Source organism: Novosphingobium sp. BF6, assembly GCF_058273105.1.
This window is the reverse complement of the sequence record NZ_CM177776.1, coordinates 647,501-703,547: the sequence shown is the minus strand read 5'-3', so window position 1 is coordinate 703,547 and position 56,047 is coordinate 647,501. Positions and strand designations below refer to the sequence as shown.

The window sequence follows — 56,047 nt, the reverse complement described above, 5'->3', positions numbered from 1 at the left end:
GCGTCCAGCTGTTCGACGACGCCTTCGCCGACAGCTTCGATTTCGACGTGCTTGATGCGACCAAGCTGATCCCGGAGGAACTCGTGCCGATCCGCATCGTCGGCCGCCTCGTGCTCGACCGCGTGGTCGACAACTTCTTCGCCGAGACCGAACAGGTTGCCTTCTGCACCCAGAACGTGCCTCCCGGCATCGACTTTTCGAACGATCCGCTGCTTCAGGGCCGCAATTTCTCCTACCTCGATACCCAGCTCAAGCGGCTTGGCGGACCGAACTTCACGCATATCCCGATCAATGCGCCCCAGTGTCCGATGGCTCATTTCCAGCAGGACGGGCACATGGCCATGCGCAACCCCAAAGGCCGCGCGAACTACGAGCCGAACAGCTGGGGCCCTACGGTGGGCGGTCCGCGCGAAGATCCGGTACGCGGTTTCACCAGCTTTGCGGAAGCGGCCGACGGCCCCAAGCAGCGGGTCCGGTCCGAGAGCTTCGCCGATCACTATAGCCAGGCCCGGCAGTTCTTCGTCAGCCAAATGCCGATCGAACAGAAGCACATCGGCGATGCCCTGGTTTTCGAGCTGTCGAAAGTGGACCGCCCGGACATCCGCTCACGCACCATTTCGCATTTGCTGAACATCGATGCCGGGCTGGCCGCCACCGTTGCGGACGGGCTCGGCCTGGCGCTTCCCGATGCGGCCATCCCGGCGCGGGAGCCGATCACCGACCTTCCGCGATCTGACAAGCTCAGCATCGCCAAGAACGGCCCCGACAGTTTCAAGGGCCGCAAGCTCGGCATCCTGCTCAGCGACGGGGCAGATGCCGAAATCTTCACCGCCTTGCTGGAGGCGGTGGAAGCCGAAGGCGCCGTCTACGAAGTGATCGCGCCCAAGATCGCCGGCGTCACCCTGTCGGACGGGACGAGAGTTGCCGCGAAGCACAAGATCGACGGCGGGCCCTCGGTGCTGTTCGACGCGGTTGCTGTGGTCGTATCCGACGAGGGCGCCGAATTGCTGTCGCTCGACGCAGCGGCGAAAGACTTCGTCACCGATGCCTTCGCCCATTGCAAGTTCATCGGACTTACCGACGAGGCCGAGGAAATCTTCGACAGGGCCGGCATTTTCGAGGATCTCGACGAAGCCTGCATTCCGCTGGAAACCGGCGCGGATGCCGAAACCTTCCTGACGGCCTGCCGCGCGCTCCGCCACTGGCCGCGCGAACTGGAGGTCGATCTGGATGCACGGCCCGCAACCTGACCTCGCGATGTCTTCCATCCGCAATCCCGGAGCCGATGCCAGTTCGTCTCCAGTGTGCGGGTGGGAACAGCGGCGGGAACGGCGATTGCGGATCGGCATCATTGCCCACCTGCGCCACCCCATCGCCGAGCCCTTCGCCGGTGGGCTGGAAATGCACACGCACCTCCTCGCGCGGGCGCTGCGCGAACGCGGCCATGCCGTAACGGTTTTCGCCTCATCCCACTCTGAAAGCCGACTGGGCCTGGAAGCGATCTGCTCGGAGACCGCGCTGGCTACCATCGGCACAACGGAGGCTCCCAACGTAGCGTTCTTCAAGGAACACCACGCCTATCTCAGCCTGATGAACGGGCTTCGGCACCGCGATTTCGATGTGATCCATAACAATTCGCTCCATTACCTGCCGGTGACGCTGGCGGATGCGCTCCCGATGCCAATTGTGACGACCTTGCACACCCCGCCGTTCTGCTGGCTGGAGAGCGGCGTGCGGCTTTGTTCGGCACGAAACCATGCTTTCGTCGCCATTTCGCAGTCGGTCGCGGCGCTGTGGGAACATGTCGCCAAGGCGGACGAAGTCATCCTGAACGGAATCGACCTGAACGATTTCGCATTCCGCCGCCATGCGGACGAGACAGGCTATCTCGTCTGGTACGGGCGGATCGTGCCGGAAAAGGGCCTGCATTTCGCCATTGATGCGGCGCGCCGCATCGGCCTGCCGCTGCGCATTGCCGGACCGATCCTCGACCAGGACTATTTCCGCACCCGAATCGCCCCGCAGCTGGGCCCCGATACCGTCCATGTCGGCCATCTCGCGCATAGCGAACTGGCTCGGCTGGTCGGCGGAGCACGGGCATTCCTCTGCACGCCGATGTGGGACGAACCCTACGGCCTGGTGGTAGCCGAAGCGCTGGCCTGCGGTGTCCCGGTGGCCGCCTTCGCGCGCGGCGCCATCCCGGAGATTCTCGATCCCAGCTGCGGCGTGCTGGCGATGCCGGACGATCTCGCCTCGCTCGCCGCCGCCGGACGTGCCGCCCTCACCCTCGACCGCCGGGACTGCCGCAAGCGTGCCGAGTACATATGCGATGCCCGGCGGATGGTGGACGGTTACGAGGCGCTCTATCGGCGCCGGATCGCCATGGGACGCGCCAATGCCCTGTCGGCGTCACCAGCGGCCTTCGCGGAAGCTGCGGTTGGCGCGTCGCTGGATAACAGCATACATGCCTGAGGACCGCCTCGACTTGTGCGTCTGCGTCCCGGCCCGCGACGAAGCGGACCGGCTGCCGGTACTCATGGACGCCCTGGCGGCGCAGAACTGGAACGCGCCGATCATCGTCGCGGTCGCCGTCAACAATTCGACCGACGACAGTATCGCCGTGCTGGAACAGGCCCGGCGTCGCCATGCCGGACGGCTGTTGATCCATGCCGAGGAGGCGACTTTCCCCCCGGCCCGCGCCCACGCCGGCTTTGCCCGCCGGATGGCAATGGCCATGGGCCTCGCCCTGCTGACGGCACCCGAAAGCGGTGTCCTGGTCAGCACCGACGCCGATACCCGGCCGCCGTCCGAATGGCTCGCCAACATAGCCCGCGCCATTGCGCGTGGAGCCGATCTGGTCGGCGGACGGATCGCAATCGAACCGGCCGAACCTTTGCCGCCGGGCGTGCTGGTCCTGCGCCGGGCCTGGGAGCGATACTGGCAGGCCGTGCGCGCCATCGAGGACGACCTCGACCCGGTGCCGTGGGATCCGGCGCCGCGCCACGGCGATCATACCGGCGCCTCGCTGGCAATCCGGGCGGAACTCTACATTCGCTGCGGCGGGGTGCCGCCGCTCGCTTCGGGCGAGGACCGCGCGCTGGTGACGGCCGCGCTGGCGAAAGGCGGACGGCTCGCCCATCCCGCCGATGTCTTCACTTTCGTCTCCCCCCGCCGCGAAGGCCGGGCAGATGCCGGCATGGCTCTGGCCATGCAGGATCTGTTCGACCTTGCCGCACGCGGCGAACCGCCCCGCGCGCCTGCATTCTCGCACTGGCGCGCGCGGGCGATGTGGCGGCAACGCCTGCGGGCCAGTCCGGAAGGCGCGGCCCTGATCGCGCAGACGGAACCGCAATTGCCGCCGATGCCGCATGACATGACCCTGGAGCTGGTTTCGTGACCTTTCGCCCGATCGGCTACTATGTCCATCACCACGGCGCCGGCCACCGTGCCCGCGCCGCCGCCATTGCGGCCGCGTCTGGACGGCCCGTCGTGCTGCTGGGCACGGGCATCGGTGACGCGGGCATCGATCTGCCGGACGACCGCCCGCCCTCCCTCTGCTTCGACGGATCGGATCAGGCGCCTTGCCGCCCCGCCGCGCTCCACTACGCGCCGCTCGATCATGCCGGCATCCGCGGCCGCGTGGCGCGCATCGCCGCCTGGATCGCTCAGGAGCGCCCCTCGCTGATGGTCGTCGACGTCTCGGTCGAAGTGGCGATGCTGGCGCGGCTCGCCTCGGTCCCGACGATCTGCGTCCGCCTCAATGGCGAGCGCGGCGATACCGCCCATCTCGAGGCGTTCCGGGGAGCGACGGCTTTGCTGGCGCCCTTTCCCCGCTTGCTGGAAGCGCCCGGCACGCCCGATTGGGTGCGCGAGAAGAGCAGCTATTTCCCCGGCATCACCGCCGCGCCTGCCGGCGATGCCCCGATGGCGGACCGCGTGCTGGTCGTCTTTGGACGCGGCGGTGTAACCGGCGACGGCACGCGGATTGCCTCCGCGGCCCGCGCATGTCCAGCATGGGAATGGCGCGTGATCGGCCCGGCCCATGCCCCTGCGAATATGCCACCGAACCTGACTTTCGCCGGATGGAGCGACGTACCCGAGCGCGAGATCGCCCGGGCCGCGATCGTCGTGGGCGCGGGCGGAGATGGCCTGGTCGGCGCGGTTGTGGCAGCCCGCCGGCCCTTCATCTGCATTCCCGAGAGCCGCCCTTTCAGCGAACAGTATGCCACCGCCACCGGCCTCGCCGCGATGCAGGCTGCACTCGTCCTTTCCGAATGGCCCCCCGCCGAACGTTGGCCGAACCTCATCGAACAGGCCCTGCGCCTTCCGCCCGAGGCACAGAGCGCACTGCACGATGCGGCCGGTGCGCGAAAGGCCGCGTCCTGGTTGGCCGGACTGGCCGCTCTCTCCCTTGAGCACGCGGCATAATGGCATCCACCCTCGCCTCGTCTGATCCGCAAGGACCGGCAGTGCGGGCGGCGGCGATATCGCTTCGCCTCGCAGATCTTGGTGCACGCTACGACGCGGCGCCGGTCTTTCCGGCAGACAGCATGCGCTGTCTCGCCTCGGCAGGATTGCACCGCGATTTTGCATCGCTCTCCAACGGCGGCACCCGGTTCGCCGACGCAGCGGCGCGACACACCGCGCTGTTTGACGTCCTGCGCATCGTAGGCCGCGCCGACCTCAGTCTGGGCCGCCTCTACGAAGGCCATGTGAATGCGCTGGCCTTGTTCGAATGGTACGGCTCTCCGGCACAGACAATCCGCGTCAAACGCGAACTGGCGCAAGGGGCATTCTACGGCATCTGGGCCACAGAACCGGCCCCTGGCGTGGCACTCGTCATCGGTAGGAATGGTGTGCATCAGCTTAACGGCAGCAAATCCTTCGCAAGCGGCGCTGGAGGGCTGGCCGCAGCCGTCATCACGGCGCAGCCGCCTGAAGGCCCACGGCAGATGGTGATCGTGCCCGCCAACGACCCGGACCGCGCCGACCTGTCGGGATGGCGCGTTCGCGGCATGCGGGCCACCAACAGCGGGCTTTACAATCTGACGGGCATCCCCGTCGAGGAAATCGACCTGCTGGGCCTGCCGGGCGACTACGACCGCGACCCGCGCTTCACCACCGGGGCCTGGCGTTTCACCGCCGTGCAGCTTGGCGGTATCGAGGCATTGCTTACCGAGACCCGGCTCGCCATGTCCGAGACCGCGCGACGCGACCCGCTGCAACGTGCAAAGTTCGCAGACGGCGTTGCCGCTGCCCGCACCGCTTATCTCTGGGTCCGCGAATGCGCGATGCGCGCGGCTCGGGACGACAGGGACGGCCCGGCCTTCGCCCACATGACCCGCGGCGTGGTCGAGCGCGCCGCGCTCGACGTGATGGAACTGTCCGCCCGGATCGTCGGCACCCGCAGCGCAATGGACGGGGGCCGGATCGACAAGATCACCCGCGACCTCGCCCTCTACCTTCGCCAGGCCGGCCCAGATCACGCCCGCGACCAGGCGGCGCTGGCCTGGCTCGATCGCGATGCCTGGGGCGACGGTGACGCCTTATGGTGACGTTCTCGCTCGCCGACCGGCCCTGGCGCAACTTGCGCTGGCTGGTTCTCGCTCCGCACCCCGACGATGAAACCCTGGGGGCCGGCGCTTTGATCAGCCAGACCGCAGCCAGCGGCCATTTCGCAGCGCTCGTCTATCTCACCGACGGATCGGGATCGCATGCCGATAGCGCCGGTCTTGCGGCACTGCGGAAACGGGAAGCCGCTGCGGCTCTTTGTCTGCTGACAAGCAGCCGCGGTTCCCGGCCCATTCACCTCGGCTGGAAAGACGCCGCGCCCGCGGCGCCCGAAAGCAGAACCTTCGCCCGCACTGCCTCGGTGCTCGGTGCCTTATGCCGCCGCCTGTGGGTCGATGCCATCGCCGTGACCGCCCGGCACGAACCCCACTGCGATCATGCCGCTGCCGCCAGCCTCGCCTATGCCGTGCGTGCCACCGCAAAACGCAGGCTGATCGTGGCGGAGTACTGCGTTTGGGCCGAGGTTCCGCAGGGGCGCAATTACCGAAAGCTCGGCACGCGGTCGATGCTCGCCGGAAAACGCCGACAGGCCCTGCGCACGCATCGCAGCCAACTCACACCTGTTCGAGGTCCGGGCTTTCGCCTGCCCCCAGATCGCCGGCGAATGCCTGCCGCCGACACCCTGTTCCTGCGGAGATTCCCATGACCCGGCCATCCGCCAGCATTACTCCCGAGTATTTCGAAGAGATGTTTCGACAGACCGAGGACCCGTGGGACCTGGAAACAAGCACCTATGAGCGTGAGAAATATGCGCATACGATAGGCGTTCTTGGGAGCCGGACTTACGAGAACGCTTTAGAGATCGGCTGCGCCAAGGGCGTCCTCACGCAGATGCTGGCACCCCATTGTGACAAACTGCTGGCCGTCGATGTCAGCCCGACTGCGCTGCGCGCGGCAAGGGCGCGCTGCGCGGCTATCGACCATGTGTCCTTTGCCAGGATGGCGTTCCCCGGACTGGCACCAGCCCCCTCGTTCGATCTCGTGGTGCTATCCGAAGTCGCCTACTACTGGTCCGACCCCGACTTGCTGGAGGCGGCCCGGTGGCTGGGCTCGCATGTAACCCCGAACGGAGAAGTGCTGCTGGTTCACTGGACCGGCGCAACCGACTATCCTCAAAGCGGGGACGAGGCCGCTCTCAAACTACGGACCATGTTGGGCACGCGGGTCGAGGTTATCGCGGCGGATCGCATGCCGCACTATAGGCTCGATCTATGGCGCCTGCTGCCATGACGATTAGCGTCCTGACCCTGGTCAAGGACCGGCCAGCGCATCTGGCGCAACTGGTCGAAGGGCTGCGCCGGAGCGCGGCCAGGCCAGACGAGCTGGTCGTCGTGGACATGGGGAGTGCCCGCCCGGTCGCCGTGGACGACGTGCCCTTTTCGGTGCGAATCCTGCGCCTTGCCCAGACAGGTCTTCCCCTGGCAGCCGCGCGCAATGCGGCGGCGCGGGAAGCAGGCGGAGAAGTGCTGCTCTTTCTGGACGTCGACTGTATTCCCATGCGGGATCTGGTCGGGGCCATGGCGGAAGTGGTTGGAACGCACGACGCGCTGGTATGCGCACAAGTGCGCTATCTAGGGCCGAATGACGCGCGGGAAGAGTGGCAAGAGGCTGATCTGCTGTCGCGTTCGTCGGGACATGCGGCGCGCAGTTTTCCCGCCAGCGGACTGCGTGCGGTGCATGACGCGGGATTATTCTGGTCGCTGGTGTTCGGCATACGGCGCGACACTTTCCATGACCTCGGCGGTTTCGACGAGGCTTTCACCGGCTATGGCGCGGAAGATACCGATTTCGGATTTCGCGCAAGAGAGACGGGCCTGCCGCTGCTGTTCATGGGAGGACCCGGAGCTTTCCACCAGTTCCACGATACGTTCGAGCCGCCGTTCCAGCATTTCGCAGATATCGTGCGCAACGCGCGCGTATTCCGGGAAAAGTGGGGGCAATGGCCGATGGAGGGCTGGCTCTCCGCCTTCGACCGCGCGGGATTGATCGCCTGGACCGAGGACCGGATCGTGGTCCACAGAGCGCCTACGGTTACCGAACTCGCGTCAGCCCGCGTGCTCGCAGCACTCTCCTAAGAGAAGGGCTGGCCTAAAGAGCGGACTGGCGGCCAAGCCGCCAGCCCTTCTCCTCAAGAAGTTGGCATTCAACGTTCCATCGAATGCTTAATGTCGCGCATCTCATCGTGGCCCGCCTTGACCGAGGCGTAGCAAGTCTCGATCAACTGACGCACTCCCGGCGAGAGTTCGCGATCTTCGAGGGCATCCTCGAACTTCGCCTTGATATGATCTTCGCCCGCTTCGACTTCGTTGACGATTGCTTTGTCGTCATGGCCGGTCATCGACGCCTTGAGATTGAGGAACATGCGGTGGGCGCCGGCGAGAACAGTGCCATCATCTTCCGCATTGCCGCCCAGGCGGGCTACTTCATGCTGAAGCCGCGAGGCGACTTCGCGGCGTTCGGAAGCGCGGCTGGTGAACAATGATCCGAACCGACCGGTGTCGCTGTCCTTCGCCGCTTCGGTATAGCCGTCCACACTGTCGATAGTGGTGGCGATCAAGGAATTGAGCGTCGAAATGTCGTGGGAAGTCTCAGACATGTTCATTCCAGTCAAATTGGTCGGAACGACTATCGTCCGGACAGTAGCCAAACGCCGAGACTCCTAGAAAGAAGCAGCATCCCATTAAAAATTAACATGTGTCAGTACGATTTCATATTTCCCTACGAAAGCTCGGGCTTTGCTTATACGGAAAACTTCTTCAACCCTCTCCATCAAACTCTGCGGCTTCCAGGGCTTGCGAATGAGGTATCCTCGCTGCGGCGGGGTCTCAATGCTCGGGATATGATTGCCGGATGTCAGCAGAAGCCGTACCGGAGGCCACCGCCGATGCACGATTTGGGCGAGTTCGAGCCCGTCCATCCTACCCGGCATGTAGATTTCCGAAAAAAGCAGGCAGATACCTTCATGGCTATCGAGAAGATTTAGCGCTTCGTCGGCACTTCCGGCTTCCAGAACTTCGAACCCCGCCTCGGAAGATGTCTGTAGCTAGGCTCAGGACTCGTTGATCAGAGCCAGAAGAGCACGGTGGCTGCCAGAGCGAGGGCGGAGAATGGCCGATAGGCGACTGTCCGGTTCAGAGCGGGCTTTCAAGGATACCTGCCCTTCCGGCGGCGGCGTCTGCCGACCAAGATACGCCGTTCCGATCCAGCGCTCGATATGTCGGCTCACGCCGAAAGCTGCCGGGTCAGGACGCACGAAGCGGCGGGGCGGCAATACGCCTGACAGTTTTATCCGGTTTTTTCCTCGATCACGAGACGGACAGCCGTTGCCAGTTCCTCGACCGTAAACGGCTTGCCGATCAGATGTACGCCGTGGTCGAGCACACCGTTATGAACGACGGCGTTGCGGGTGTAGCCGGTAGTGAAAAGAACCTTGAGGCTGGGACGGCGCTGGCGTGCCTCGTCTGCAAGCTTGCGACCGTTGACCTCGGGCATGACGACATCAGTGAACATGAGCGTAATATCGGGATGGGTGTCGATCAGCTTAAGCGCGGCTGCTGCTCCATCGGCCTCAAGCACGCGATAGCCAAGCTCGGTTAGAGCATCGACCGAGAACTGGCGCACGCCCGGCTCATCCTCAACAACGAGAATCACTTCCTGACTTTCCCCCAGCGGCAAGGTGCCGTCCGTCTGGGCACCTTCCACCTCTGCAACCGGGCCCAAGAGACGTGGCAGATACACCTTCACCGTGGTGCCTTGGCCAATCTCGGAATAGATCTTCACATGCCCGCCTGACTGTTTGACGAAGCCATAGACCTGGCTGAGGCCAAGACCGGTGCCGCGCCCAACCTCCTTGGTCGTGAAGAATGGGTCGAACGCCTTGGCGATGACGTCTTCGGGCATGCCGCTGCCGGTGTCGCTCACAGCGATCATCACATACTGCCCAGCCGGGACGCCAAGATGTCCGGCGGCGTATCGCGCGTCGAGATGACAGTTTGCAGTTTCGATTGTCAGCTTCCCGCCATAGGCCATGGCATCTCGCGCGTTGACGGCGAGGTTCAGGATGACATTCTCGAGCTGGTTGGGATCGGCGAAAGTCCGCCAAAGGCCGCCAGCTAAGACGGTTTCGGGCTGAATATCGGGAAGCGCATGGCGCAGCAGATCAGACATGCCGGCAACCAGCTTGTTCGCGTCGATTGGCTCGGGCTTGAGCGGCTGCTGCCGCGAGAAGGCCAGAAGGCGTTGAGTTAGTTGCGCTGCTCGACGCGCACCGTCCATGGCAGCATCAACATAGCGCCGCGCTCTAGGGTCAGCGTCGCCCATCCGCCGGGTCAGTAGGTCCAGCGACCCGACAACGACGGCGAGCATATTGTTAAAATCGTGCGCGATACCGCCGGTGAGTTGACCCACGGCTTCCATCTTCTGGCTCTGACGTAGCGCATCCTGGGCCTTTGTCCGTTCGGCGACCTCCTCAGCGACACGCAGTTCGAGCCGCTCATTGAGTTCGAGGAGTTGGACCTCATCAGCCTTGCGCGCGGTGACGTCGATCGCAACTCCGACCACGCGGACGCAGCGATTTTTCTCAAACACGCCGCGACCCTTGGCTGCGACCCAGCGGACGATCCCGTCCTCCTTGCCAACAGTGCGATACTCCACATCGTAGGGAGCGCGCAGATCAGGATCGGCGGCAGCTGCGAATGCCGCGCTTGTCTTTTCGAGATCGTCCGGGTGCAATCCCGCGTAGAAGTCGCGCATCGATACCGGCACATCAGGCGAAATGCCGAACATGCCCTTGGTGCGGGCCGGCCAGATCAACACGTCTTCGATGATGTCGACGTCCCAGAAGCCGATATCGGACGCTTCGGTCGCGAGACGCAGCCGCTCTTCACTTTCGGCCAGCGCGGCTTCCGCCGCCTTGCGCTCGGTCTGGTCGAGCATCGCGCCGATCATGCGCACCGGAGCGCCATGGCCACTGCGCAGCACGGCGCCGCGATCGAGCACGAAAGCGTAGCTGCCATCAGCGCGCTGGAAGCGATATTCGTCAGTCCAGCTGATGCCGCCATGATCGATCACGACGTGGATGCTAGCCTCAATCCGCGCGCGGTCGCCGGGATGGATGTGATCGAGCCACCATTGCGCGCTAGTCTGCTCCTCGGCATGGCCGAAACGCGTCGCCAATGCCTCGTTCCAGATGACGTGGCCATCGGCAAGGCGCCAATCCCAGATGACGTCGCTGGTCGCCCCGATGGCCAGCCGATAGCGCTCTTCGATCTCGCGGTGGCTGGCTTCGATGGCCTTGCGCTCGGTGATGTCGAGCGACGTTCCGACGAGGCCCACCACTGTGCCATCGGCATCCCGCAAGGGTGATTTGGTCGACAGCCAGATCGCACGCCGGCCATCGGGGAAATTCACATCCTCCTCGACCTGTTCGGAATGGCCGCCGGCCATGATCCGCTGGTCGGTGGCCATCACGATGGCGGCTTGCTGCTTGTCCTCCAGCACCTCCATATCGGTGCGGCCGATAAAATCCTGCGGCGCCTTGCCTATGAGTTCGCTCGTACCATGGTTGCCGATCAGCAGGCGGCCAGCGCGATCCTTGGCATAGACGACGCCCGGCATCGCCTCGACGAAATTGGTCAGCAATGCCCGAGCGCTGTCGCGTTCGGCCTCGACCCGGCGTCGTTCACCAACGTCGATGACAACGCCGGGAAAACTTATGGGCTTGCCGCTTTCATCATGAACGACGTGGCCGTTGGCCTCGATCCAATGATATTGGCCATCGGTGCGGCATACACGATACTGATGAGCATAGCGGCCGCCCCTCGCAAGCACCTCCTCAATTGCGGCCATGAGGCCCGCGCGATCCTCGGGATGGACGGTCTCGACGATCTTCTTGAGACTGAGACCGTCCCGCCCCAAGGCGGGGTCGAGACCGAAGGCTTGGGCAAAAGGCTCATCGACGGTGAAGCGATCGGCAGGCACGTCCCAAAACCATGTCCCAACAATCGCGCCGGCTGCGAGCGCTAGCTTGAGACGGTCTCCGTCCAGACGCGAGCGCGCGACCATGGCCTGAAGTTCGTCGATGGTCCTCGCGTCGGTTCCGGTTGAATCCAATGCCATAAGCTCCTGATGCCCGGAACTGTATATCCACGAGATAAGGTGCGATCCAGTTGAAGCTGAACGTGTGCGATGGATTTGGAACCGGAATGTTACCATCTGAAAAATGCCTTGAACCCGATCGGGCGCACAGCGGTTTCTCCATTGAAGGAGAGGTCGATGAAAGACACAGGCTGGGTTGCTTTGTCGGAATTCATGCGAAACCCGAGCGCCGTCGGGTCGGCCTTTCCGGCGAGCATGAAGATGGTCGATCATTTACTTAAGCCGCTCGACTGGACAGAAATCGAACTGTTGATCGAGTATGGACCGGGGAGCGGACGCTTCACTTTTGAAATCCTCCGGCGCTTGCGCGGTGACGCACGGCTCGTGGCGATCGAAACCGGCGCAGAGTTCGCTAAAAGCCTGCGCTCCGACTGTGAGGACCGCCGACTGATCGTTATCGAAGGATCGGCGGCTGAGGTGAACCCCCACCTTCACCGCCATGGCCTGGGCCAGGCCGACTGCATTGTGACAGGGCTGCCCTTCTCGACGCTAGGGCCGCGTGAAGGCGAGGTGATCATGCGCGAGACCGCCTTGGCGCTCAAACCCTGCGGGAAGCTTGCGGCCTACCAGATGCGCACGGCGATCAGACCCTTGATCGAGCGGCATTTCTCCGATCTGCGTGACGCCTATGAATGGTGGAACATCCCGCCGTGCCACCTTTATTGGGCAAGCGGGCCGAATAGGGATGCCGAGCGCGCGGGTGCGAGCAGCCGAGACGAGAAGCGCGACGCTTACGCCTTATTCGGCCATCTTGGTTAAGCCAACCGCTAGGCACGGCGGTCGTCGGGAAAGGTCGCGACGCGGTAGGGATAGAAGAGTAAGACCATGACCAAGTTCATGCGCCCCCGGCCGACCAGCGACGAGAGGATTGTCCTTTGGCTCATGGATAAGGATCCGCCTTCAGCAACCTAGCAAGGTGCGCCGCATTGCCGGCGACCATTTTTGCGGTCTCAGTCACCTTATCCGGTGTCTGTTTCACATCCTTGAAGTCAGTCGAGCCCATCGCTTCGCCAACCCAGTAACAGGCTGCGACCGCCGGGATTGTCCAGCCGACATCGTTCAGCGCCTGGAACAGCTGGGCGGAGGAGAAATGCGCGCCATCCTCGTTGCCGACGATCGCTGCCACCGCGACCTTGCCGTAGCTCGGCATGCGCCCTTGGTCGTCCGTTTCGTCGAGGAATGCGTCCATGCGTTCCAGCACGCGCTTGGCGATGCTGCCGATCTGTCCCATCCAGATCGGGCCGCCGAAGATCAGGATATCGTGGGCGAGAATCTTGGTCCGGAGCGCAGGCCATTCATCACCATCGCCTTCGTCGGATGTGACGCCCGGCTTGATGTCGAGCGCCGCGACCCGCACCGTCTCGTTGATCGTCACATCCTTTTCCCCGAAGGCCTTCTCCAGCACCGCGATCATCGCATCGGTCGAGCTTTCCTCATTGGCGTCCGCCTTGAGGGTGCAGTTCAGAGCAAGAGCTTTCAGCGGCATCGATCATCTCCTTGGTTTCGGCTGCCGCGCATCTGCGATCATCCGTTCGACTTTGTGAGAACTCTTCGGGTGCGAATGGGTTCTTGCAGCAAAGGAGATGCGTAGATGACCGAGACCACAGAGATGATCCATGAGGACAAGCTGCCGGGCCATGAGAGCAAGCTGGAACCGAAACCTGAATGGCAGCCGCGTTACAAGGGATCGGAACGCCTGAAGGACAAGGTCGCGATCATCACCGGCGCTGACAGCGGAATCGGCCGGGCGGTCGCCGCGCTCTATGCCCGCGAGGGTGCCGACATCGCCATCGTCTATCTGCTGGAGGACGATGACGCAGCCGAGACCAAGCGGATCGTCGAGGCCGAGGGCTGCAGGGCAATCACCATTCGTGGCGACATCGGTGAGCGCGAATTCGCCGACGACGTCGTTGCGAAGACGATGAAAGCGTTTGGTAGGATCGATATCGTCGTCAACAATGCCGGCGAGCAACATCCCGACAAGGACATCACTGACATCACCGAGGAACAGCTGCGCCGCACGTTCCAGACCAATATCTTCGGGATGTTTTTCCTGGTGCAGGCAGCGCGACCTCACCTCAAATCGGGTGCGGCGATCGTCAACTGTACCTCGGTCACCATGTATCAGGGCAGCAAGGAACTGCTCGACTACAGCTCGACCAAGGGCGCGATCACGGCGTTCACCCGCTCGCTGAGCGAAAATTTGATCGAGGACGGCATTCGCGTGAACGCGGTCGCGCCGGGACCGATCTGGACGCCGCTCAATCCTTGCGGTGGGGCGAGCCCGGAAAAGCTGGAGAACTTCGGAGAGCAGACGCCGATGGGTCGGCCAGGCCAGCCCAACGAGGTCGCGCCAGCCTTCCTGTTCCTCGCCTGCGAGGACTCAAGCTATATGTCGGGACAGGTGCTGCATCCCAATGGCGGCACGATCGTCAACGGGTGACCGATAGCGCTAGCCGCCTGACCCGTCATTGTCCTTTGTTTCGGCGATCGGCGGGATGAAGCTCACCTGCGCGAGGCGCCAGGATCGCTCGTCGTCGCCGGGCCAGTAATGGCGTGGATGGCGGCACTCACGCGGCGGGTGCGTGCCATGGACTTCGGCGCGGATCAGCCGCCCGGTCTCCCGCAGCTGGATCGTGGCGTCGGGATATTCTTTCTGCAACCGATCGCAGAGCTGTTGAGCGTCCTCCGACAGTTCGACACTCGACAGCGCGCGCGGTGCGCCGTCAACCAGTTCCGCGGTGGAGGATCGCAACGCCTTGATGCCGTCGTTCAGCACATCGATCGAGATCAGTGCGGCCGCGACCGAGTCCGCCCACCACCAGCCAAGGCCGAGACCGATCACGCCGAACAGGCCGGCCGCGCCGGTCAACCAATTGGCCTTGTTCATCAGCGCATCGGTATGAAGCAGTTTGTCGTTGAGCTTCTCAGCAAGCGGAAGTTCTTTGCGGCCGATGATCATCGGAGGAACCAGCGAATAGAGCTGCGCCGCGATCATCAGCCAGCCGAGCCAGATGTCGTGACCGAAGATGACGATGGAGCCGACCGTCGCATGTTCGAGCGAGGCGAGGGCCATGATCGCGTTGTAGAGGAGCAGTGCCCCGACTGCCGTGAGCGCTACTGCCGCGACGAAGAAGCCAAGGCCGTTCACCCGTTCGAACCCGAACGGAAAATGTGCCGACCGCGAACCATGACGTTCGAGCTGGGCGGCGACAAGGAACATGAGCGGCGGCACCAGGCCGAGCGTATCCTCGACCCAGGCGGTCTTCATCGTCTCGCTTTGTCCAAGCACCAAGCCCATGGTGACGATCACAGTGAGCGTCCAGAAGATATTCCAATATTCGAGCCTGATGGCCTTCGCCATCGTGGCCTCGAGCTCCTCCGGCAAGCTGTTGTCGCTCATTGCCGCCTCGCTTCTGCCGAGATAGCGCGGCTCGCGCGCTCGACTGTCATGATCCAGCGATTTTCGCCATTGCGCATTGCCGCCTTGAGTTCCTGCCGGTCGCCTTTCGGACCGCTGGTCGCGAGCGCAGGCCCGAAGGCAACCTCGGTCGCCCATGGGCTATCCTCAGCGAACCGCCCGATAACCAGATCGACTTTGCCTGCGCCCAACGCCTTGAGCAGCGGCTCGCCTTCAAGGAGGATGAAGTGCGGTCGCGCACTGGTGCGTCGCTCGATTTCGCTAAGCAGGCGTGTTGCCTCCGACGCCGCCCGGACGTGCGCATCTGCGAAACCGACGGTGAATTCTCGGCTAGTCTTGATCCTTTGTGTCGTTTCAGCCGGATCGCGCGGCAGCGCGTCACAGCCTGCAGTCAGCGACAGCAAAAGAAGAACGACCCATTTCATGAAACGGCCCGCAAATTGTCGTCCGCGTTCGACGCCCGACTTTCCTCGAATCGGTAGGGATCAAACGCATCGGCGTCGGGATCTCGCGTTCCTGACAGTTCCTGCGAAATCAGGTCGGCCGCGAGCGCGGCGAACGCTATACCGTTACCGCCGTAGCCCGCCGACATCCAGGCGTGGGGCAGCAGGCGCGCGCGTCCGATCGCGGGCAGGCCGTCTGGCGAAGAACCGAAGGTGGCGGCCCAGGCGCGATCGACGACGATAGGCATCCCGAGCAACGTCTCGAGCTTTGCTGCGATCACGCCCGCCTTCTCGCCGATGCGCGCGTTCCGGTTATGCTCGTCAACGCCAGCGATGTCCTCGCCTCCGGCGATGATCCGGCCTTCCTGATTGGTCCGGATGTAGAGATAGGGTTCGGCCGCTTCCCAGATCATGGCATTCGAGCAGGACATCGGTGCGGTGCCGGGCGGGGTCGCAATGGCGAAGGTCGAGAGCAGGCTGAACGCTGGCGGAAGGAAAAGCCCTGCGCGTTCATAACCGCTGGCGATGATGACCTCGCGAGCAGCAATGCGGGTGCCGCACGCGCATTCGAGCTCGACGCCGTCACTCGAGGGATGAAGCGCCACGACATCGAGCGGGTAGCTGACGGTCGCTCCCTGCCTCGCCGCGCGGACTATCAAAGCGTGGCAGAGCTTCACCGGGTCGATCTCGAATCCGCCGTCCGATACGATCGCCGGACGCGGTGCGATGCCGAAACGGGTCGCGGTCTCGTCTGCGATCGCAAACCGCGAGGGAAGATCGTACCGAGCGTGCAAAGCGGCTTCGGCCCTCAGTCCGTCCTCGTCGAGGATATTGCCGTCGAGATATAGCGTCGGCCGCTCAACTTTCGCGCCGTCGATGCCGAGCCGATCGAGCCGGGCAGAGAAGTCGCGCACGGCGCGATAGACCCGGATCCAGCGGCGCGCAGCTTCATCCTCGCCAATCTTCTGCGCGAGATGGATCATGGGAACATCCATCGCCCACATGATCTCGGCGGTCGACGCTGCGGTGCTGCCGCATCCCGGCGGACGCCGATCGACCAGTGCAACACCGTGTCCCTCCGAACTGAGCCGTTCGGCAAGGATTGCCCCCATGATGCCCGAGCCTATGATCGCGATATCGACACGATCGTCAGGTTGAGTGCAGCTTGCCGGGATCGACCAGTCAGCCGAACGCCAAGGCACCGTGCCGCCGCGCAGATCGCGAGATTCAGTGAGGCCGATAGCCATGCGCGAAGAGTATCTCCCTGTTCGCTTCCGCAACTCCCGAAAGTGACAAAGGTTGTATGCAGACGATATGGGTTATGAAGCGCTCAAGATGACCGCGGCAAACGCCGCGATCTCCGCCAGATCAGGCCAGCGCCGACGACCGCCGCCACCAGCGCCGCCACCTTCGTCATCTTGGGGCGAAGCGCGACGCTCGTATAAGGACTGACATGAAGTCCTGTTTCGTGCGGCGACCGCGCTTCGCCGTCCGTACCGGGCTTCCATAAATCGTTATCGGCAGTCTTCGGCACGCACCTTGTGGAGAGGAACGGCACCACGATCGGTGCGAGCTGGTCGAACAAGGTTGGGAAATGCGTGGCGAACAGGGCCTGCGCGCGGCCGATACCGCCCACGGTCACCTCACGCCGGGCCTGCTGCGCGCAGTACAGCACGGTATCGGCAACCAGTTGCGGATCATAGGCGATCGGCGGCACCAACGCTTCGCCCTCGAGATGATTGGCGGCATGAACGCCGATGGGAGTTGCCATGCCGGCGGGCTTCACGAGGGTCACGGCGATCGGCGCGGCCTCGGCCAGCAGCTCGATCCGCAAGGATTCGACATAGGCTTTCACTGCGTGCTTGGAGGCGGCGTAGGCGCCGAGGATCGGCGACGGCATGTCCGAGGCGATCGATGCCACCGTGATCAGCGCGCCGCCGTGCCGTCGCAGATGCGGCACGGCGGCGAGGCAACCATGCACTACACCGAAATAGTTGGTCCGGAACAGCCGCTCGTGCTCGGCCTCGGGCGTGTCGAGGAGTTTGGCGTAAATGGCGACTCCGGCATTGTTGACCCAGGTGTCGATGCGTTCGAACAGATTGATTGCGCGATCGGTCGCCGCTTTCACCGCTTCCGCATCGCCGACATCAGCGGCCGCCACCTCGGCAACGCCGCCAAGAGCGACGATGTCGTCACGGATGGCGTCGAGCGCCTCGACTTCGCGAGCAACCAGTAACACCTTAGCGCCGGCCTCAGCCGCGGCTCGCGCGACGAGCAACCCAATTCCCGAGCTGGCACCGGTCACCACCAGCACCTGGCTGGCAAGCGGCTTGAGCTTCACCTTCAAGCAGGCAGGTCCGCACTCACCGGTTCAAGCAGCGGGCAACCGTTCAATCGGCTGCGCAGTTGCGACGAGGCGGCGTAGGCAACCTTTCGCGCACGCATCACAGCGCCGAGCGGGCGATGCGCCTCGATCCCATGCCAGGGATTGAACGCGGTGTCGTCGTCGAGGACACGGGCACGATCCCAGCTCCAGCTCGACTGGGGGGCTACGCTGATGACAGCGACCGCGACATAGGGATTGTCGTCCTCGGGCCAGGCGACCGAGGCATCCTCGATCGGATTGGCCTCGAGATCGCGGCAAAGCTGGATGCGAAGCTCCCATGCGCCGCCGTCCTCAGCCAGAACACTGGCGATCTCCTCGCGCAGCGCGTCCTCGCGGCCAGCGATGTCGATCTCCTCGCCTTTGAGCGCCTTGAAATTGGGCGAGAGCGGGACGACGCCCAGCTTCGCGATAAAGTCGCCATAGCGGATCGGCGCTTGGCTGAAGAAGTGCTCGCCCAGCGGATGCGTGTGACGATGTCCGCCGAGCTGTTCGAGCAGCGCACTTTCGCCGCCCAGCGCCTCGACGCCTTTCTCCAGCGTGCGAAACACCGCCGACACGGCCTTCTTCAGCCCTTCGGCCTTGTCGGTGGTCTTGACGAGCAGCTTCAGATTCTGCAGGAACTTCTTCGGGCCGGGCGTGGGAAAAGCCACACCGTTGACCAGCAAGAAGTCCTGCGTCGTGTCGCCCTCGCTGCCCTCTAGCCGTGCGCCCTCGACCCCGAGAACCTTGATCGCGATCCCGCGCAGCAGGGAGACAGAGTCAGGGAGGATATCGCCAGCCCCGGTCGAGACGCGGATCAACGCATCATAACGGCCTGGTTGGGCGAACAGGCCTTGGGCATATTCGGAGGGCAAGCCATCGAGCACGCGAAATTCGGCCCGAAGCAGCGCATGGCTCTTGGCATGGACGCCGCGAAAGCCGTGGCCAAGATCCGCGTGGTTCGCCTCAATGATCTGCCGAAAGGTCGCGGCCAGTTCGGCATTAATCTCGGCTTCTTCTGGATCGACCCGCTCTACGTCTGGACTGTATCGCACGGGCGGCTTCGCGATATCAGCCACGGTCAGTGATCGGCCTTCTGGTGGTCGGCAGAACCCGGCTCGGCCATCTTGCGGTGCTGCTCGGCGAGGACCGCGCCGGGCGTCACATTCGCCATCACGCCCTGGACCTTGGTCTTCCAGCCCGCGAACACCGATGCTTTGCCGCCCATCAGCGCATCCCAGCCGGTCTTCGCCACATCGGCGGGATCGCTCTTATTGGGGTCTGCTCCGACCTGGGTATCGAGCATGTCGCCCCGCGCGAAGAACTCGGTGTCGACCGGGCCGGGCATCAGGGTGGTGAGCTGAACACCATCAGCGTCCTTGATCTCGTTCCGGAGCGCCTCGGTGAAGTTGTCCACGAACGCCTTGGTGCCGTTATAGACCGCCTGGAAGGAGCCGGGAATGTAGCCCGCGACCGAGCCGGTCACGAGGATCTTGCCCTCATTGCGTGCGACCATGTCGGTCAGCACGCGCTGCAGGAGATAGATGGTGCCGGTGATGTTGGTGTCGATCACATGACGCCACGCGGCGACATCCTGCTCCAGAAATGCATGTCCAAGCCCGTGCCCGGCATTGGCGCACAACAAATCCACTTTGCGTCCGGCGGCCCTAGCGAGCAGCGCGTCAACGCCCTCGGTGGTCGCAAGGTCGGCGTCGAGTGTTTCTGCGCCCGCTGGCGTGGTGCTCTCAAACGAAGTGTCGGCGACCAACAACAGGTCGTAGCCATCCGCCGCAGCGAGTTTGGCCAACTCCAGCCCGATGCCAGTCGATGCTCCGGTGATGATCGCGAACTTGTTCGCCATGATATCTCTCCTACGAATTTGGGGTCAGGCAGCCTTGGCCAGATCCATGCCGGGTTTCAGCACGATCTTGGTCACCTCGTTCTGCTTGTCATGGAACAACTTGTAGCCTTCGGGTGCCTGTTCGAGCGGCATCCGGTGGCTGATGAGGAAGGTCGTATCGATCTTCCCTTCCATGATCGCATTGAGGAGGGCGGGCATGTAATGCTGGACGCTGGTCTGGCCGGTCTTGAGGGTTAGGCCCTTTTCCATGAAGGCGCCGAGCGGAAACTTGTCGACGAAACCGCCATAGACCGCCGGCATCGAGACGCGACCGCCCTTGCGGCACGCAAGGATAGCCTGTCGGATCGAATGGGTGCGATCGGTGCCGGTGAAGGTCGAGACTTTGATCTGGTCCCAGATATTATCGCCGAAGAAGCCATGCGCCTCGAGGCCGACAGCATCGATGCAGGCGTCGGGACCGATCCCGCCGGTCATCTCCATCAGCGCCTCGTAAGTCTTCGTCTCTTCGAAGTTGATCGTCTCAGCGCCGAACTTCTTCGCCAGTTCAAGCCGGTGCGGGAAGTGGTCGATGGCAATCACCCGTTCTGCGCCCATCAGGAAGGCCGACTGAACGGAGAACAACCCGACAGGACCGCATCCCCAGACGGCGACCGTGTCTCCGGGCTCGATCTGCGCGAACTCGGCGGCTTGCCACCCGGTCGGCAGAATGTCGGACAGGAACAGCACCTTGTCGTCCTCGACGCCGTCGGGGATGACGATCGGGCCGACATCACTGAAGGGCACGCGGACATATTCGGCTTGGCCGCCCGCATAGCCGCCGGTCATGTGGCTGTAGCCGAACAGGCCCGACATCGGCTGGCCGTAGAGGGTCTGCGCGATGTCCTGATTATCGGCGGGAAGTCCGTTGTCGCACGCCGAATATTGATGCTTCGAGCAGTGGAAGCATGAGCCGCAGGCGATCGTGAAGGGCACGACCACACGCTGACCCTTCTTGAGAGTCGACTTGGCGCCGACCTCGACGACCTCGCCCATGAACTCGTGGCCGAGGATGTCACCGGCCTGCATGGTCGGGATATAGCCGTCGTAGAGGTGAAGGTCGGAACCGCATATCGCGGTCGAGGTGATCTTGATGATCGCATCGCGCGCATTGATAATTTCAGGATCGTCGACGGTATCGACGCGAACGTCATGCTTGCCGTGCCAGGTGAGCGCGCGCATCAGTTCTTCTCCTCTTCGAGCTGTCTGGCGGTGCGCGCTGCGGTCGCGACCTCGCCAGTTTCCATGAGTTGCTTGAACCGCCGCAGGTCGCGGCGTGCCTGGATCGCCGGCTCGCGCTGGAACATCTTGGCGATCACCTTGCCGATGATGCCGGCTGGTGGATCGTAGAGGATGGTGGCCGAGACCCAGGTGCCGCGGCCGCCGGGCGCATCGCGGAAATCGATCCGGCCGCTGTTGGGGACGTCGGCGCCTTCTTCAGAAGCCCAGGCGATCAACTTGCCTGGAATCTCCTCGGTGATCGCCGCGTCCCATTCCACCGTTCGGCCGCCGGGCGCCTTTACAATCCAGTGCGAGCGCTTGCCATCGAGCGCCTCGACCGAGACGACATTGTCCATGAAGCTCGGCAGGTTGGAGAAGTCCCGCCAATAGTCGAACAGATCCTGGCGCGGACGATTGATGGTGACGGTCTTTCCCGACAGGGCGTCGCCCTTGGCCTCGACCAGCGTATCTCCCGCGGCTTTGGCGCGATCGCGATCCTTGGATGTGGTCAAAGGGGCATCATCGCGCCCCGTGCGGTCACGCACGTTGCCCATGTCTCAGCACTCCGGTTTCGATGATCGGTACAATGTCAAAACCGCGCGAGCGTTCCTCAGATGCTCGACGAGTGACCGATCTATGCGGCAAATTGTGAGTTAGTGACCGCGACACGCCAGCAGGATTGATCTGGGTTAAACCAAGTCATCCTGACGCGCGGACGAGACTGATCATGATGATCTGGTCGAAATGCTCATGTGATTCTCGCATTGATTGGCTGAGACGATAGCGCGCATCCCAATCAATGGGACCACTGGAACTGCGCCCGCACGCCGCCGTTTCAATCGTCAAAGCCAATGAAAGAACCCCGATGGGAGCCTCATCCACTGGCATCGCCGAGACACTCGGACCGATCCTTCCGCCCGAGATCATTCGAGCCGCTGCCGCACTGCTTGAGAAGGCGAGCGCCGCGAAGCTGAGCATTGCAACGGCCGAGAGCTGCACCGGCGGAATGCTGAGCGCGCTCCTAACCGACATCGAAGGCGAGAGCCACGCATTCGAACGCGGGTTCGTCGCCTATAGTGATCGAGCCAAGTGCGAACTGCTGGGCATCGCCGACGCTACAATCGAGCGGTGCGGCGCAGTGAGCAGCGAGGTCGCAGAGGCAATGGCGGTAAGCGCGCTCACTCAGTCAAGTGCCGATGTCACGATGGCTATAACTGGCTTCGCCGGACCTGGAGCGCCGGACGAGGAACCAGGGCTCGTTCACTTCGCCTGTGCGCGTCTCGGCTATCCGGTTGCGCATGAAGAGCATCATTTTGGCGACATCGGTCGCGGCCCGACCCGCATCGCATGCCTGGCTGTTGCGATCGCCATGCTTGATAGGGCGATCGGCGGATGAAGGAAGTCCGGCGGTGGTAGGAAACCACCGCCGACACGCGACTGTTAGCAGATCAGGCAGCGACCAGATTGACTGCGGTCGGTTTCGCCACGGGAAGGCCGCCTGCTTTGGCCTGGGAGAGCAACTCTTCCTTGCGGGCGGCCATCTGGTCACGCAGCGCGATCAGATCGACATCGGTCTTTCGGCACTGCGCGAACATACCCTCTTTCTGCATCTCCTCCTCATGGACGTGATGCTTGATCTCTTCTGACAGCACTTTCACCTTGGCGTCGTAGTAATCGTCCTTTGGGCTACCGGCTTCGATGTCATTGATCAGCACCTTGGCACCGTCATGCTCGACATAGGCCTCGTCGAGCGTATCATCCTCGATCTGGCCCCGAAACGCTGGATAGAAAATTTCCTCTTCGATGAGGGTGTGGATTTTGAGTTCGGTGCAGATCGCGCGCGCGAGGCTCTGCTTGCGGCTTGCGGCGGTCGCCGCTTCATATTGCTCGAACAGTGTCTCGACCTTGCGGTGATCGGCTTTCAGAAGAGCAATGGCGTCGGTGAATTCGGGATTGGGCATGTCATCCTCCGGCAAACTAGGCTGACGATAAAATTATGGATCTCCCTCCGTAGTTCCCCGCAAACGACTCGCAACAGAAGAGGGCCCATTTCGCCCCGATCAAGGTTGATGAGCCGGCTTAAATTGCGCGATCATCGACCCGGGGTATCTGCGTTCAAGCGGATATCTGCTTGGCCTTGCCTTCCGCCCAACGCTTGCCGGCGTCCCCACCCCAGAGAAGCCAAGCGACAAATCCGGGCGATGGATCGCTGTCGGAATTCCACTTGTGATTTTTTGTGTCCTTGTCGACGGCGTGGCGCGCGAAGAAGCTGTGCATCGATTTCACATCGGCCTCGCTCAGGTCACGCCGCTCAGCTAGCTGGTGCGCGCGATCGACACCGACCTGCGTGCCGCCCCGGTCAAACTTCTCGCGCAGGCGCAGGCCGCGCCTTGCCGCTGATGCCATTCTCAGGTTGGGCTTGAATGTCTTTGCGGTCATCACCTTCTCTCCTGTCCAGTTGGGAACGCCGTCGACGCGGGAAGGGTTTCGCCAGAGCATAGGTGGAAGTGAGCATGGCGAACGAACGATCATCGCCGGCCAAGGCAGGACACCATCCCGTCACACCTGACGGACGCTATTTCGTCGTGCGCGGTCGGCTTTGGCGCATGTCCGACCCATCGCTCGAACCGGACAGGCGCGATCGGCTGGTCAGGCAATTGATGGCGGCCCGGCGCGCGGTCGCGCAGGCCAGAAGGGCCGGCGACATGGCGAACGAGGATGCAGCCCACGCCGATGTCGACGTAGCAAAACGCGCCCTGGGCGAGCGTGGTCCGGTCTGGTGGAGCGACGGTGCGCCCGATCTCAACCGCCACGTGGCGCGCACGGGTCCATATGCCGATTGGTATGCCGGCCTGAAGTCTGACGAGTAAAGCGATCGCGAAAACCCTAGCCGCGCGCTTGCCTGCGGCGCGTTTCCCAGCCTTTCTTTGCGGCGGCCGACCGTTTCTCATGGCTCTGGGACGAACCGCTCTTGCGACCACCCTTGCGCGACGCGCTGTGGTTCTCGGGCTTGCCGCGGCCCGATCCGGATTTGTTGCCGCCACCGGATTCCTTGTTCACCGTCGCCCACGCACGGCGTTCGGCTTCCTTCTTGCCGACACCGCGGTCCTCATAGCCTTCCTCGATATGCTCGGCCTTGCGCTTCTGCTTGTCCGTGTAGCTCGACTTGTCGCCCTGCGGCATCGCTGGTCTCCTGAACACTGGCCCCCGCATTCTCGAGAACGACCAATCCGCAAATTTGCTTCCTCGCTTCGTCGCGGATACCGGCACGGGAACCGACGGTCCATGTCTCCGTTCTGAAACAGAACAATATGGGAACACGAGATCGCCATGACCGAACAGCTGCACAATCCCAAGCTCGACGAGCATCCCGGCTCGAACACCGAAAAGAATCCCGAAGACTGGGTGTCCGGCGACGATCCGATGACCGGGGCGCAGGTAAGCGTCCGCCCGGGAGCGTTGGCGGCAGAAAACGATCCGTTGCGGACATCTACAACTAAGCGGTTTGAGTGCCTTTTTCGCAGGCCAACAAGGCGTTCAGGACAAGCTGATCGAGCCACACATCATCCGATGGCTCAGTCCAAGGTCGGAGCACCTCCACCAGAACGGGATCAGCGATCAACTCGGCGGCCTCGAACACGGGCATGGTCGCCTGTTCGCCCGATAGTGCTTTCAGAACGAATGGCAGCGCCAGCTTCCGATCGCGCTTTGCAAGACCGAGTAGCGCCTCAGCTCTTACGACGTCATTTTCATCGTTGACGGCTGACAACAGTGCCTCCCGGATTTCGGGCGTATCGGCTTCTTCTGATGCCAAAAGCATCGTCGCCCAGTCACGGTTAGAGAGGTCACCGTCTTGCGTCATCGCGACTAGCTGCCGCATGTTCGCGTCGGCGAAGGCTGTGCCGGAAAGCGGCACCTCCTCAGCGATCACCGCCTTCAGAAAGTCAGAAGTGGGCTCGTAGCGGTCGTTCATCAGCCCAAGCTATCACCAACGCCGAACGACAGCTAGCCACCCAAAATGCGCGTTCACGCCTGCGGGGTGGCCCAGTTCCAAGGCAACAGTTCCTCGATCCGGTTGATGGGATGGCCCTTGCCGATGCGGTCAAGCACGTCGGCAAGCCATTCCTGCGGATTAACGCCGTTAAGCTTGGCCGTTTCGAGCAGTGAATACATGGCGGCGGCGCGCTCACCTCCACAGTCGGCGCCAGCGAACATCCAATTCTTGCGGCCAACGGCTATGCCTCTGAGAGCATTCTCTGCCGGATTGTTGTCGATCTCGAGCCTACCGTCATCGGTGTAGGTGAGCAGCTGCGGCTTCAGCTTCACGGCATAGCGCAGCGCCTCGGCCAGCGGTGACCGGGCCGATGCCCTGGACAGCACATCGTCAGCCCACGCGAAGAAATCCAGCGCCTTGAGCTTCGATAGCTTCCGAGCCTTGCGGCGGAAATCTGCGGGTTCGCGCACGATCTGCCGCTCGACGTCGTAAAGCTCGCCGATCATCTGCAGCCCATCGAGCGCAGCCGAGTTCGGGTCTGCTTTGTAGACATCGTTCAGCTTGCGCCGGGCATGGGCCCAGCACGCAACGGGCGTGATCGGCGCGGGCTGGCGGTCACTCGCATAGAGGCGCTCGAAACCAGCATAGGCATCGGCCTGCAGGAAGCCTGCAAAGGTCTTGAGATGCTCGCGCGGTCGCTCGCCCTTGCGATCGGGGCTGTAGCGGAACAACGCCGCTGGTTTATCAAGATGGCTCCATCGTCGGTTATCGCGAAGGTAGACCCATAGTCGCCCGGTTGCCGTCTTCCCGGTCCCCGGCGCCAGCACGGGAACGGGTGTATCGTCGGCGTGGAGCTTCACGCTGGCCATGACGTGATCGGTGATCCGATCGATCAGCGGTTGTAGCAGCCAGCTCGCCTGGCCCAGCCAGTCCGCCATCGTCGAGCGGCTGATCTCGACACCCTCTCGCGCATAGATTTGCGATTGGCGGTACAAGGGCAGGTGATCAGCGAACTTGGAGACGATGACGTGGGCCAGCAAGCCGGGACCAGCACGGCCGCGCGGCACGGGAAGCGCCGGGGCCGGTGCCTGGCTGATTGCATCGCAGCGGTTGCAGGACAGCTTCGGCCGGACATGACGGACGACGCGGAAGCGGCCGGGTACATATTCCAGCACTTCGGTCACGTCTTCGCCGAGCTTGCCCATCCTGCCTCCACAGGCGGAGCAGCCGCCGGCATCCGGCGCTGCGTGCATGACCTCGTCGCGAGGAAGATGATCGGGCAGCGGAGCACGGCGAGGCTTGCGAGGGGCAGGCTTGACCGGGAAATCTTCGGGCACATGCCCCTCGATCACACACTCGGCATGGGCATGCTCGGCCTCGAGATCCTCCAGCGTCAGTTCGAGTTGATCGGCTTGGAGGGCAAGGCGCTCCGAAGACTGACCGAACTTCATGCGCCTGAGGCGTGCCAGCTGGACCTTGAACTTCTCGATCTGCAGCGCCGTCAGCTTGATCGAGTTTTGAGCAGTCTGAAGCTTCTCGCGGGTCTCGTCATGGGCCGCCCGTTCGGCTTCCAGCGCCTGCTCCGAAACGGCCAGACGTGCGCGCATCGCCTCCGCAAAAGCGTGCAGTTCTGCGGGATCGGTAGGGAGTTCGAGATCGTCGGAAGACACGCTTCCCGTTAGCAGAATCCAGCCTTCCGCCCAAGCAGAAACCCCGGAAATGCGGCGATTATCGCGTCAAATCTGGAGCGGCGCGCGGGGTGGTTCAGGGGCGACGGTGCGCCGCCAGTCCATTGCTTCGATCAGCAACGCGAACTGCGCCGGCGTCAGTACGACACCACCCTCGATAAGCGGTGGCCAGACGAAACGGCTGCGTTCCAGGCGCTTGGCGAACAGGCAAAGCCCAGTGCCATCCCAATGCAGTGCCTTAAGGTAGTTGCCGCTCTTGCTGCGGAAAGGAAGACATGCCCGCCGTAAGGCTCGACCGCGAACAGTGGGCGGACCAATGCCGCCAGCCCATCGAAGCCGAGCCGCATGCTGACCGGCTTGCTTGCCAGATAAACCTTCGTTCCAGGCGCCAGCGAAATCACGATACGTCCCGGAATGCGCGCAGCACGCGGGCCAGCGCCTTCTCGTTGACGTAACTGTCCACCGACAGGCGAACGCCGCTGGGCAGGTCTATGTCTATCGCGCCGGGGCGGGCACCGGGATGTGGGCGGATCAGTTCCTCCGGCGCTGGCGGTATCGGCGACGGAACGGGTCGCGGCACCTTCTGGGGCTCGGGCACCGCCGGCGCGGCCGCAGCCTCCGTCGTTATGATTGCTCCGTAGGGAATGAACTCAAGCGCTTCACTTGCGATGGCCGCTGCTTGGCGGCGAGCCGAGCGCCAGTTATAGATCAGGCTCTCGGCAATCTCATGGCGCTCAGCAACCTGGCGGACCGATACGCCGTCTTCATCCGCCTCCGCGAGGATCGCCGCCTTCTCGACATCCGAAAACTTCCTGCGCCGTTCGGTGCGCGCGATGATCTCCACCCGATCCTTCACTTGGCCTCCTTCTGGAGTCCAGAAAGAGACTCCTTAGCGGAGGTCCATCAGCGCCAACGCCGAATGCGGCAACACACCGGAGGGCGGACGCTTACGGGCGCAGGGCTCCTATCTGACGACACTGTGCGAGGAGGCGGGCGAAGCGCCGCCGCCTGCCGATCTCAGCAAGGCCGAGGCATCAAAGCGCATCGACGCGCTCAAGGCGAAGCTCGGGCTCGACTGACAGCGGTGGTCAGTTGGCGAGCTGGTCGCGCGCGAGGCAGATCGTCACGACCCGTTCGCCGTCCTGCCACGCCTGTTCGATCGTACCACCGAGCCCACGCAGCGCCGCGTGCATCAGCTCTGTCCCGAACCCCCGATCGCCATTGTCTTCGCTTCCACCGCGTTCGCGCCACGCAATGGTGACGTTCGCTTCCATTGTAGAGATGTCGACCACGAGCCGACCGTCGAGATTGGAGAGAGCACCATATTTGACGGCGTTGGTGGCGAGTTCGTGCAGTAGCAGCGCGAGTGAGGTCGAAGCACGCGCGCCCACAGGTGCATCGCACTGCGCGACGGTGACCTGACCATCGTCGCGATAGGGCTCCAGTACCGCACCGATAACCTCGCCCAGCGCCGCACCGGGCTGCGCTTCGCCCGGAAGCCCAAGGACGAGTTGCTGTGCGGCGCCGAGCGCCGTGATCCGGCTGCTCAGGTCGTCGGCAAAGTCATCGACTTCTTCGGCCCGTCGCCTGCCGACGCTGACGAGGCCCTGCACGATAGACAGCAGATTCTTGATGCGGTGATGCATCTCGCGGACCAGCAGCCGCTGGTCCTCGGCATGACGCAGGCGCTCGCCGATATCGCGCGCAATCTTAGACGCACCAATTATCTCGCCCGCGGCGTTGCGCACCGGCGAGATGGTGACTTCGATATGCACGGGCGCGCCATCACTGCGGCGGCGCACAGTCTCGAACCGGTCGATGCGTTCGCCGGCCCGCAGCTTGCTGATGATGTCGGCTTCTTCGTGGAGCCGGTCCTCAGGGATGATGAGCGTGATGGGCTGGCCGATCGCCTCTGCTGCGGTGAACCCGAACAGCTTTTCGGCCCCGGCGTTCCAGCTCGTGATGATGCCGTCGAGGGTTTTGCTGAGGATCGCGTCGCCGGAATTGTCGACCACCGAGGAAAGCCACAAACCAGCATCTAATTTGAGATCAAACATCGTCGAATGGCTCATGTCCCCTCGTTCCCGGGATGCCCGGTGGCCAAGTGAAAGACTCATGGTGACAGCCGACGTGCAGAGTCGCAGCGGCGGGCGTCGGGCGGACTGTAAAAATATCGGCGGATGACATCAACGCCTGTTGGGCTTCCGAGGTCGTGATTGGCCAACCATCCTGCTTGCTACGCTTAATCATATTGACGCCGAGGCGGGCCTCTCGCGATCGTCCGATTTTCCCTTAAGCCGACCTTCGAGATGGTGCTCACGAACGACAGCTTTGTCCCACCCCCGGTCTAAGCGGACGAGCCGGTCATGAGCGCGTCATTATCCCAATTGAGCGTCTTGGATGGGCGCATTTCGGCCTACACTTGCTAATCGCAGCAAAGTGTCAGGCTCGCGCGAGTTCCCGTTGGATGCGATCGCAGCACAAGTCGAAGGCCAGCCTTATCTGGGCCTCCTTTAGCCCGTCGGGGTGCGCGACGACATAAACATCGAGAGGGGGCAATTCGACGTGTGGGAACAGTCGGACAAGACCACCTGCAGATATGCGAGGCAACACGCCCACGCCCATTCCAGCCTGAACGGCGATCGCGAGGGCGTCGAACGAGGACAGCCGAAGCAGCCTGGAGGCAAAACCCAAGGCGCGAACTGCTCGCATGATCGGCATTTCACCCAATGGCGCGACAAGATCGATAAGTGCGGTTTCATGCACCTTCGCGTCGGATCCGAGGGTATCGGCGTAATCCTTGCTGGCATATAGCCCGAACGGAATTTGCGCGACCGTGCGGTATACCAGGGACGGTTCGCCCAAGTGCACCGTTCGTACGGCGATATCGGCAGCACCTTTGGCTATTTTAACGAGGCGCTGATCGGTCAACAGCTCCACCCCGCAACCTGGCATCGCGTCGCGTAGCTCCGCAATCACCTCCATCAGGATCGGCGTAAAGCCTTCACCTGCCGAGAGGGTGACAGTGCTGCCAACGCCTTCAACAGCCCCAGCATCGGCGACGAGCGTTCGCTCCATCGCTTCGGCGACCGCGACGAGTTGCCGGCCCCGGGCGGTCGGCCTGACACCTTCTGCGCCGCGTTGCAGCAGGGCTTGACCAAGGGCGCCTTCAAGCCGGTCCATCCGCCGGACAGGGAGGATGGCACCATGCCGGCAACCCGGCTCGCCTGAAGGAAGCTGCCTCGCCGAACCACTGCAAGAAAGAGGCGCAGATCGTCCCAATCCAGATCTGGCTTTGCATCCATGGAAAGCTGATTTGCACAGCTGAGCGTTCTACGCAAACCCCTCGGTAGCTAGATCGCGCGTCCCAACCTTAATCGAGGACGCCGACCATGCCGACCGCATTCGTTACCGGAGCAACAGGATTGCTGGGGAGCAACCTTGTCCGCACCCTGCTTGAGCAAGGCTATCACGTGAGAGCACTCGCCCGATCTCCCGAAAAGGCGCTCCGGCAATTCGCCTCGGAAAGGGAGATAGCGGGACTGACGATCGTTGAAGGCGACATGGCCCAGGTCGACCAGTTCGTATCAGCGCTTCACGGTTGCGATGTTGTTTTTCATACCGCTGCTTACTTTCGCGAAAGCTACGGTGGCGGCAAGCATTGGGCCCAACTCAAGGCGATCAACGTGGGTGGCACGAGGTACTTGCTCGAAGCCGCCTACCAGGCCGGCGTGCGGCGGTTTGTGCATACAAGCTCGATTGCAGTGCTGGATGGTCCGCGAGGCGCCCTGATCGACGAGACGATGATCCGCGACGAAGCCGATGCAGACGACTACTATCGCAGCAAGATCCTTTCCGATCGTGTGGTGGCGGAGGCACTCGATCGCCACCCGGACCTTTTCGCCTGCTTCGTTTTGCCGGGTTGGATGCACGGTCCTGGCGACTTGGGCCCAACGTCGGCGGGACGGTTCACCCTCGACTATTTGCGCGGTCGCTTGCCGGGCATAGCGCCGGGCAATTTCGCGTTCGTCGATGCCCGCGATGTGGCGTTCGCCCTTGTGCAAGCGGCCGACAAGGGACGGCGCGGCGAGCGCTATCTTGCGGCTGGCCGACATGTTGCAATGCGTGATCTCATGCACTGTTACGCTGAGGTTACCGGCATCCCGGCGCCGAAACGCGCGATACCCGTTGCCCTGTTATGGTTCATCGCCGGATTCCAAGAGTTGTCGGCCAGACTGACGGGCAAACCTGCCCTGATGAGCCTGGCGACGGTGCGGCTCATGCTGCGCGAGGCCGAACGCACCCGGTTCGATCACCGCAAGTCGGAGCGTGACCTCGGTCTGTCATTTCGGCCGATCCGCGAAACCATTGCCGAGGAAGTGGAGTGGTTTCGCAGCCAAGGAAATGCCTGACTGTTGACCAGTTGCACGAGAGTTTCCCGGCAAGGGTGGCGGGAAGCTCTCCGCCGCGCGGATTTGTCGACTTACGAGCGATACCCTGTCCATCATCTTTCAGATTGATAGCAGGGCGACGCTGCCGAGCGGCTCCAAACATCGCTCTCAGGATTCTCAGGATAATGTGGAGATTGCCGAATGCCGGATAGGACAGGAAGCCGAACGTCGGCTTCTCGGATCGGCAAAGTGATCGCCGAACGTCTCTCGTGGGCGCGTAGCTTCCCAAGTCCCCTGCCCGGCCCCCCATCAAAGCGCCGACAGAGCGGACACTCGAGGCCACGTCCGACCATCCTGAAAGCCGCCCTGCGTCAACCGAAGTGTGAGCGAACGTGAACGACCTGCATTGGTGATCTCAACGGAGGTTTTCAATGACCGGAAAGGGCGCAGAGAAGGCCATGAAAGATTGGCGGCTCGAACTTTGCCTCGTCGTTGGAGCGCCAGACAACAGCCATGATTGAACCCTTGCGGCAGCGTGTTACCTTGCAGGGGTGAAAGATGCAGATGCCCAGCGTCAGAAACTGATCGCCGCCTTGGCGCGGGTCGCCTCGCGTGACCGCGCTGCGCTTCGGGAGATCTATGAGATGACCTCGGCGAAGCTTTTTGGGATCTGCCTGCGTATCTCCGCCGATCGGGACGCGGCGGAGGACATTTTGCAGGACGTGTATATCAAGGTGTGGAACCGGGCCGGCCGGTTTGATTCCGGGAGAGCCAGCCCGATCACCTGGCTATGCGCGATTGCCCGCAATGCCGCGATCGATTGGCGCCGTTCCTCGCTCCGGCCCGGCACGGTGCCCGAAGACGCCGCCAGCACCGTGCCCGACAGCGCCCTCCCGGCCGACCGGGCGATAGAGCAGGAGCAGGTCCGCGCCCGCCTCCTCTATTGCATCGATCAGCTGGAACGCGGCCATGGCGATGCAATTCGCGCGGCTTTCCTGGATGGCCTTACCTATGCAGAGCTTGCCGATCGCATGGCCGTGCCGCTGGGCACGATGAAAAGCTGGATACGGCGCGGGATGCAGCGGCTGAAGGAGTGCATCGGCGATGGCTGAAGTGCCGCTCTCCGCCGAAGAACGCGATGGTCTGGCCGCCGAACTGGCGCTTGGCGTGCTGGACGGGGAGGAGCGCGCCGCCGCCCTGCGCGCACTGATGGCCGATCCGGAATTCACGCCGGGACAGATCGAGGTCTGGCAGCGCCGGCTCGAGCCGCTCTATGACGAATACACGCCGGTTGCGCCTGCGGACAAGCTCTGGGCCGGCATCGCCGCGCGGATCGAACCTGCAAGCGCGCCGCAGGACGGGGCATTGCGGCAGCTTCGCATCTGGCGCGCGGGCGCCATGATTGCGGGCGTCGCGGCCGCCTCGCTGGCGCTGGTTCTGCTGTTCCGTCCCGTGCCTTCCTCCCCCCCGCTGCCGGGGCCCGCCGCGCCGGTGGCAATTGCGCAGATGACCGGTGCGGCGGACGGGCCGGTCGTGCTTGCGCGCTTCGATCCGGCGAGCGGCCGCCTTTCCCTGCGTGCCTCCGCCGTGAAGCCGGGGGCGCTTGCGCCGGAGCTATGGGTCATCCCCCCTGACGGAAAGCCGCGATCGCTGGGCCTGATCGCCGCCAACACCGATAGCCAGCTTCCGGTCGAAGCCCGCCTTCGCGCCTTCATGACCGAAGGCGCCACGCTGGCGGTAACGATGGAGCCTGTCGACGGTGCGCCGCATGCTGCGCCAAGTTCCGCTCCCGTCGCTTCCGGAAAAATATCGCTGATCTGACGCATCCGCAGGCCGCCCGCTTCCGTAGCTGTGATGCACGCCCGGCTTCGGGACGCGCGACATAGGAAGGAAGCCTGATGACAAGCCCTCTGACGAAGCTCTCCCTTTCCCTCGCAGGCGCGGCGCTGATTGCCGCGGGCGCGCCGATCGTGGCGGCAAGCATGGGAGCGAACCCGATGGTCGGCGGCGCCGCGATGTATCCGTCCAAGGATATCATCGACAATGCCGTCAACTCCAAGGACCACACCACGCTGGTCGCCGCCGTCAAAGCCGCAGGCCTGGTCGATACCCTGAAGGGAGCGGGACCGTTCACCGTCTTCGCCCCCACTAACGAAGCCTTTGCCAAGCTGCCGGCGGGCACCGTCGACACGCTGCTGATGCCGGAAAACAAGGCGACGCTTACCAAAGTGCTGACCTATCATGTCGTCCCCGGCCGCGTGACCGCCAAGGACATTGCCGCCAAGGCCAAGATGCACGGCGGCAAGGCCATGCTGACCACGGTAGAAGGCGAAAACCTGACCGCCTGGGAAAAGAACGGGGCTTGGTACCTCACCGATGCCAAGGGCGGCACATCGAAGATCACGATTCCCAACGTCATGCAGTCCAACGGCGTCATCCACGTCGTCGATACGGTGCTGATGCCGTAAGCACGCTCTGCCCCCGGAAGGTCGCGGAACCCGCCGGTCGCTTGCGATCGGCGGGTTTTGCTCGGCGGGGTGGGAGGGCCTCCGAGAATTGCTCGTAACAAGGCCTATCGTAACGCGGCCCGCAACCTTGAGTGAGCAATGTCCGCTTACGGGTTCACCTTGCCAGCTGGCGAACGACCGGGTTTAGGCGCGAGGCTGCCAAAGCCCCTGCCCTACCTTCCTTTCTGAAGCCGCCGACAGAGTTGCCGTTCAGCGCCTCCTGCGAGCGTCTCCGAAGCGGTCATTCGTTCACCGAGAGATCAGCCACGATGAACGGCTGGCAATGGGCCGATTCCGGACAAGCAGCTTCACGCGGCAGTCTCACCTGAGCTGTCATTGCTCCCAGCCACCTATGCATCGGGAATAATCGATATTTTATTGACGAAGTAGATCGTATCGGATAATTCCGATGAATGCGCAACGATGATGCACTCTCGATTCTCTCCGCTCTCGGCCATCCGACGCGGCTCGATGCGTTTCGTCTGTTGATCCGGCACGAACCTGAAGGCCTGTCGACCGGCGCACTGGTGGAGGCATCGGGGCTCACCCAGAGCACGTTCTCGACGCATCTGGCCGTGATGGCGAATGCAGGGCTGGTGCTTTCGGAGAAGCGCGGTCGCCAACAAATTCAGCGCGCCAACCTCGACGCGCTGCGGGGACTGATGGTCTATCTGGCCAAGGATTGTTGCCAGGGGCGCGCGGAACTGTGCGAGCCGCTTCTGGCCGAACTTACCTGCTGCTGAAGAGGCAACAATGACCGATATCGTGATCTACCATAACCCGCTTTGCGGGACCTCTCGTAATGCCCTGGCCATGATCCGCAATGCGGGCATCGAACCTCATGTTATCGAATACCTGAAGACGCCGCCAAGCCGTGCCCTGCTGGTGAAACTCATTGCGCGGGCCGGCATCACACCGCGCGCCCTGCTTCGCGAGAAGGGTACGCCTTATGTCGAACTGGGCCTCGGCGACGAGAGCTTGACGGACGAGGCCTTGATCGACGCGATGATGGAGCATCCCGTGCTCATCAACCGGCCGCTGGTCTTGTCGCCGCTGGGCGTGAAGCTCTGCCGGCCTTCCGAAGAAGTGCTGGGCCTCCTGCCCACCGAGCAGCGCGGCACTTTCGTCAAGGAAGACGGCGAAGTCGTGGAAGCGACCCGGCGATGACCCTTTCGGTTCGCCGGGCTACGGTCGACGACGCGGACGCCATTGCCGCCAGTTATGCGCATCACGTTCTTCACGGCACGGCGACCTACGAAGTGGTGCCGCCGACCGAGGACGAGACCGTCGAGAAGATCTTGACGGTGACCGGCCGGAGCGGGCCCTTCCTCGTCGCTTGCGACGCCGATCAAGTACTCGGCTATGCCTACGCCACGCAGTTCCGCGATCGACCGGCCTATGCGTACGCCTGCGAGAACAGCATCTACGTGGCGCATGATCGGCGCGGCGGCGGCATTGGCACGCTACTGCTCAATGCCTTGCTGCAGGCCGCTGAAGCCTATGGCTTCCGGCAGATGGTCGCCGTCATCGGCGGCGGTGAACCAGCCTCCGTCGCGCTGCACGGCTCCTGCGGTTTTGAGCAGGTCGGCCGCCTGACGGGCATGGGCTGGAAGGCCGGCCGCTGGCTCGACACGGTTTACATGCAGATCGCCTTGGGCGGAGGCACCGCGACCGCGCCTGTTGCTTCCGGGAAGGACTGACGACCATGTCGCTGTTCGAACGTCATCTCTCGCTGTGGGTCGCCCTGTGCATCGTGATCGGGATCGGTCTCGGCCATTTGCTCCCCGGTGCCTTCGAGGCGATCGCAGCGCTGGAGATCGCCAACGTCAACCTCGTGGTGGCGGGGCTGATCTGGCTGATGATCATTCCGATGCTGCTGCGGGTCGATTTCGGCGCGCTCCATAGCCTTCGGCAGCACTGGCGCGGTATCGGCGTCACCCTTGTGGTGAACTGGGCGATCAAGCCATTCTCGATGGCGCTGCTCGGCACGTTCTTTCTCGGCTATCTGTTCGCGCCGATGCTGCCTGAAGGTGCATCGTCGTCCTACATTGCCGGGCTGATCCTACTGGCTGCAGCGCCGTGCACAGCCATGGTCTTCGTCTGGTCCAACCTCGTCGAGGGCGAGCCGAACTACACCTTGAGCCAGGTGGCGCTGAACGACCTGATCATGGTCTTCGCCTTCGCTCCGCTCGTGGGCGTATTGCTCGGCGTGGCATCGATCACGGTGCCGTGGAGCACGTTGGCACTGTCGGTGGGCCTCTATATCGTCGCCCCAGTGGTCATCTCGCAACTGCTCCGCCGAGCCCTCCTTTGCGGGGGTGAGCAGCGCCTTCAGCATTTCCTGTCCGCCATCGGCCCGATCAGCCTTGCCAGCCTGCTGCTGACGCTGGTGCTGCTGTTCGGCTTCCAGGGCGAGCAGATCATTCGGCAGCCGCTGGTGATTGCGCTGATTGCCGTGCCGATCCTGTTTCAGGTCTATCTCAACGCCGGCATCGCCTATTGGCTCAGCCGCCGTTTCGGCGTGGCGTGGTGTGTCGCCGGCCCTTCGGCCCTGATCGGTGCCTCCAACTTCTTCGAACTGGCTGTGGCCGCCGCCATCAGCCTCTTTGGCCTCAGTTCCGGCGCCGCGCTGGCAACGGTCGTGGGCGTGCTGGTCGAAGTGCCGGTGATGCTGTCGATCGTCTCCTTGGTGAAGCGGACCCGCCCCTGGTACGAGAAAGGTATTTCCGCATGAGACTGCGCGAACTCGCCGCCCCCGATCATCTTCCTGCTTTGGACAAGGCTTTCGCGCTGGCGCGTCCCGCCAGCGGCCTTGGCCCGGATCAACCGGCACCGCGCATCCTGCTGCTCTATGGATCGCTGCGGGAGCGCTCATTCTCACGCCTCGCCGTGGAAGAGGCGGCGCGCCTGCTGCAGTTCTTCGGCGCCGAGACGAGGATCTTCGATCCTAGGGATCTGCCGCTGCCCGATCAGATAGCGGGAGACGACCACCCGGCCGTACATGAACTGCGTGAGCATGCGCTGTGGTCGGAAGGCATGGTCTGGTGCAGCCCGGAGCGGCACGGCGAGATCACCGGCATCATGAAGACGCAGATTGACCATCTGCCGCTCCAGATGCGCGGGATGCGGCCGACGCAAGGGCGAACGCTTGCAGTCATGCAGGTGTCCGGCGGCTCGCAATCGTTCAACGCCGTTAATTCGCTGCGTCTGCTGGGCCGGTGGATGCGGATGTTCACGATCCCCAACCAGTCCTCCGTGGCGATGGCCTACAAGGAGTTCGACGAAGACGACCGGATGCGGGCCTCGGGCTATTACGAGCGCATCGTCGATGTGATGGAGGAACTGGTGCGCTTCACCGTGCTGATGCGGCCGCACGCAGGGCAACTCGTTGACCGCTACTCCGAACGCAAGGAAGCTGGGCTCTCGGTAAATAATTCAGCGGACCACTCCGCAATTGCAATCACGCCTCAAACCTGATTGTCGGCCTGGTCCACGGAATGGCCGGTTCTGGATGCAAGCCGAATGAGGGTGAATGACTGGGTTGGGCGCGTACCTTGCCAAAGCCCCTGCCCCGCTGCCCAATCCAAAACCGCCGACTAAGCGGAATTAGAGCACCCCATTTGGGGCCCTTGAATACCGCCATCCGTTCACCGAGCCGTTGGCTCACCGCACTCTAAGCGTACCGGCCGAGAGCTCAGTTCTCCTGGTTTTATCGGGAGCGCTTCGATAGTCGCCCTTTGGGTCATCTGGAATCTTCCCTCCTCCGGACTCGTGACCGTGACGAAGTAGAGAAATCTGAAGCGATATTGGACCCCGTTGATCGCCAAGATTTGGCTGTCACCGTGAGGCTCTCCAGCATACATGAAGTTCTTGGAAGTCTTCGACTTCTGCGGTGGCATTGGTATTTGCATGAGGCTGCTTGTCACTGCCTCGACTGTCTTCGGCCATCCCAACGGCGCACCTCCCTCGATGCGGAGATGCAGCGCGCCATTCCGATCATGGAGACGAACTTTCGCTTCGTGTACGACACCTCCACCATTCTGGAAGTGACATTTGTGATCTTCTGGGTTTGTCCAACTTACGCCGATTTCAAGTGCCGCCGGCAGTTCTATGGCGGGCGTGCTGTGAGCATCTGCCCATACGGGAGCGGCGAGCGCTGCCGCTGTAATACCACCAAAAGTGACGATGGCCATACAACACCTAGCGCCCATGGACACGTTGACCCAATCGAAAATCGTCGTTCTCCTTAAAGTTAGGTACCGATCGCCGCAGCCCCACAGATTCTATTCTAGACGACTCTTCCCGGATAAATGCGTGCGGGCAACGCAAAGTCCGCGCGGCGCACCGATCTACCGCAGCCGCCGACAAAGCGGTCGTTCCTCGACCCAATTCGAATCATGCAAACCTGCCCTACGTTCATCTGCGAATGGGTTGGTCTGAATGGCTGGACAGAGATTTTGTGCTCCGTCCGCTTCGTTGCGCCGGAACAGGAAACTGGACATTCAGAAGCTCGAAGCAGAGCGTCACACTCCGCCATTCATTCATCGAGTACTAAGGCAACGGCTCGATAGCTTGGCCCGTTGTCTGTTATCCGAATGCATTTGAAATTACGAAAAATTATTGTTTCAGAGATTCTTTGGTGCAGAACGAACCTCCTGCCGTTAGGGAGGTCATTGGAAGCGGTAAGCACAGCCTTTTGGCTGCCATTATGATGGCAGCGCAATGTAAATTGATGCGGAGCATCGCTGGGGGGAAAATGCACATTGAGAAACTTGTTGCAGCACAGCCACTCTTGACCAAATTTGCCGTGGAACGTCAGCCGGTGCCAGCAATCGGGGGGCATTACTGCGATACACGACACGTGTGGGTTGAAGAAACTTCGAACGGTCTTCAACCGATGGTGCGAAGTGACGTGGCGACCGCTGGGATGGTGACAAAGACTTTGACAGTCCAAGAGCAGGATGATGACCATTTCATCACGATTCCTGAGCTCGTATCCAAAACAGAAGTGCAGCAGGAATCCGACGACGAGATAACTTCCTTTTCGCTCGCTGAGTTGGTGACGAAGACCTACCTCGAATTGGAATCGGACGACCAGGGGGTCGAACTCCTGTAACGCCGGAAACAAACTCAATGATACTTATCGCGACGAACAGCCGCGACATCACGGTCGACCTTATCGTGCTGGAATTGCAGCGCCGCCGCATTCCGTACTTCCGGCTTAACACCGAGTCGGCGGACCAGTTCACTTGGACGATCCCTGACGGCGATCCCAGCTCGCTGATCATACAGGATCTTAACACAACCATCAGGCTAAGCGAGGTCCGTGGCGCCTACTATCGCCGCCCCCTTCCTCCTCCTCCGAAACAGGAGTTGGGGCGAGCCGTTGCTGAGTACGTTTCCGCCGAATGGGCCTCGATCCTACGGACCCTCTGGAACGCGCTTGAGCCTCGCTGGCTTAATTCGCCATATGCTGTGCAACGCGCCGAAGACAAGCCACGCCAGCTAGCCGTGGCTCGGGCTAAAGGACTGATGATCCCACCAACCCTCGTAACCAACGACGACGCTGCAGCTCGCGCATTCGCGGCCGCGGGGGGAACTATCGGCAAGCCGCTTCGGCGTGCGCTTATCGAAGACCCCGATGGACCGGGGCGTGTGATGTTCACCAGTCGGATACATCAAGGTGATCTTGAGAGGGCCTCGGTCGCGCAGGCACCCGTGATCTTCCAGCGCGAGATCCGAAAGCGCTCAGACATCCGAGCAACCGTGGTCGATGAGCGGGTCTTCGCGGCTACAATCTTGTCGCAGGAGCACACCGAAACCGAGGTCGACTGGCGTCGCGGCGGGCGGCTCGAAGTAACGCACCGCGCATTCGAGCTGCCCACCGATGTCGCCGCCGCTTGCGTCGATGTCACCAGGGACCTCGGTTTACGATATGCTGCTATCGACCTGGTTGAGGATGTGAATGGTAAATTTTGGTTCCTAGAAGCCAACCCGAACGGGCAATGGGGGTGGATAGAGATGCGAACGGGACAGCCAATCGCGGCAGCAATCGTGGACGCTCTGAACCGATGAGGTATCTTCACTCGACTCTGGCCTTTATTTTCCCGTATGCTGTACCAGATACCGCACAACAGAAGGCGGACAACGAATCATTCTCCGCATCCACGGACGCGCTGATTGCCTCGGCTGACTGGAGTCGGGAAACCGGCATGGCTCTTGAGCAAGCCAATCGGATTATGGATGGAGAGCTCGAGCGTCGGAAAACCGCCGAAGCGAAGGCTACAACCTATCTTGCCGTGCTCGCGGCGCTCGTCCCAGTAACCCTAAGCGTCGAAGCAGCGGAATGGGAAAAGAAGGTTGGGCCGGCTCCTGAGTGGCTACGCCTCGTAATCCTAATCATCGCTGTAATCTACACCGCAGCTGCTGGCTGGCATGCATTTAGAACGCTCCAGGTTTCGGGCGTGAGCGTCATCGGCGTCCATGACCTGGCCAAGGCCTGGCAGACCCAAATGGGTCCGAAAAGATTAGCGCTGGCGACGGCCCGCCACATCAAGATGTCGCAAGAGCCGATCAACGCCAAGGTGACTTCGATCAAAGTCACGCACGCTCATCTGCTGCGTGCCTTTATTTTCTTCATTCTCCTTCTGCTGCTCGATCCTCTCGCCTATCAGGCACAGGCTCTCGGTCTTATCGCTAAATTCAAAAACGCGGACAAGTCGAAGCCGGAAAAGTCAGCCGATTGCGACACCACATGCCCCGCGCTCATCAGCTTGCGTCCTATTACTCCGGTGGCGGCAATCGTACAGCCAGTTCCCTCCCCTGCGTCAGTGGCCACAGTTCATCAAACACGGCCCCGTTCAAAGCTCCGGCATAGGACTCGCGGCACGATTCAATCCTGCAAACCAACAGACGCGGGGTTCCTACCTGAAGAAAGCAGCTTGGATCGCGTCGTTGGGGAGAATTAATTTCTGTTCATCTGGGCTAGTGGTACCTCTGTTTGTCGACTAGGTGATTGATCTCGACATTTGATGGCGCGGATTTTGCTCGGATCGATTTGGCTCAATTGGCCATCATTGGCTGATGTATTCATAGGCCATGAGCCCTTGCGGGGGCGTCAGCCGACGGTGGTAATGTAGGAGTGCATGAAGCCGGGAAGGTGCACTGCCAGTTCGGCGTGGCCGTCATAAATGGTAACGTTTGACCGTTGCCTCCTTGATCGTCGGGTTCATAGCTTCGACCTGTCCGTGGGTCCGGGGGTGCTTGATCTTGGCGAGCTGGTGCTCGATCCCGTTCTCGCAGCAACGCATGTCAAATGTGTGGATCATGTAGATGGTAGCGGGACCAAGGTCGACGACAACGACACGGACAGGTGCTAGCCTGATTCAAGAGGGTGAGCTAAGTGCTTATAAAACGTGCAAGAATCGAGAATTTCCGACTGCTTCGAGATGTCGAAATTGGCTTCGAGGACCGGACCACGCTTATCGTGGGGCGAAACAATAGCGGCAAGACGTCGATCGCAGAACTCTTCCGGCGACTACTTTCGGACCGCGCAATCAGCTTCCGGCTGGAAGATTTCTCGCTGGGATGTCACGAATGTTTTTGGACTGCGCTGGTCGCGTATCGGGCGCAGCCCGACGCTGAGGAGACTCTTGACGAGCTCCCCGTGATCCGGCTGGTGCTCGATATCGGCTACGACGTTGACGCTCCGGACCTTGGCCCGCTCAGCGAATGTATCATCGATCTCAATCCCGACTGTGCTGAAGCGCGGCTCGAATTTCGCTTCGCACCGAAAGCTGGCGCGCTTCCCACACTCTTCGCGGAATTTGCAGAGCCGCTCGATAACGCGGAAGCGGATCGCGCGCGCTTCTATCGTGAACTCAGCGCCCGGATCGCCTCGGCCTATACCGGTTCGCTCGAGGCGGTCGATCCAAACGACGCGACCAATCGCAAGAAACTCGAGCCCAAGCTACTCTCAGTGCTTATCGGCGGCGGTTTCATTAACGCTCAGCGCGGGCTCGACGACGACACATTTCGTGAACGCGACGTGCTCGGCAAGGTCGTGGAGGTGTTGTTCCAGTCAGCGCTAAACGACGAGCTGAATCTGGAGCGCCGCACCACGGCCGAGCAGCTCAAGGATGCCGTCGATCAAATCCAGGACGATCTCCATGTCGGCTTCAATGCGAAGCTGACATCGCTGCTGCCGACCTTCGACCTGTTCGGTTACCCGGGGCTCGTCGATCCGGGACTGGTCACTGAAACCAGCTTCGATGTCGACAAGCTGCTGAGCAATCATACGCGCCTGCGGTATCGCGGCGTGAACGGCGTCACCCTTCCTGAAACGTATAATGGGCTCGGCGCGCGCAACCTCGTCTACATGTTGCTCCAACTCCTGCGCTTCTTCCGTGAATTTCAGGGCACGCCGACCGCTGCCGGCGTGCATCTGGTCTTCATCGAGGAGCCCGAGGCGCATTTGCATCCGCAAATGCAGGAAGTTTTCATCCGACAGCTGGAGCACATCGCCAATGAGTTCGTGACCCAGCTCAACGCCGATCGTCCCTGGCCTGTGCAATTCGTCGTCACGACGCACTCACCCCATATGGCGAACGAGGCGCGGTTCGAAAGCCTGCGGTACTTTCTCTCCATTCCGGACGGCCCCGGCCTGCGCCGGTCGGTGGTGAAGGATCTCCGGCAGGGCATGGGCGGAGCCCCGGAGGTGGATCGCAATTTCCTCCACCAGTATCTCACGTTGTCGCGCTGCGATTTGTTCTTCGCCGACAAGGCGGTCCTGATCGAGGGAACAGCGGAGCGGCTGCTGCTCCCGGCTATGATTCGGAAGACCGACGCGCTGGCGGCCGGCGAGCCGCAGCTCGGCAGCCAGTATCTGACCGTCATGGAAGTAGGCGGCGCCTATGCGCATCGCTTTTTCGGTCTGCTCGCCTTTCTCGAACTGCGCACGTTGATCATCACGGATATCGACAGCGTGGCGCCCGGACCGAAGAACAAGCGTGTCGCCGTGCGGGTGGCTGAGGGCACGTTCACGAGCAACGCGTGCATTAAAACCTGGTTCGAACCCGACGTCAGTCCAGCGCAGCTGATCGCCAAGACGATCGACGAAAAGACCGACGGTGTTCGGCGGCTCGCCTATCAGATTCCCGAGGCCGAAGGCGGCCCCTGTGCTCGCAGCTTCGAGGATGCCTTTATCCTAGCGAACCCCGATCTCTTCGATCTGGGCGAAGGCGATAGCGCAACCCTGGCCTATGAGCATGCGGCCGAGCAGAAGAAGTCCAGTTTCGCCCTCGAGCATGCGATCGTGAACACCGAATGGCAAACGCCGCGCTATATCGCTGAAGGTCTCCGCTGGCTCGCTCAGGGCAACCCCGCGTCGGTCGTGGTACCGGCGGTTCTTGCCGAGGAGCTTGTCGCCGAGGTCATTGACGCCGCTGACGGAGCGCAAAACGATGGCTGAGGAAGAAAGTGCAGCTGATGCTGCCGGTCGTCTCGCACTCGAGCGCGTCTATGCCTGCTTCGACGAAGGCCGGAGCTTTCGTCTCGAGGCAGGGGCGGGCGCGGGTAAGACCTACTCGCTCGAAAAGGCGCTGCGGCGGCTCATAGAGCTGCGCGGCAGCGAGCTTGTGCGCAAGCGTCAGCAGATCGCCTGCGTCACCTACACCAACGTCGCTAAGGACGAGATCATCGCGCGGGTGCAGGCGCATCCGGCTGTGCGCGCGGAAACCATCCATGGCTTTTGCTGGTCGGTGCTGCAGGACTTTCAGACCGAACTTCGCACGATCGTGCCCGGTCTGCCAGAATGGGGAGAGCGCCTGGTAAATGCGGGGGTGGACGCGATCGGCGACCGAACGATCCGCTATGAGCTCGGCTACCCCCGCGTGACGCCCGAAGAAGTGACGCTCAAGCATGACGATGTCCTTCTTCTGATGATCGAGCTCCTGGCGCGACCCAAGTTCCGACGGGTGTTGGCGGCCCGTTATCCCGTTCTTCTGATCGACGAATATCAGGACACCGACGCCGGGATCGTCGAGGCTCTCAAGGCCCATTTCCTCGACACCGGCACTGGACCGATCATTGGTCTGTTCGGTGATCACTGGCAGAAGATTTACGGCGAGGGCTGCGGTGCGGTGGAACATGCCGCGCTCACCGCCATCGACAAGAACGCCAATTTCCGTTCGGCGGAGCCGATCGTCGCGATGCTCAATCGCATGCGCCCGAGCCTTGATCAGATCTCCAGCGATCCGGACGCGCCGGGCGAGGCGCGGCTTTTCCACACCAATGCGTGGCCCGGCCAGCGCCGCACCGGCGGGCATTGGGCGGGCGACACAAGCCCCGAGGCCGCCCGCGCATATGCCGACCATCTCAAGCATCGCCTGGAGAGCGAGGGTTGGGATTTCGCGGTTGAGCGCACCAAGATCCTGATGCTGAGCCACAGTGTGCTTGCCAAGGAGCAAGGTTACTCGACCATCCAGGGCATCTACGGGCGTTTCAATGGCGCGTGGCTCAAAAAGGAAGATCCCCACATCAAGTTTCTGGCCGACCAGATCGAACCGGCGGTTACCGCCTTTCAGGCCCAGCGGTACGGTGACATGTTCGAAAGCCTGGGAGCAGGCCGGCCGAGTATCCGGCGCCACCAGGACAAGGTCGCATGGACCCAGACGCTGGAACAGTTGGTCGAGCTGCGCACCACCGGCTTGATCGGGGATGTCATCGATTTCCTTCGGGACCAGCCGCACATGCACCTACCGGAGGCGGTTCTGGACCGGGAGCAACGTCTGGCCGACGCCGGCCCGGAACCGGTCGAAGGTGAATCCAGCCGCGTCACCCAGTTGCGGAAGCTTCGCGCTGTGTCCTACACAGAGCTGATGGCGGTCGACGCGTTCATAGACGGACATACGCCGTTCGCCACGAAGCACGGCGTAAAGGGCGCGGAGTTCGAGAATGTCCTCGTCATCGTCGGCCGTGGCTGGAACATCTATAATTTCGCACAGATGCTGGAGCGCCTCGACCCCGGTCCACCGGCCGACAAGGCCGAATCTTTCGAAAGCAATCGCAACCTGTTCTACGTGGCATGCTCCCGTCCCAAAACGCGTCTGGCAGTGCTTTTCACACAGGTTTTGAGCGCGTCTGCGATGGCCAAGGCAACCGATCTGTTCGGTGCGGCAAACGTCATCGCGCTTCCGGCCGCTCCGGCGGTGCCTGCATGAACGTGATTGGGGCGACTGGGCCGGCCAGATTGGAAAGGGGCACATCAGCGTGACGATCGCGATGTCGACGGACGAGGATCTCGGGCAGATTCTGGATTGGTTGCGAATAGAGGATGAGGGAGGGGAGAGTACCTTTCATCCGAACCGAAACATGATCACCAAAGGCCATGACGCTGGCGAGCTGCTCGTGCTCAAACAGGGCGATGAGGTCGCTGCTTTCGCGCTGGGCGCGCCGGGTGTCATCGACATCTTCGAGACGAAGCCGGCGTTCAGGCGAAGCGGCGTGGGGCGCAAGCTCGCGCAATACTGCATAGACCGAGCCGCCGAGACTAATATGGCGGTGATCGAGGGAGAATGCGCGCCGTCGACCTCTTTGTCCTTCTGGAAGCAAATGGGCTTTCAGGAGATCCGCGCGCGGTATGGCCACAACCCTTGGGTCGGCCTTCGCGTGCCGAAGCGCTTCGCTTTGCCCGACGGGCAAGACCGCGAGGTCGTTATCCGTGTTTATGATGAAAGCGTGACCTATCGCGTTGATGTCGAACCGGTCGCGGAATATCGACCGCGAGCGGTTTTGGCCAAGGACGGTGCAATCTACCTTGAGGAGCGAGTAGCGATTTATGCTCCTGATATCCCGCAGGGTAACGACGTCGCCGTCGAGATCGTCGTGCAAGGCGTCCGACTTGGTCTCGACAAGGCTAAGCGTTTCGCATTGGAGGCGCTTGGCATCCGACATGATCGCTTCCAAAATTTTTACATCGACGTGATTAATCCTTCGGCCGCGTGCGGCGAGTAATGGTTTGGTGGGCTTTGGCCGAAATAGACTTGCATCGAGAGTAGGGCGTGAGTGAATGGCGGACGACCAGTTACGGAGACTCAAGCAGGTTCTGCTCGACGTCTATGGTGGCTTTGCCGACGGACGGATCAAAAAGATCGACGTCGGCGATCGCTTCATCGTGGACAAACGAACTAACAATGACATCGCGGCCGACCGCAATGTCTATGGCTGGTTCTGTTCGATGTTCCTCGAGGTAAGAAAGCCTGAAGAAGTTGTGCTTTCCATTCTCAACATACCGCAAAACGACCGCGTCGGCGCCTGGCTCGCGCAACACGGCAAGCCATTTGCACGCAATGGCTTTAAGATCACGATCGCGAAAGACGAGCAGGCAAAGCTCGCTCACCTTGCCGAAATAGTGGATTCCATCACCGCGCGGGGGAAGCGCTATGATACGCCGCATTACAAATACGCCGTACCTCGCGTAGTCGATGCGCTCGAGACATTGCAAAGTGCGCTAACGAACGGGTGGGTGGACTAAACCTCCATCGAGCGAGGCCCGCCTGAGCGGGGCCGTCGAACATACTCCTTGCCAATGGATCTGAAACTTGGCGGCGAGAGAACGATCGGGCTTTGCGGACTGTCCTTAATGAGCCAGATAGGTTGGATGAGCGCCTTCAAATTCCTCCACGCCGCTGACGTCCATCTCGATAGTCCTCTGGCCGGCTTGTCTCGATACGAAGGCATTCCATTGGAGGAGGTCAGAGGAGCAACCCGCGCCGCGTTCGATAATCTGGTCCGCTATGCGATAGATCAAGCTGTCGATTTCGTCGTGATCGCCGGAGATCTATTCGATGGCGACTGGAAGGATATGAGCACGGGCCTCTATTTTGCGCGCGCGATGGGCCTGCTCGCAAAGGCAAACATTCCGGTATTCCTGCTGGCTGGCAATCACGATGCCGCTTCCGTCTTGTCGCGCAGGGTCCCGTGGCCGGAGAATGTCAGCTTGTTTGCCCACAAGAGTGCAGACACTCACCTCATTGAGGCGCTGGGCGTCGCCGTCCACGGTCAGAGCTTTGCCAATGCTGCCGTCGCCGACAACCTTGCGCTCGGCTACCCGCCGGCCGTCGATCACGCTTTCAACATCGGGGTGCTTCATACTGCCTTGAGCGGTCGCCCGGGACACGCTGGTTATGCGCCCTGTTCTGTCGATGACCTGCGTGGCAAGGGCTACGACTATTGGGCACTGGGTCATGTCCACGCCTACGAGTGTGTCAGCACTGACCCGTATATTGTGTTCCCGGGAAACCTGCAGGGACGGACGATCCGGGAAACCGGCGTGAAGGGTGCCGTCATCGTTGAGGTTTCCGATCGGCAGGTGACATCGGTCGAACGTGTCGAGCTCGACGTCATTCGTTGGGCGCGTGTGGTCGTCGACTGTTCAAGCCTCGAAATGGACGACCTGCAGGCCGCTATCCGATCTGCGCTTGCCGATGGCCATGCCGAAGCGGCTGGTCGGCCGCTGATTGTGCGCCTTGCGCTGACCGGACAAACGCCCCATGCCGGTGCGATCCGTGATGGCATTGGCAGCATGCGGGACGATGTCCGAGCGATTGCCGCTGCTGTCTCTCCCGAACTATGGCTCGAAAAGATCGTCGAAGATCTGAGCGGGGAATCGCAAGCGATTCAGCTCGGTATCGGTGAGGATTTTGCTGCAATTGTTGCATCGGCACCGGATGACCCGGTTCTGGCGCGTCTTGTTGAGGAGGATCTGAAACCATTTCTCGATGCGGTCCGGGGTGATCTGGCCGAGACAGAAGATCCGCTGCGTGTGAGCGCGGAGAATGCGGCGTGGGGGGAGGTCATTCGGAGTGCGTCCGACGCGTTGCGCCATCGACTTCAGGGGGCAGGCTGATGCGCTTCGCAAAGCTGATCCTCGAGCGCTACGGCCGCTTCGAGGACTGTGAGCTCTCGTTCCGTACCGGACAGCCCGATCTTCACGTGATCTACGGTCCGAACGAAGCAGGGAAGACCACGTCGATGGCCGCCGTATCGGACTTGTTGTTTGGCTTTGGGACCACGTCGCCTTACAAATTTCTCTTCGATTATCCGCTCCTCCGTATCGGCGCCGTGCTCGAAGAGGATGATCAGAGCCTGCTGATCCGCCGGAGGAAGGCTAATGCGGGATCGTTGGTCGGGGCGGACGACAAGCCGATCGACGAGGCGCCACTGCTTGCGATGTTGCGAGGCCAGAATCGCGACACCTTCAGATTGTCCTTCAGCCTCGACCAGGAGGGGCTGCGAAAGGGCGGCCAAGCGATGGTCCAGGCCCGCGACGATCTGGGTCAGGCACTGTTCGCCGCTGGATCAAATCTGACGGGCGTCACGGCCGAGGCGGGCAAGCTCGAGGACGAAGCAGACGCCATCTGGGGCAAACGCGCTTCCAGCCGACGCTCCTACACGATCGCCGAACGCGAATTTCGGGAGAAAACGCGCGCCGTCCGAGATCTTGGCATGAAGCCCAAGGATTGGGCCGATGCGCGCAACGCTGAGACTGAAACGCGCCGCACGCTCGGCGAATTGGAGCGACTGCGTGACAACCTATCTACGGAATCGCGAAAGCTGGAGCGGTTGCGCCGCGTCGGGACTTTCGTACGGACCCGGGCCAGCCTTCTCCAAGAGTTAGCCGATCATTCCGCTACCGTCGTCCTTACGACGCAAACTGAGGCCTCATGCGAACAGGCCTTGTCTGCCCTCAACCAGGCACTCCGTGATCTGGATGCCGCCGGCGCATTGAAGGCAGAAGCCGAGGCCGGGATTGCGCTTATCACACTCGACGAAAGTGTAATTCGCGCTGCCGATCGCCTCGAACATGTCATCGAGAAGCGTGGGGCCGCGACCAAGGCGGCCAGCGATCTCGAGCGGTTGGCGACCGAACGTAATCTGCTCGCTCAAGCAACGGCGCGGCTGCGCGGCGAAGCGGGCCTTGGGGCAGATGCAGTTCCTGGCAGGTTGGCCGTCACGCGTTTGCGGGAGATCGCGAAGCAGGCTTCGGACGCTCGTGTGGCGCTCGGGCAGATCTCCAAGTCCGAAGTCGATCTGCGCGCCGAGTTCGCTGCGGTTCATGACGACGGGACTGTGGTCGACGCCGAGCATCTCAGCCGACTCCGCACCGCCATCACCGGTGCGCTCGCCTTGGGCGACGATGTCGACAGCCGTTGCTCGGAGGCTGCCACCACCGCTCAGCGTGCGCAGCGAGCGGTGACGCTGGCTCTCGAGAAGCTCCTGCCCTGGAACGGAGACATCGATCGGCTCGCGGGATTGGTGCCGCCAGCAGATGACGAGCTTCAGCATGCCATCGACGCAATTCGAGACCTTGATGCCACGATCGCGGATGCAAGCGACGAAAGGCGGCGGCTGACTGACGAGGCGTCCGTCCTGGCGGTTGAAATCGAGGGTCTTCGCAGCGCTGATGGCGCGGTCTCCGACGAAGATCTGTCGCGATCGCGCGACGATCGGAACCGCGTGTGGCAAGCATTGCGCGCCGAAATCGCACTTGGCGAGCTGGGGCTATCGGCGCCGGCGAATGCCGCCGAGTTCGACACGAAACTCGGGGAGACGGATCACCTGGCTGACCGTCGCTATGCGAAGGCTGAAGACTCCGGTCGCCTGGCGCACCTGCTCGTCGAACGCAAGGCGAAACTGGTACAGGCACAGCAAGCTCAAGACCGCGCAACGGCGGCCTCGGCCCGGCGCGAGCAGGCAGACGCCGCTTGGTCATCGAGATTGGATGCGGCAGGTCTTGTAACGCTCGAACCCGGCCGACTTCGCGTCTGGCTCAGCCTGCGCCTTACCGCGCTCGACTTGGCGAGCTCTGCTGAGGCGCAATTCGCCGCCGCGACGCGCGAAGACGACCGCCGCTCCCGAGCCATCGATGCTTTGCGATCGGCTCTGGATCTACCGAGTAATGCGAGCGCCCCTGTCGCCTTGGCGGACCTGCTCGCGCAGGCGACAGCAGTTCTGGCCGTTCTCGATGCCGCAGCCGCGCAGAACCGGGACGCAGCTCTCGAGCGAAAGCGCATCGAGAAGGCAATCGCCGATCTGGCAGTTCGCCGGCGCGACCTGGAAGAACGCGTCGAGGCGGCTGGTGCCGATTGGGCGAAGGAAGTTGCAGGCTGGTCTTTCAAATTCGAGATCAGCACCTCGGAATTTCGGCTCGACCTCTTCGATGAGGTCCGCACCGCATCGGACAAGTTGGCCGATATCGAGCGGCGGATCGAGAGCATCGAGCGCGACAGTCGAGATTATACTTCGTTGGTCGATGCCCTTTCCGATGAGCTGTCGGTTGCCGCCGCCACATCCGAACTGCGCGTGGAGGCGATGCGATCCGCCCTACTTGAAGCTCGTTCTGCTCAGACCCGACTGCAGGGCTTGCGCGATGAGATCGCTAAGCGGGGTTCGCAGGAAGCTGAAGCAAATGCGCGGCTTGATGCCGCAAAAGCCTCTCTCGCGGCGGCCATGACCGAAATTGGTACGCAGGATGTCATAGTGATCGCGTCTGCGATCGACGCATCTCGTCTCGTCCGCAGGCTTCGCGAGCAGGTGTCCGAAGCCGAGCGCCAGATCGAAGCGGCGGGCGACGGCTATGGCCTTGAAACTCTTCTCACCGCTTTTGCCGAAAGTGATCCCGATCAGGCGTCCACGCGATCCCAAGCGATCGAGCGCGAGCTGGCGGACCTCAACACTCAAATCTCCGAGGCTGCTGCCGCGCATGGTGAAGCCCGACGCGCGTTCCTGCAGCTGGAAAATTCTCCGGCCGATGCGATCGACGCGGCTACGGATGCTGCTTCAGCGCTGGCCGAAATGGGCGTGCAGGCCGAAGAATATATTCTGCGGCGCGTGCAGGCGGTAACGTTGCGTTGGGCGATCGAGCGCTATCGCGAAGAACATCAAGATCCTATGCTGGAACGTGCGAGCACGCTGTTCTCGCGGCTGACGCTGGGCCGATATGCGGGTCTACGCGTCGACTATGATACAGCCTCGCCGCGGCTCTTGGGTGTATCAGACGATGGGCGATCGATCGTCGAGGTCGGCGCCATGAGCGAGGGCACGACCGATCAGCTCTTTTTGTCCCTGCGGCTCGCAGCCGTCGAGCAATCCGTCATGTCGGGCGTTAGGCTGCCATTCCTAGCCGATGATCTCTTCGTGAACTTCGATGATGACCGGTCGCGTGCCGGTCTTGAAGTTCTTGCCGAATTGGCTCGAACGACACAGGTGTTATTCTTCACTCACCATGCTCATCTGGCGGAGATGGCTCGGGAGGTGGTGGGTGCCGATATCCATTCCCAGTGCGTATTGACGTAATTGTCTGGCATGCAAGTTCACGAGCGCGGGGGTTTCGTTGCGCGTGACCAGACATGACCATCATCAGTGCCTAGAATGGGCCAGCGGCCCCACCACACCTGGGAGCGAACATTCGGCGGCTGAACGGCCGAGGTGGTCAATTTGCCAGTTAAGCACGACGCCGCTGCGCGACTTACGCCGAAGCTTGATGGAGACGAAATTTCGACACATGATGTTTCATCATTAGAGCGAAGCGCAAGCCTGTTCGAATTCCAACTGCCGAGGAGTTCGCCGCCTACGAAGGCGCGCACTGTCACCAGTTGTGGGCTCGTGTCGGTCCACATTGGAGTTGTCCGAGTTGCAGGCGATCGAAATTCGAAATTCTACACTGGACCGTGCGGTTTCCACGAACTGCTCACCGGTTCGAAGACTGGATGGCTGGCCTGCGCGAACATCATGATCACGGCTGTAGCTGGACTGGCGACGGCATCGCGCGATTTCAGCCGACGGTGCTTTGCGATCAATGCAATTCGGCAGACGGTGCCGCCAAGCGCCACCTGAAGCTACCTGAAATCTTTTCCTTCTCGCCAGCTGAAATAGGCAGGTTCGTGGTGTCGACCCCACATGGACAGCATGTGATAGGCTATGACTTGGCCGCTAGAATTTATTCGGCTCTTTAAAATAACAACCCCTCATGTTTGCTCAGAAGCGGCCGTCAGTTCAGCGTAGTCCGTCGAGAGTTAACCGTAGATGCGTGCGTACGTGTCACGGGCGAACTCTATGATGGCTGCGCTGTTTACGCCAAGGTCTTGCAAAATATCGTCTGGCTCGATGGTCCTTACCTTGTCTAGCAGACTGCTCACTTCGGGATTCTCCCAATTCCAGCTAGGTGATTCGATCACCGAAGTAAAAGCTTGCACGCGACCGAAGTGCCAAATGAGCTTTATCACGGCCTCGTAACATTTTTGGTAATCTTGGAATTTGAACACCTGTCCCTTCACAGCGAGCGACCTCAGTTTGATGACCGAGGTTTCGGTGGCCGCGAGTGCCCCCATCAACCGCGTTCCGTCTTGCTCGCCTCGCTTGTTGATGTATTCAATTGCTCCCACAGTCACCTTTTCACCCTCTTCGCCTGGCTCCCAGCTCCGCACGTGGCTCGCCATGCCAATCTTCGCCATACGCAACAGCTCAACCGGCCTCTGCATCTCTACGATGTGCTGATGTGCTGCATCCACGAGTTCGTCTAGAAATTCGGCCTCGCGTTTCGCTCGATCTTGGCGCTGCCAATTGCGTAGTGCCCTGAAAGCAATCCATGCAGTTACAACTGGTGCGATGGTCCTGACGACTTCAAGCCAAGGCATTGCGGCGACCATCCTCATCAACGCAGTTGCCTCGACTGGCATTTCCTTTACTCCACTCAACGATGTATTTTGATGTCCAATAGTGTTAGAAATACGCCATAAAACTGCAAGCTTTACCCGAATAGCGGCACTCCATTTTCAGGTTCGGAAACCGGCCGGCCCGCTCCTGACCCGGCATTCCGCATGCGGTCAGAAAAAGCAGACCGACCAATCGTGGGGAGCCGAAATCGGCGCCTGATTGACTGAGCAGGGTCGGTCACGGAAGCGTACACCGACCCGATCGAATGTCGGCTATCTCGTTTCCGCGCCTTCGAAGCTGCCGTTCCGGATCGTCCCACCTCCGGCCATTCAACTCGGTAACCCAGCACTTCCAAGAACGACTGGCACTGCTGGCCAAACTGCTACGGAAACCGTTTGTAGTGCAACGATAGAAAATCGGCACCGTGCGATGGACGCAGTGCCGATTTTTGCCTCAGCCGTTCAGCTTGTCCTTGATCGCCTTTGCGGGCGCAAAAGTCAGCTTCTTCGAAGCGGCGATCTGGATGGTTTCGCCGGTCGAAGGATTGCGGCCTTCGCGCGCCGGCGAATCCTTGACTTTGAATTTGCCAAAACCGTTCAGCGAAATCTCGTCGCCGGCGGCGGCTGCATCGGCAATCGCCGCGAAAACCAGATCGACGGCCTTCTTGGCATCGGCCTTGGTGACGCCGGTCTCAGCGGCCAGCTTGTCGGCGATGTCGGCATTGTTCATGGGGATAATCTCCTGCGGTTTTAGGAATTGTCGTGGCGTAAAGAAGAGCTGCTCGAAACGGCCAGCAACGCTGGCCGCGTAAACCCTGTGCACAGCTGCGCGCGGTCCAGCGGCGGGGCGTCCGATCAAACAGGGTTTGCCCGGCATTTCCCCCTCCCGCATTCATGCCAGAAGTTTCATAAGCCGTCCGGCCGCACCGGCCTCGGCCGCCAGGTTGCGGTTGTACGCCAACGGCATGCGCGGGCTTTTCCAGCGCAGAGCGTCCATGATCCCGGCGAGATCCTCGCCGCTGGCGAACAGGTCCTGATTGAGGCCGACCCGCGTCGAATGGGCACTCACCCCCTTAAGAAGGCGTGCCAGGTCATCCTGCGTCAGATCGGGCAGGGCACCGGCAGCGAAGGCCCGCTGGATGATCGCCCGCCAGATCGGCCCGATCGAGGCAGGGTGGAGTGCGCCCTCGCCCACATCATACTCCACCCGTGCAGGAACCGCTTTCCTGGGCAGCGTTTTGCGCAAATCCCAGGCCTCGCGGCCCGAGATGGTCTCGATCCGCCGCGCCGGCACGGCCTTTCGCGCCTTGTAGCGCCGCACCTGGACCCGGCGGAACAGCGGCCCGGCCGCGATCTCCGCCGCCGCCTGCCAGGCCGCGATCGCCCGCACCGAGCGCGGCGACAGAAAGGCCGTGGGCCCTTCCCCGTCCGGATCGCCCTTGCTGCGCGGAATGGTCAGCAATCGGGCTTCGGGGTCGAGCGCATCGACGATATGCTCCACGGCGACCGCCACCAGCTCCGAGGCGCGTAGCCCGGTGTCGTAGGCGGTCGACAGCAGGGCCCGGTCGCGCAGCCCCGTCAGATCGTCGCCGCAGGCCTCCAGCAGCGCCCTGATATTGAGGCCCCGCGGCCCATCGCGCGCGACATCGCGCACCGGACCTTTAAAGCGCAGCGGCCGTGCCTGCTTCTGGGCCACGCCCATGGCCTTGCGGATCGCCCCGAGCCGCAGCTTGACCAGCGGCGCCGCGGTCGGGTCGGCGATGCCCAGCAGCTGATGCACCCGCGCGATCGAGGCCTTGTAGCGCGACAACGAGGCCGGCTTGCTGCCCTGCCCGGCCCGGGCGCCGAGATAGTCGGCGACCACTTCCGGTGTCGCCGGCAGCGTGGTGCGACCGGTACGCCGGCACCAAAGGTCGAAGGCCTCGAGGTCGGACTTGAGCGCGCGGACCGTGTGCGGCGAGGAGGCGGCCTGGAACGCGGCGATCAACCCCTCGTCGATGATGAGACGTTCGCCGGCGCGCATCTTGACGACGGCCCACGCCAGCTCGCCAAGCCCGCCGCGCGCTGCGACAGGGTTCTCCATGGAAATCGGCGGGATCGGGTCGGCGGGATCGGGTCGGCGGGATCGCAGGGTTCCATGGCGCCGAAACGTACATTCGATATAAACGAGCGTCAAACACGCTTATGTGATAACTGCAATTATCGTGCGTCCATTTCGATTATTTTTACTTGGACTTACTGAGTAAATGGATACTCCGGGTCAGAGCATGCGTTGGTCAGCTTATAAAAGGTGGACATAGACCAACGGACATCGCGTTCTTCCTCAACGCCTATTCGAAAACACCTTTGTTGGTTGGCCAAAAAAAATATTTCCGACGCCATCAAAACGCCTGTGCACGCCTTCGAACGACGGTGGAAGATTCATCGAGAAAGGCTCGCCTTGAAGCCTCTTGAAGTTCAAGCGCAGCCCCCCATTCCTGTAAGATCGCCCCCTCGACAGCAGGCTTCCCATGTCAGTTCTCTGCCAATGCTTGGACACTTTCACTCTCTTAGGAGTGGCACTCGGCACCCGCCGCACCATTGGGTTGCATGCGCCTCAAAACGCTGTTGAAGTCAGCCGCCAATTGAAGGGCCTGACCATAGACCTGCACACGGAAGCGTGCGCTAACCAGAAACCTTATACCGGGCTGCGAACCTACAAGGGCGCGCGGTGATCCCCCCGGAAACTAAGGCGGACATTGATGGTGTCCACGAACTGGCCGACGAAAGGCAGGCCCGAACTCGTGAAGCGTTGGTTTGTCTTGCTCGCCTGCTCGGGCGTCAGATGGCCCGGGAGTTAAACGCGACGCACTCCGCCTCACGACCAATAGAAGCCCAGGATCAATGAGACGTAGGGGGAAAGGGCACCACAGGCGTCATGCTTGCATGACGGCCCTTTCGCTGTCGGGAGCTTTTCCATGATCCGCACTGCCCTTTATGCCCGTTACTCCACCGATCGGCAAAACCCCTCATCGATTGAAGACCAACTGCGCATTTGCCGGGAACAGGCGACCCGCGAAGGCTGGCGAGTGATCGCAAGCTACAAGGATGCGGCCATCTCGGGCTCAAGCGTGACACTACGCCCTGGCATTCAGCAATTGCTGGAAGATGCAAGGACAGGGAAGTTCGACCTTCTGCTGGCGGAAGCACTAGATCGTATCTCGCGTGACCAGGCCGACATCGCGACGCTTTACAAGCATCTACAATTTGCCGGCATAACCATCGTCACGCTCGCCGAAGGAGAAATCTCCGAACTCCATGTCGGCCTCAAGGGGACGATGAACGCGCTGTTCCTGAAGGATCTTGCGAAGAAAACCCATCGCGGATTGCGTGGCCGCGTCGAGAAGGGAAAGTCTGGGGGCGGACTGTCCTACGGCTACGATCTGGTGAGGTGCCTTGACGCCGGTGGCGAGCCGATCCGCGGCGATCGCACGATCAACGTGGTTGAAGCCGAGGTCATCCGCCGCATATTCCGTGACTATGCAAATGGCATCAGCCCTTTGACAATAGCCAAGCGGCTCAATGCGGAAGGGATATCTGGTCCATACGGCAAGCTATGGGGGAACACGACGTTACGGGGCCACATCAAACGCGGCACCGGCATCCTCAACAACGAACTCTACGTCGGCCGGCTCATCTGG

The 56,047-nt window shown here is 62.0% G+C and carries 55 protein-coding genes and 3 pseudogenes (2 of these 58 cut by a window edge); 34 read left to right on the top strand and 24 right to left on the bottom strand.

Features of this window, described 5'->3' with window-relative positions; translation table 11 throughout:
* The 8 genes from katE to AC4D6D_RS18480 all read left to right on the top strand — a co-directional run.
* A protein-coding gene (gene katE, locus AC4D6D_RS18515) for a catalase (RefSeq protein WP_491328500.1) crosses the window boundary here: on the top strand, window positions 1-1,250 show its 3' portion. 973 nt of this gene lie to the left of the window's left edge; 1,250 of the gene's 2,223 nt are visible here — the last part of the coding sequence; the start codon falls outside the window, past its left edge; the stop codon is at window positions 1,248-1,250.
* An 85-nt stretch (window positions 1,251-1,335) separates the two neighbouring features.
* Window positions 1,336-2,472, top strand: coding sequence for a glycosyltransferase (locus AC4D6D_RS18510; RefSeq protein WP_491328499.1), 1,137 nt, complete (start codon window positions 1,336-1,338; stop codon window positions 2,470-2,472).
* The gene (locus AC4D6D_RS18505) at window positions 2,465-3,397 is read left to right on the top strand and encodes a glycosyltransferase family 2 protein (protein WP_491328498.1); all 933 of its coding nucleotides are present in this window, start codon (window positions 2,465-2,467) and stop codon (window positions 3,395-3,397) included. Before AC4D6D_RS18510 ends, AC4D6D_RS18505 begins: the two co-directional genes overlap by 8 nt.
* On the top strand, window positions 3,394-4,428 hold the full coding sequence (locus AC4D6D_RS18500; RefSeq protein WP_491328497.1) for a glycosyltransferase: 1,035 nt from the start codon (window positions 3,394-3,396) through the stop codon (window positions 4,426-4,428). Before AC4D6D_RS18505 ends, AC4D6D_RS18500 begins: the two co-directional genes overlap by 4 nt.
* On the top strand, window positions 4,428-5,555 hold the full coding sequence (locus tag AC4D6D_RS18495; RefSeq protein WP_491328496.1) for an acyl-CoA dehydrogenase family protein: 1,128 nt from the start codon (window positions 4,428-4,430) through the stop codon (window positions 5,553-5,555). The genes AC4D6D_RS18500 and AC4D6D_RS18495 overlap by 1 nt, the downstream gene beginning before the upstream one ends.
* A complete protein-coding gene (locus AC4D6D_RS18490) occupies window positions 5,549-6,217 on the top strand; it encodes a PIG-L deacetylase family protein (protein WP_491328495.1) in 669 nt (222 codons plus the stop codon). The genes AC4D6D_RS18495 and AC4D6D_RS18490 overlap by 7 nt, the downstream gene beginning before the upstream one ends.
* Window positions 6,214-6,801 (top strand): SAM-dependent methyltransferase, encoded by a 588-nt coding sequence (locus AC4D6D_RS18485; RefSeq protein ID WP_491328494.1) that lies wholly within the window; start codon window positions 6,214-6,216, stop codon window positions 6,799-6,801. Before AC4D6D_RS18490 ends, AC4D6D_RS18485 begins: the two co-directional genes overlap by 4 nt.
* Window positions 6,783-7,646: a glycosyltransferase family 2 protein gene (locus AC4D6D_RS18480; protein ID WP_491328493.1), complete on the top strand. Its 864-nt coding sequence runs from the start codon at window positions 6,783-6,785 to the stop codon at window positions 7,644-7,646. Before AC4D6D_RS18485 ends, AC4D6D_RS18480 begins: the two co-directional genes overlap by 19 nt.
* Before the next feature lie 68 nt (window positions 7,647-7,714).
* On the opposite strand, the gene AC4D6D_RS18475 is transcribed toward AC4D6D_RS18480, so the two are convergent.
* From AC4D6D_RS18475 to AC4D6D_RS18465, 3 genes and pseudogenes are all read right to left on the bottom strand, one after another.
* A complete protein-coding gene (locus AC4D6D_RS18475; protein ID WP_491328492.1) occupies window positions 7,715-8,167 on the bottom strand; it encodes a PA2169 family four-helix-bundle protein in 453 nt (150 codons plus the stop codon).
* Between the two features lie 84 nt (window positions 8,168-8,251).
* Window positions 8,252-8,587, bottom strand: a pseudogene (locus AC4D6D_RS18470) (hypothetical protein); the annotation flags it as partial.
* Between the two features lie 269 nt (window positions 8,588-8,856).
* Window positions 8,857-11,688, bottom strand: coding sequence for a PAS domain-containing protein (locus AC4D6D_RS18465; protein WP_491328491.1), 2,832 nt, complete (start codon window positions 11,686-11,688; stop codon window positions 8,857-8,859).
* A 156-nt stretch (window positions 11,689-11,844) separates the two neighbouring features.
* On the opposite strand from AC4D6D_RS18465, the gene AC4D6D_RS18460 reads away from it, so the two are divergent.
* Window positions 11,845-12,486, top strand: a complete 642-nt coding sequence (locus AC4D6D_RS18460; RefSeq protein ID WP_491328490.1) for a class I SAM-dependent methyltransferase — start codon at window positions 11,845-11,847, stop codon at window positions 12,484-12,486.
* A 121-nt stretch (window positions 12,487-12,607) separates the two neighbouring features.
* On the opposite strand, the gene AC4D6D_RS18455 is transcribed toward AC4D6D_RS18460, so the two are convergent.
* Window positions 12,608-13,213 carry a flavodoxin family protein gene (locus AC4D6D_RS18455; RefSeq protein WP_491328489.1) on the bottom strand — a complete coding sequence of 202 codons (606 nt, stop codon included), beginning with the start codon at window positions 13,211-13,213 and terminating at the stop codon, window positions 12,608-12,610.
* 105 nt (window positions 13,214-13,318) lie between these two features.
* On the opposite strand from AC4D6D_RS18455, the gene AC4D6D_RS18450 reads away from it, so the two are divergent.
* Complete coding sequence (locus AC4D6D_RS18450) at window positions 13,319-14,170, top strand: SDR family oxidoreductase (RefSeq protein ID WP_491328488.1); 852 nt, start codon at window positions 13,319-13,321, stop codon at window positions 14,168-14,170.
* A 9-nt stretch (window positions 14,171-14,179) separates the two neighbouring features.
* Here the strand turns inward: AC4D6D_RS18450 and AC4D6D_RS18445 are convergent, their stop codons facing one another.
* From AC4D6D_RS18445 to AC4D6D_RS18410, 8 genes are all read right to left on the bottom strand, one after another.
* Entirely contained in the window at window positions 14,180-15,130 is a 951-nt protein-coding gene (locus tag AC4D6D_RS18445; RefSeq protein ID WP_491328487.1) for a cation efflux transmembrane domain-containing protein, read from the bottom strand.
* A complete protein-coding gene (locus AC4D6D_RS18440) occupies window positions 15,127-15,573 on the bottom strand; it encodes a hypothetical protein (protein ID WP_491328486.1) in 447 nt (148 codons plus the stop codon). Before AC4D6D_RS18440 ends, AC4D6D_RS18445 begins: the two co-directional genes overlap by 4 nt.
* Window positions 15,570-16,838 (bottom strand): NAD(P)/FAD-dependent oxidoreductase, encoded by a 1,269-nt coding sequence (locus tag AC4D6D_RS18435; protein ID WP_491328485.1) that lies wholly within the window; start codon window positions 16,836-16,838, stop codon window positions 15,570-15,572. The genes AC4D6D_RS18440 and AC4D6D_RS18435 overlap by 4 nt, the downstream gene beginning before the upstream one ends.
* Window positions 16,839-16,921: 83 nt before the next feature.
* Window positions 16,922-17,932, bottom strand: a complete 1,011-nt coding sequence (locus AC4D6D_RS18430; protein WP_491328765.1) for an SDR family oxidoreductase — start codon at window positions 17,930-17,932, stop codon at window positions 16,922-16,924.
* Window positions 17,933-17,934: 2 nt separating this feature from the next.
* Window positions 17,935-19,035: a catalase family protein gene (locus AC4D6D_RS18425; protein ID WP_491328484.1), complete on the bottom strand. Its 1,101-nt coding sequence runs from the start codon at window positions 19,033-19,035 to the stop codon at window positions 17,935-17,937.
* 2 nt (window positions 19,036-19,037) lie between these two features.
* Window positions 19,038-19,817, bottom strand: coding sequence for an SDR family NAD(P)-dependent oxidoreductase (locus AC4D6D_RS18420; RefSeq protein WP_491328483.1), 780 nt, complete (start codon window positions 19,815-19,817; stop codon window positions 19,038-19,040).
* A 24-nt stretch (window positions 19,818-19,841) separates the two neighbouring features.
* Window positions 19,842-21,035: a zinc-dependent alcohol dehydrogenase gene (locus AC4D6D_RS18415; protein WP_491328482.1), complete on the bottom strand. Its 1,194-nt coding sequence runs from the start codon at window positions 21,033-21,035 to the stop codon at window positions 19,842-19,844.
* On the bottom strand, window positions 21,035-21,628 hold the full coding sequence (locus AC4D6D_RS18410) for an SRPBCC family protein (RefSeq protein WP_491328481.1): 594 nt from the start codon (window positions 21,626-21,628) through the stop codon (window positions 21,035-21,037). Before AC4D6D_RS18410 ends, AC4D6D_RS18415 begins: the two co-directional genes overlap by 1 nt.
* A 245-nt stretch (window positions 21,629-21,873) precedes the next feature.
* Here AC4D6D_RS18410 and AC4D6D_RS18405 point away from each other — a divergent pair, with 245 nt between their 5' ends.
* A complete protein-coding gene (locus AC4D6D_RS18405) occupies window positions 21,874-22,470 on the top strand; it encodes a CinA family protein (protein ID WP_491328480.1) in 597 nt (198 codons plus the stop codon).
* Window positions 22,471-22,522: 52 nt separating this feature from the next.
* Here AC4D6D_RS18405 and AC4D6D_RS18400 read toward each other — a convergent pair whose 3' ends face one another.
* Both AC4D6D_RS18400 and AC4D6D_RS18395 read right to left on the bottom strand, forming a co-directional pair.
* Entirely contained in the window at window positions 22,523-23,035 is a 513-nt protein-coding gene (locus tag AC4D6D_RS18400) for a hemerythrin domain-containing protein (protein WP_491328479.1), read from the bottom strand.
* Window positions 23,036-23,189: 154 nt separating this feature from the next.
* Entirely contained in the window at window positions 23,190-23,513 is a 324-nt protein-coding gene (locus AC4D6D_RS18395) for a hypothetical protein (protein ID WP_491328478.1), read from the bottom strand.
* Between the two features lie 74 nt (window positions 23,514-23,587).
* Here AC4D6D_RS18395 and AC4D6D_RS18390 point away from each other — a divergent pair, with 74 nt between their 5' ends.
* Window positions 23,588-23,944, top strand: coding sequence for a hypothetical protein (locus AC4D6D_RS18390; protein ID WP_491328477.1), 357 nt, complete (start codon window positions 23,588-23,590; stop codon window positions 23,942-23,944).
* A gap of 16 nt (window positions 23,945-23,960) precedes the next feature.
* Here AC4D6D_RS18390 and AC4D6D_RS18385 read toward each other — a convergent pair whose 3' ends face one another.
* Window positions 23,961-24,257 (bottom strand): plasmid stabilization protein, encoded by a 297-nt coding sequence (locus AC4D6D_RS18385; RefSeq protein ID WP_491328476.1) that lies wholly within the window; start codon window positions 24,255-24,257, stop codon window positions 23,961-23,963.
* 147 nt (window positions 24,258-24,404) lie between these two features.
* Between AC4D6D_RS18385 and AC4D6D_RS18380 the strand changes: the two are divergent.
* Window positions 24,405-24,518 (top strand): annotated as a pseudogene (locus tag AC4D6D_RS18380) (DUF3072 domain-containing protein); the annotation flags it as partial.
* Window positions 24,519-24,570: 52 nt separating this feature from the next.
* Here the strand turns inward: AC4D6D_RS18380 and AC4D6D_RS18375 are convergent.
* From AC4D6D_RS18375 to tnpA, 4 genes and pseudogenes are all read right to left on the bottom strand, one after another.
* Window positions 24,571-25,047 (bottom strand): HEAT repeat domain-containing protein, encoded by a 477-nt coding sequence (locus AC4D6D_RS18375; RefSeq protein ID WP_491327023.1) that lies wholly within the window; start codon window positions 25,045-25,047, stop codon window positions 24,571-24,573.
* Window positions 25,048-25,100: 53 nt separating this feature from the next.
* The gene (gene tnpC / locus AC4D6D_RS18370; protein WP_491327216.1) at window positions 25,101-26,675 is read right to left on the bottom strand and encodes an IS66 family transposase; all 1,575 of its coding nucleotides are present in this window, start codon (window positions 26,673-26,675) and stop codon (window positions 25,101-25,103) included.
* Between the two features lie 129 nt (window positions 26,676-26,804).
* Window positions 26,805-27,157 (bottom strand): annotated as a pseudogene (tnpB, locus tag AC4D6D_RS18365) (IS66 family insertion sequence element accessory protein TnpB).
* Window positions 27,154-27,612, bottom strand: coding sequence for an IS66-like element accessory protein TnpA (gene tnpA / locus AC4D6D_RS18360; RefSeq protein WP_491327024.1), 459 nt, complete (start codon window positions 27,610-27,612; stop codon window positions 27,154-27,156). The pseudogene tnpB and the gene tnpA overlap by 4 nt, the downstream one beginning before the upstream one ends.
* 46 nt (window positions 27,613-27,658) lie before the next feature.
* On the opposite strand from tnpA, the gene AC4D6D_RS18355 reads away from it, so the two are divergent.
* Complete coding sequence (locus tag AC4D6D_RS18355) at window positions 27,659-27,835, top strand: DUF3072 domain-containing protein (RefSeq protein WP_491328764.1); 177 nt, start codon at window positions 27,659-27,661, stop codon at window positions 27,833-27,835.
* A 9-nt stretch (window positions 27,836-27,844) separates the two neighbouring features.
* Here the strand turns inward: AC4D6D_RS18355 and AC4D6D_RS18350 are convergent, their stop codons facing one another.
* Complete coding sequence (locus AC4D6D_RS18350) at window positions 27,845-28,828, bottom strand: sensor histidine kinase (RefSeq protein ID WP_491328475.1); 984 nt, start codon at window positions 28,826-28,828, stop codon at window positions 27,845-27,847.
* A 370-nt stretch (window positions 28,829-29,198) separates the two neighbouring features.
* Window positions 29,199-29,939 (bottom strand): LysR family transcriptional regulator, encoded by a 741-nt coding sequence (locus tag AC4D6D_RS18345; protein ID WP_491328474.1) that lies wholly within the window; start codon window positions 29,937-29,939, stop codon window positions 29,199-29,201.
* Window positions 29,940-30,148: 209 nt separating this feature from the next.
* Here AC4D6D_RS18345 and AC4D6D_RS18340 point away from each other — a divergent pair, with 209 nt between their 5' ends.
* From AC4D6D_RS18340 to AC4D6D_RS18255, 18 genes are all read left to right on the top strand, one after another.
* Window positions 30,149-31,168, top strand: coding sequence for an SDR family oxidoreductase (locus AC4D6D_RS18340; protein ID WP_491328473.1), 1,020 nt, complete (start codon window positions 30,149-30,151; stop codon window positions 31,166-31,168).
* A 530-nt stretch (window positions 31,169-31,698) separates the two neighbouring features.
* The gene (locus AC4D6D_RS18335) at window positions 31,699-32,259 is read left to right on the top strand and encodes a sigma-70 family RNA polymerase sigma factor (protein WP_491328472.1); all 561 of its coding nucleotides are present in this window, start codon (window positions 31,699-31,701) and stop codon (window positions 32,257-32,259) included.
* Window positions 32,252-32,968 (top strand): anti-sigma factor, encoded by a 717-nt coding sequence (locus tag AC4D6D_RS18330; protein ID WP_491328471.1) that lies wholly within the window; start codon window positions 32,252-32,254, stop codon window positions 32,966-32,968. The genes AC4D6D_RS18335 and AC4D6D_RS18330 overlap by 8 nt, the downstream gene beginning before the upstream one ends.
* A 77-nt stretch (window positions 32,969-33,045) precedes the next feature.
* On the top strand, window positions 33,046-33,615 hold the full coding sequence (locus AC4D6D_RS18325; RefSeq protein WP_491328470.1) for a fasciclin domain-containing protein: 570 nt from the start codon (window positions 33,046-33,048) through the stop codon (window positions 33,613-33,615).
* Between the two features lie 452 nt (window positions 33,616-34,067).
* A complete protein-coding gene (locus AC4D6D_RS18320) occupies window positions 34,068-34,397 on the top strand; it encodes an ArsR/SmtB family transcription factor (RefSeq protein ID WP_491327849.1) in 330 nt (109 codons plus the stop codon).
* A gap of 10 nt (window positions 34,398-34,407) precedes the next feature.
* Window positions 34,408-34,821: an arsenate reductase (glutaredoxin) gene (arsC, locus tag AC4D6D_RS18315; RefSeq protein ID WP_491327850.1), complete on the top strand. Its 414-nt coding sequence runs from the start codon at window positions 34,408-34,410 to the stop codon at window positions 34,819-34,821.
* The gene (locus tag AC4D6D_RS18310) at window positions 34,818-35,354 is read left to right on the top strand and encodes a GNAT family N-acetyltransferase (RefSeq protein WP_491327851.1); all 537 of its coding nucleotides are present in this window, start codon (window positions 34,818-34,820) and stop codon (window positions 35,352-35,354) included. The genes arsC and AC4D6D_RS18310 overlap by 4 nt, the downstream gene beginning before the upstream one ends.
* Window positions 35,355-35,359: 5 nt before the next feature.
* A complete protein-coding gene (arsB, locus tag AC4D6D_RS18305; RefSeq protein ID WP_491328469.1) occupies window positions 35,360-36,388 on the top strand; it encodes an ACR3 family arsenite efflux transporter in 1,029 nt (342 codons plus the stop codon).
* Window positions 36,385-37,131: an arsenical resistance protein ArsH gene (arsH, locus tag AC4D6D_RS18300; RefSeq protein WP_491328468.1), complete on the top strand. Its 747-nt coding sequence runs from the start codon at window positions 36,385-36,387 to the stop codon at window positions 37,129-37,131. The genes arsB and arsH overlap by 4 nt, the downstream gene beginning before the upstream one ends.
* Before the next feature lie 1,162 nt (window positions 37,132-38,293).
* Window positions 38,294-38,770, top strand: a complete 477-nt coding sequence (locus tag AC4D6D_RS18295) for a hypothetical protein (protein WP_491328467.1) — start codon at window positions 38,294-38,296, stop codon at window positions 38,768-38,770.
* Between the two features lie 17 nt (window positions 38,771-38,787).
* The gene (locus AC4D6D_RS18290) at window positions 38,788-39,729 is read left to right on the top strand and encodes an MvdC/MvdD family ATP grasp protein (RefSeq protein WP_491328466.1); all 942 of its coding nucleotides are present in this window, start codon (window positions 38,788-38,790) and stop codon (window positions 39,727-39,729) included.
* The gene (locus AC4D6D_RS18285; protein WP_491328465.1) at window positions 39,726-40,622 is read left to right on the top strand and encodes a hypothetical protein; all 897 of its coding nucleotides are present in this window, start codon (window positions 39,726-39,728) and stop codon (window positions 40,620-40,622) included. Before AC4D6D_RS18290 ends, AC4D6D_RS18285 begins: the two co-directional genes overlap by 4 nt.
* A 434-nt stretch (window positions 40,623-41,056) precedes the next feature.
* Window positions 41,057-43,123, top strand: coding sequence for an ATP-dependent nuclease (locus AC4D6D_RS18280; RefSeq protein WP_491328464.1), 2,067 nt, complete (start codon window positions 41,057-41,059; stop codon window positions 43,121-43,123).
* Window positions 43,116-44,873 (top strand): UvrD-helicase domain-containing protein, encoded by a 1,758-nt coding sequence (locus tag AC4D6D_RS18275; protein WP_491328463.1) that lies wholly within the window; start codon window positions 43,116-43,118, stop codon window positions 44,871-44,873. Before AC4D6D_RS18280 ends, AC4D6D_RS18275 begins: the two co-directional genes overlap by 8 nt.
* 49 nt (window positions 44,874-44,922) lie before the next feature.
* Window positions 44,923-45,666, top strand: coding sequence for a GNAT family N-acetyltransferase (locus AC4D6D_RS18270; RefSeq protein WP_491328462.1), 744 nt, complete (start codon window positions 44,923-44,925; stop codon window positions 45,664-45,666).
* A gap of 55 nt (window positions 45,667-45,721) precedes the next feature.
* Entirely contained in the window at window positions 45,722-46,186 is a 465-nt protein-coding gene (locus tag AC4D6D_RS18265; protein WP_491328461.1) for a hypothetical protein, read from the top strand.
* A 54-nt stretch (window positions 46,187-46,240) separates the two neighbouring features.
* The gene (locus AC4D6D_RS18260; protein WP_491328460.1) at window positions 46,241-47,560 is read left to right on the top strand and encodes a metallophosphoesterase family protein; all 1,320 of its coding nucleotides are present in this window, start codon (window positions 46,241-46,243) and stop codon (window positions 47,558-47,560) included.
* Window positions 47,560-51,009, top strand: a complete 3,450-nt coding sequence (locus AC4D6D_RS18255) for an ATP-binding protein (protein ID WP_491328459.1) — start codon at window positions 47,560-47,562, stop codon at window positions 51,007-51,009. The genes AC4D6D_RS18260 and AC4D6D_RS18255 overlap by 1 nt, the downstream gene beginning before the upstream one ends.
* A 719-nt stretch (window positions 51,010-51,728) precedes the next feature.
* On the opposite strand, the gene AC4D6D_RS18250 is transcribed toward AC4D6D_RS18255, so the two are convergent.
* The 3 genes from AC4D6D_RS18250 to AC4D6D_RS18240 all read right to left on the bottom strand — a co-directional run bounded on the left by AC4D6D_RS18250 (window position 51,729) and on the right by AC4D6D_RS18240 (window position 54,450).
* Window positions 51,729-52,391, bottom strand: coding sequence for a hypothetical protein (locus AC4D6D_RS18250; RefSeq protein WP_491328458.1), 663 nt, complete (start codon window positions 52,389-52,391; stop codon window positions 51,729-51,731).
* Window positions 52,392-52,821: 430 nt separating this feature from the next.
* On the bottom strand, window positions 52,822-53,097 hold the full coding sequence (locus AC4D6D_RS18245; protein WP_491328763.1) for an HU family DNA-binding protein: 276 nt from the start codon (window positions 53,095-53,097) through the stop codon (window positions 52,822-52,824).
* Window positions 53,098-53,259: 162 nt separating this feature from the next.
* Window positions 53,260-54,450: a site-specific integrase gene (locus AC4D6D_RS18240; protein ID WP_491328762.1), complete on the bottom strand. Its 1,191-nt coding sequence runs from the start codon at window positions 54,448-54,450 to the stop codon at window positions 53,260-53,262.
* 472 nt (window positions 54,451-54,922) lie between these two features.
* Between AC4D6D_RS18240 and AC4D6D_RS18235 the strand changes: the two genes are divergently transcribed.
* Window positions 54,923-55,081, top strand: a complete 159-nt coding sequence (locus tag AC4D6D_RS18235; protein WP_491328457.1) for a hypothetical protein — start codon at window positions 54,923-54,925, stop codon at window positions 55,079-55,081.
* Between the two features lie 243 nt (window positions 55,082-55,324).
* Window positions 55,325-56,047, top strand: partial view of a recombinase family protein gene (locus AC4D6D_RS18230; RefSeq protein ID WP_491328761.1) — the 5' end (the start) only. It continues 960 nt past the right edge of the window; the window shows 723 of its 1,683 coding nt (coding positions 1-723); its start codon is at window positions 55,325-55,327; its stop codon lies off the right edge, out of view.

What these genes read in the sequence shown, in the direction of transcription:
- AC4D6D_RS18310 (WP_491327851.1), top strand. Translation starts at nt 34,818, where the DNA reads ATGACCCTTTCGGTTCGCCGGGCTACGGTCGACGACGCGGACGCCATT.
- AC4D6D_RS18275 (WP_491328463.1), top strand. Translation starts at nt 43,116, where the DNA reads ATGGCTGAGGAAGAAAGTGCAGCTGATGCTGCCGGTCGTCTCGCACTC.
- AC4D6D_RS18495 (WP_491328496.1), top strand. Translation starts at nt 4,428, where the DNA reads ATGGCATCCACCCTCGCCTCGTCTGATCCGCAAGGACCGGCAGTGCGG.
- AC4D6D_RS18345 (WP_491328474.1), bottom strand. Translation starts at nt 29,939, where the DNA reads ATGGACCGGCTTGAAGGCGCCCTTGGTCAAGCCCTGCTGCAACGCGGC.
- AC4D6D_RS18460 (WP_491328490.1), top strand. Translation starts at nt 11,845, where the DNA reads ATGAAAGACACAGGCTGGGTTGCTTTGTCGGAATTCATGCGAAACCCG.
- AC4D6D_RS18475 (WP_491328492.1), bottom strand. Translation starts at nt 8,167, where the DNA reads ATGTCTGAGACTTCCCACGACATTTCGACGCTCAATTCCTTGATCGCC.
- AC4D6D_RS18350 (WP_491328475.1), bottom strand. Translation starts at nt 28,828, where the DNA reads ATGAGCCATTCGACGATGTTTGATCTCAAATTAGATGCTGGTTTGTGG.
- AC4D6D_RS18285 (WP_491328465.1), top strand. Translation starts at nt 39,726, where the DNA reads ATGAGGTATCTTCACTCGACTCTGGCCTTTATTTTCCCGTATGCTGTA.
- AC4D6D_RS18480 (WP_491328493.1), top strand. Translation starts at nt 6,783, where the DNA reads ATGGCGCCTGCTGCCATGACGATTAGCGTCCTGACCCTGGTCAAGGAC.
- AC4D6D_RS18485 (WP_491328494.1), top strand. Translation starts at nt 6,214, where the DNA reads ATGACCCGGCCATCCGCCAGCATTACTCCCGAGTATTTCGAAGAGATG.
- tnpC (WP_491327216.1), bottom strand. Translation starts at nt 26,675, where the DNA reads ATGCGCGCACGTCTGGCCGTTTCGGAGCAGGCGCTGGAAGCCGAACGG.
- AC4D6D_RS18375 (WP_491327023.1), bottom strand. Translation starts at nt 25,047, where the DNA reads ATGAACGACCGCTACGAGCCCACTTCTGACTTTCTGAAGGCGGTGATC.
- AC4D6D_RS18445 (WP_491328487.1), bottom strand. Translation starts at nt 15,130, where the DNA reads ATGAGCGACAACAGCTTGCCGGAGGAGCTCGAGGCCACGATGGCGAAG.
- AC4D6D_RS18320 (WP_491327849.1), top strand. Translation starts at nt 34,068, where the DNA reads ATGCGCAACGATGATGCACTCTCGATTCTCTCCGCTCTCGGCCATCCG.
- AC4D6D_RS18440 (WP_491328486.1), bottom strand. Translation starts at nt 15,573, where the DNA reads ATGAAATGGGTCGTTCTTCTTTTGCTGTCGCTGACTGCAGGCTGTGAC.
- AC4D6D_RS18265 (WP_491328461.1), top strand. Translation starts at nt 45,722, where the DNA reads ATGGCGGACGACCAGTTACGGAGACTCAAGCAGGTTCTGCTCGACGTC.
- AC4D6D_RS18325 (WP_491328470.1), top strand. Translation starts at nt 33,046, where the DNA reads ATGACAAGCCCTCTGACGAAGCTCTCCCTTTCCCTCGCAGGCGCGGCG.
- AC4D6D_RS18490 (WP_491328495.1), top strand. Translation starts at nt 5,549, where the DNA reads ATGGTGACGTTCTCGCTCGCCGACCGGCCCTGGCGCAACTTGCGCTGG.
- AC4D6D_RS18255 (WP_491328459.1), top strand. Translation starts at nt 47,560, where the DNA reads ATGCGCTTCGCAAAGCTGATCCTCGAGCGCTACGGCCGCTTCGAGGAC.
- AC4D6D_RS18415 (WP_491328482.1), bottom strand. Translation starts at nt 21,035, where the DNA reads ATGCGCGCGCTCACCTGGCACGGCAAGCATGACGTTCGCGTCGATACC.
- AC4D6D_RS18405 (WP_491328480.1), top strand. Translation starts at nt 21,874, where the DNA reads ATGGGACCACTGGAACTGCGCCCGCACGCCGCCGTTTCAATCGTCAAA.
- AC4D6D_RS18450 (WP_491328488.1), top strand. Translation starts at nt 13,319, where the DNA reads ATGACCGAGACCACAGAGATGATCCATGAGGACAAGCTGCCGGGCCAT.
- AC4D6D_RS18455 (WP_491328489.1), bottom strand. Translation starts at nt 13,213, where the DNA reads ATGCCGCTGAAAGCTCTTGCTCTGAACTGCACCCTCAAGGCGGACGCC.
- AC4D6D_RS18240 (WP_491328762.1), bottom strand. Translation starts at nt 54,450, where the DNA reads ATGGAGAACCCTGTCGCAGCGCGCGGCGGGCTTGGCGAGCTGGCGTGG.
- AC4D6D_RS18260 (WP_491328460.1), top strand. Translation starts at nt 46,241, where the DNA reads ATGGATCTGAAACTTGGCGGCGAGAGAACGATCGGGCTTTGCGGACTG.
- arsB (WP_491328469.1), top strand. Translation starts at nt 35,360, where the DNA reads ATGTCGCTGTTCGAACGTCATCTCTCGCTGTGGGTCGCCCTGTGCATC.
- AC4D6D_RS18390 (WP_491328477.1), top strand. Translation starts at nt 23,588, where the DNA reads ATGGCGAACGAACGATCATCGCCGGCCAAGGCAGGACACCATCCCGTC.
- arsH (WP_491328468.1), top strand. Translation starts at nt 36,385, where the DNA reads ATGAGACTGCGCGAACTCGCCGCCCCCGATCATCTTCCTGCTTTGGAC.
- AC4D6D_RS18245 (WP_491328763.1), bottom strand. Translation starts at nt 53,097, where the DNA reads ATGAACAATGCCGACATCGCCGACAAGCTGGCCGCTGAGACCGGCGTC.
- arsC (WP_491327850.1), top strand. Translation starts at nt 34,408, where the DNA reads ATGACCGATATCGTGATCTACCATAACCCGCTTTGCGGGACCTCTCGT.
- AC4D6D_RS18420 (WP_491328483.1), bottom strand. Translation starts at nt 19,817, where the DNA reads ATGGCGAACAAGTTCGCGATCATCACCGGAGCATCGACTGGCATCGGG.
- AC4D6D_RS18400 (WP_491328479.1), bottom strand. Translation starts at nt 23,035, where the DNA reads ATGCCCAATCCCGAATTCACCGACGCCATTGCTCTTCTGAAAGCCGAT.
- AC4D6D_RS18330 (WP_491328471.1), top strand. Translation starts at nt 32,252, where the DNA reads ATGGCTGAAGTGCCGCTCTCCGCCGAAGAACGCGATGGTCTGGCCGCC.
- AC4D6D_RS18505 (WP_491328498.1), top strand. Translation starts at nt 2,465, where the DNA reads ATGCCTGAGGACCGCCTCGACTTGTGCGTCTGCGTCCCGGCCCGCGAC.
- AC4D6D_RS18250 (WP_491328458.1), bottom strand. Translation starts at nt 52,391, where the DNA reads ATGCCAGTCGAGGCAACTGCGTTGATGAGGATGGTCGCCGCAATGCCT.
- AC4D6D_RS18290 (WP_491328466.1), top strand. Translation starts at nt 38,788, where the DNA reads ATGATACTTATCGCGACGAACAGCCGCGACATCACGGTCGACCTTATC.
- AC4D6D_RS18395 (WP_491328478.1), bottom strand. Translation starts at nt 23,513, where the DNA reads ATGACCGCAAAGACATTCAAGCCCAACCTGAGAATGGCATCAGCGGCA.
- AC4D6D_RS18340 (WP_491328473.1), top strand. Translation starts at nt 30,149, where the DNA reads ATGCCGACCGCATTCGTTACCGGAGCAACAGGATTGCTGGGGAGCAAC.
- AC4D6D_RS18435 (WP_491328485.1), bottom strand. Translation starts at nt 16,838, where the DNA reads ATGGCTATCGGCCTCACTGAATCTCGCGATCTGCGCGGCGGCACGGTG.
- AC4D6D_RS18385 (WP_491328476.1), bottom strand. Translation starts at nt 24,257, where the DNA reads ATGCCGCAGGGCGACAAGTCGAGCTACACGGACAAGCAGAAGCGCAAG.
- AC4D6D_RS18465 (WP_491328491.1), bottom strand. Translation starts at nt 11,688, where the DNA reads ATGGCATTGGATTCAACCGGAACCGACGCGAGGACCATCGACGAACTT.
- AC4D6D_RS18410 (WP_491328481.1), bottom strand. Translation starts at nt 21,628, where the DNA reads ATGGGCAACGTGCGTGACCGCACGGGGCGCGATGATGCCCCTTTGACC.